The sequence below is a fragment of the Mesorhizobium sp. M0830 genome, assembly GCF_040319965.1.
In the GTDB taxonomy this organism is placed as follows: domain Bacteria; phylum Pseudomonadota; class Alphaproteobacteria; order Rhizobiales; family Rhizobiaceae; genus Mesorhizobium.
Map to the genome: position 1 here is coordinate 111441 of NZ_JAMYOR010000003.1, position 54399 is coordinate 165839.

A 54399-nucleotide genomic window follows, 5' to 3' on the forward strand; every position below is an offset into this window, starting at 1 on the left:
ATTTGGGGATGGATATGCGCCGAATTTTCCTGTCCGCCTGCATTCTCGTGCTGGCGGGAGCCTCGGCTGCCCGCGCGCAGGAGTGCGACCGCAGCGACGACAGCCAGCAGATGATGAACATCTGCGCCGGCGAGGATTACCAGGAGGCCGACGCCAGGCTCAACAAGGCCTACCAGGATCTCATCAGCGCGGATGACGCCGACGGCAAGAGACTGCTGCAGGTGGCGCAACGCGCCTGGATCGCCTTTCGCGATGCAGAGTGCGCGCATTCCACCGCAGCCAGCGCGGGCGGTTCGATCCATCCGATGGAAGTTTCGCAATGCCTGGCCAGGCTGACCAATGATCGCATCGAGCAGCTCGCTGCCGCCGCCAATTGCGAGGAAGGCGATGCCAGTTGCGCCAGCCCTGACCAAGACGAGAGCGACGACGTGCAGTAGGCCTGTTTCGGGGGTTAGGCGCGACGGCCGATCCTGGTGAAATGGCCCATCTTGCGGCCGGGGCGTGCCTCGGCCTTGCCATAGAGATGCAGCATCAGGTTCGGCTCGGCGAGCAGGGCTGGAACACGCAGCACATCGTCGCCGATCAGGTTCTCCATCACGCAATCGGAATGACGCTGGGGATTTCCAAGCGGCAGGCCGGCGACGGCGCGGATGTGCTGCTCGAACTGCGAAACGATGCAGGCCGCTTCCGTCCAGTGGCCGGAATTGTGGACGCGGGGCGCGATCTCGTTGGCCAGCAGGGAGCCGTCGGCGAGCACGAAGAACTCGACGCCGATGACACCGACATAGTTCAGCGCCGACAATATTTTAGACGCCGCTGCTCGTGCTGCTTCCGCCGTTTCGGGCCTTATTCGAGCCGGCAAGGTCGATGTGTGGAGAATGCCGTTGCGGTGGATATTCTCGGCCGGGTCGTAGGCTGCGACAGTGCCGTCGATGCCGCGCGCGGCGATCACGGAAATCTCGCGCTCGAACGACACGAAGCTTTCCAGGATCAGCGGCACATTGCCCATCGCCTCGCAGATGCCGGCGAAGCTGCCGGCTTTCATATTGCGGAAGACGCGCTGGCCCTTGCCGTCATAGCCCATGCGGCGCGTCTTCAGGATGCCGCTGCCATCGAACGCATTCAGCGCCGCCGTCAGCTCGTCATCATTGTCGACCGGGAGGAACCCCGCGGTGGCAATGCCGATGCCGTTGAGGAATGCTTTTTCGCTCACCCGGTCCTGCGCCACTTCCAGTGCGCGCGCCGGCGGATAGACCGGAACCTTGGCGGCCAGCGCGCTGGCGGCCGCAACCGGCACGTTCTCGAACTCGTAGGTGATGACGGAACTCGACGCGGCCAGTTCGGCAAGGGCTGCTCGGTCGTCATAGGGGGCCGCTATCTGCCGGTTGGCGACCTGCGCCGCCGGGCAATCCGCTTGCGGCTCCAGCACCACGGTGCGGTAGCCGAGACGGGCGGCAGCAATTGCCAGCATGCGACCGAGCTGGCCGCCGCCTATGATGCCTATGGTCGATCCGGGGGCTAGGCTCACGGCGTATCCGTCGGCTCGGTTGCGACCTTGGCGGTCTGCGCGGCGCGCCAGGCATCCAGACGGACGGCAAGGTCGTCATCGTTCAGCGCCAGCACGGCAGCGGCCAGAAGGGCTGCGTTGGCGGCACCGGCCTTGCCGATGGCCAGCGTTCCCACGGGAATACCGGCCGGCATCTGGACGATGGACAGCAGTGAATCCTGCCCGGAAAGCGCCTTCGATTCCACCGGCACGCCAAACACCGGCAGCGGCGTCATTGCCGCCGTCATGCCGGGCAGATGCGCGGCACCACCGGCGCCGGCGATGATCACCTTGTAGCCCGCTGCCTTGGCGCCCCTGGCGAAATCGTAGAGCCGGTCTGGAGTGCGATGCGCGGAAACGATCAGCCGCTTGTGTGGAATGCCCAGGGCTTCGAGGGTTTCGGCCGCATGGCGCATCGTCGCCCAGTCGGACTGGCTGCCCATGATGATGGCGACGTCGGCGCGTTGATCGTCCAAGTTCGTGTTTCCCGGCGACAAAGGCGCGCCTTAGCGGAATTCGCGCGAAGCCGCAAGGATCGGCGGCCGCCGCAGCGGTTTGGCAAGACGCAAACCATCCAGTCAGATGCCGTCGCGCTCGGCCTCTGGCGTCGAGACCAGCAAGGCCGACGCCGCATTGGCGGCGGTGACGGCCGCCCGCATGGTCTCCCCACGGGCAAGCGCCGCGGCCAGCGCACCGACGAATTCATCGCCGGCGCCATGCGTGCTGACGACCTTGACCGGGATGGCGGGCAGCGCGAAGGCCTCGCCGGTCCGATCACAGCAGGCGACACCTTCGCCGCCCGCCGTGACAATCGCGACAGGGCAAAGATCGGCCAGCAGCCGCGCGGCTTGCGCGGCACCGTCCAGGGTCTCGACCACCGCCATGCCGGCCAGGAACTCCGCCTCGATGGCGTTGACCACCAATATGTCGACCAGCGCGGTCAACTCGCCGGACAGTTTGCGCGCCGGGGCCCCGTTCAGCACAACACGGCCGCCTTGCGCCTTCGGCGCGCGTGCGGCAGCAATGTTGGCGCCTTCGGGTACCTCATTCTGCAACAGGAGCACTGCCGTTTGGGACACCATTTCGGAAGCAGCGGCAATATCGGCATCGCCCAGAGTGAGATTGCTGCCCGAGACGATCACCGCGCCATAATCGCCGCCCTGGTCGAAGATCGCCACGCTCATTCCGGAGCCGGCACCAGCGGCCACCCGCACGAAGCGGCGGTCGACCCTGGCGCGATCGAGATTGGCCAGCAACGCCCGCCCGAAATCATCGTTGCCAACCGCGCCAATCATCGCCGCGCGCACGCCGGCCCTTGCCGCCGAAACGGCCTGGTTGCCGCCCTTGCCGCCGCATTTCGGGTGCCAGGCATGGCCGGTCACCGTCTCGCCCTTGCGTGGGCGGTCGGGCGCGTCGACCATGATGTCGTAGTGCAGGCTGCCGAAGACGGTGACCAGCGGCGGTGTCGTCATGATCCCCGGTCTTTTCGCTTCGATGTCACCGCCGACATGGTGCGGCCGAGGTTGCGCTCCGCCGCCTGATAGTCGCGCTGCGCCACCGCGACGAACAGCGCATCGAGGATGTTGAGCTGGGCGATGCGCGCCGCCGCGTTCTCGCCCATTAATGGCGATCCCTGTGCGGTCGAGCACAGCACAATGTCGGCCACCGCAGCCAACGGCGAATTGTCGTAATTGGTGATGGCCAGCGTCCTTGCGCCGTTCTTGCGGGCCAGCTGGATGGCGTCGATGACGGCAGAGGTATTGCCCGAATGCGAGAAGCCGACGGCGATATCATCGCCGCCGAGCAGCGAGGCCGACATCAGCATCATGTGCGAATCGTCGTAGACGGATGCGCGAATGCCGATGCGCAGGAACTTGTGCGAGACGTCGCGCGCAATCTGCGCTGAGCCGCCGACGCCATAGAAATCCCGGTTCTTCGCACGGTAGAGAAGCTCGGCGGCGCGGTCGAAATCCTCGATGTCGAGGATCGCCAGTGTCTCCTCCAGTGCCTGGATGGAGGTGCGGAACACTTTTTGCACGATCTCGGCCGAACTGTCGTCGGATGACAGTTCCTGATGCATCTCGGCAGTCGGCAGGCGGCTGTATTCATAGACGGCGGTGCGAAAGTCGCGATAGCCGGAAAAACCGAGCTTCTTGGCGATCTTGACCACCATTGCCTCGGACACGCCGGCCTCCTCGGCGATCTGCTTCAGCGGGATGCTCTCGTCAAAGCCGCGCCGGCCAAAGACGGTTTCCACCACCTTCGCCTCCAGCGGGGTGAGATGCGGCATCATCATGCGGATCCGCGGTCCTACCGCTTTCAGGTCCAGCCCGCTCAAGGTCATCCACGCCCCCTCGTCACGCGATCGATAAGCATCGCGGCGAGGATTATAAGACCAGTTGCCAGAAGCTGATAGAAGGACTGCACGTTCATCAGCGTCAAACCGTTGCGCATGGCGCCGAGGATGACGGCGCCCAGGATGGTGCCGACGACACTGCCCTTGCCGCCCATCAGCGAGGCGCCGCCGATGGCGGCAGCCGCGATAGCGTCGAGTTCCCAGAGATTGCCGAGGATGGGCTCGGCGGCACCGAGTCGGCCTATCAGGATTTGCGCGGCAAGGGCCGCCAGCAGCCCGGAGATCATGTAGGCGGCGATCTTGGTGCGGGCGATCGGCACGCCGGCGATGTAGGCAGCCTCCTCATTGCCGCCGACGGCGAGCAGATATTCGCCGAAAGGCGTCTTCTTCAAAACGACCCAGGCGACGACAGCCACCAAGGCCACGATGATAACCGCCAGCGGCAGCCCGAACAGCAAGCCGTTGAAGACGGAGCGAAAGCTTGCGGGCAGGCCGAGCACCGGATTGCCGCCGGTATAGATCAGCGCCAGTGCCCGGTATGTGCTGAGTGTACCCAATGTGACGATGAAAGGCTGCAGCCCGACATAGGCGACGAGCACGCCGTTGATGAGGCCGCACGCAAGACCAATGGCGAAGCCGGCGGCGATGGCGAGCGGAAACGGTACGCCGGCGACCATCATCGAGGCCGAGATGACGGCCGAAAGGGCTGCCGTCGGCCCGACAGACAGGTCGATGCCGCCGGAGATGATGACCAGCGTCATGCCCAGCGCCAGGCAGGCATTGATGCTCGACTGCTGCAGGATGTTGATCAGGTTGCGCTCGGCGAAGAAGCCGGGCACCAGTGCCCCGAACACGGCCAAGATCACGACAAGGCCGATCAATGTGCCGGCGTCGCGCATGGAGACCCCGCGCATGAATTCGGCCCGTGGCTGCACCAGAATGGTATCCGACATATCCGTCACCTACTGTCTTGAGTCTGCGGGATGGCGTGCGCCGCGATCGCCTGTTCGCTGATGTCGTCTCTGTGGAGTTCGGCCGCGATCGAGCCGTCGCGCATGACCAGCACGCGGTCGGCGAGCCGGATCACCTCGGGCAGTTCGGAGGAGACGACGATGACACCGTGGCCTTCCCGGGCGAGCTCCTCGATCAGATGATAGATCTCCGCCTTGGCGCCGACATCGATGCCGCGCGTCGGTTCGTCGAACAAAAGGATGCGTGTTCCCGCCGCCAGCCAGCGGCCGATGATCGCCTTCTGCTGGTTGCCACCGCTGAACAGGCGGATCGGCCGATCGAGCAGGAATGGGCGCAGGTTGACGAGGCCCATCTTGTCGATTGCCACCCGTTTCAACCTGGCGTGATCGATGACGCCGCGCGGCGCGAATACGCCCATCGAGGCCAACGCCATGTTGCTGGTGATCGAGCGCAGCGGCACGATGCCCTCGCGCTTGCGCTCCTCCGGCACCAGGCCGATGCCGGCGGCAATCGCATCGCGCGGGCTGGAGAATCGCGTCGCCTTGCCATCAATTGCGATCGTACCGGCGGTGGCGCGGTCGGCGCCGGCCAGCAACCGCAGTAATTCGGTGCGGCCTGAGCCGACAAGGCCGGCAATGCCCAGCACCTCGCCACGATGCAATTCGAACGACACATCGCGCACGTTCGTTGTCGAGGAGAGGCCGCGCGCACTCAACATCACCTCGTTCGAGGCGTGAGACGTATGCCGTTCCTGCGCCAGTTCGCGGCCAACCATCATCGCCACGACCGCCTTTTCCGACAGGCCTTTCAGGTCGACGGAATCGATGACCACGCCGTCACGCATGACGGTGGCGCGCTGGCAGATGCCGAACACCTCGTCCAGCTTGTGCGAGACATAGACGACGGCGACGCCGTCGCGAGCGAGACCGGTGATGACTTGCGCCAGCCGTTCGAATTCGCTCGGCGTCAGGCTCGATGTCGGCTCGTCCATGGCGACGATGCGGGCGCGATCGAGCAGCGCGCGGGCGATCTCGACGATCTGCCGCTGCGCCACCTTCAGCGTTCCGAGGGGAGCGGCTGGGTCGATGGACGGGTCAATGGCTGCAAGAGCCTCGGCGGCGCGGCGCTCCTGTTCCCGCCGGGCGACGAAGATACCGCCGCGCGTCAGCGGTTGGCCGAGGAACATGTTCTGGGCGACGCTGAGGCGCGGCACCTGCTGCAATTCCTGGTGGATCATGGCGACGCCCGCGGCACGCGCGGCGACCGGATTGGCAAGCGTCACCGGCTGTCCGTCGATGAGGACGCTTCCCGCCGTCGGTCTGTAGACGCCCGACAATATGCGAAGCAGCGTCGACTTGCCGGCACCGTTTTCGCCGAGCAGACCGTGGATTTCACCGGCACTGATCGAGAACGACACGTCGTTGAGCGCCCGCACGGCCGGAAACAGCTTGGAAATGCCCTGGAATTGCAGCCGGGGTGACATTGGGTTCAATCTCCGGGCAACGGTGCCGGCCGGGAGCGAACTGCTCTGGCCGGCACCCGCCGATCGGCTTTACTGGCCCGCAGCGGCATCTTCGAGCAGGGCCTTGCGCGCGCCGGGTCCGGAATAGCGGTCGGCATTGTCCTTGGTGATCAGTGCCTGCGGCGTGGCAACGACGCGCGGCAGCTTTTGTCCAGCCACCAGCCGCAGCGCCGTTTCCAGAGCAACCTCACCGGTTAGCACCGGGAAGCTGTCGACCGTGCCGGTCAGTTCGCCGGCGCGGATCGAGGCATAGGCGTCGGAAATGCCGTCAGTGCCGAACACGGCAACCTTGTCCTGCAGGCCGGCAGCCTTGACCGCCTCGACAATGCCCAGTGCCATGCCGTCATTGTTGGCATAGAAGCCGATCAGGTCGGGGTGCTGCTGCAGGATGTTGGTGGCCGCGTCATAGGAGGTCTGGCGGTCCCAATTGCCGGGAACGCTGGCGACGACCTCGAACTTCCCCCCTTCGGTGATGGTGGACTTGAAGCCATCGGTGCGCTGCACGGCTGCATAGACGCCGGCCTGGCCTTCGACGATGGCGACCTTGCCGCCATTCGGACGGTTCTTGATGAACCATTTGGCGACGCGCACGCCATTGTCGCGCTGGACATTGCCGACATAGTGCTCGGCCTGCGGGATGACTGCATCGTTGACGTTGACCACCGGCACATTGGCGGCCTTGGCCTGCTCCATGATCGGCTGCAGATTGGCGTCGGTCTGCGGCGAAACGAGCAGAACGTTGTAGCCCTGCGTGACCAGGCCTTCGGCAATGGTCAGCTGGCCGAGCTGGTCGCCTTCGCTCTGCGCCGCCTGATAGACGACGGGAATGCCGACCTTGTCGCCGAACGCCTTGTAGCCCTCGCCCAGCGAGCGCCAATATTCATTGGTCAGCGTCTTGGAGACCGCGCCCGCTTTGGTGCCTTCTGGCAGCTTGGGGAACGCGCCGAACTTGGCCTCGACCTGCGACCAATCGATACGGTCCTTCTCCGTATCGGAATTGAGCGGCGCGAGATCTGTGGAAAACGCCGAACCGATGGACAGCGCCATCAGTGCGGCGGTAGCGGTGGCAAGCAGAAGTTTCATTTCATTCCTCCCTTGTTAAAAACGGTGATGGTCCGGCCGGGGCTTCAGCTATCCGGCCCGAGCATGATTTCCTGGATGATGGCCTGCGATGTCACCGCGTCCTGGCTGTCCATGGCGGCGGACAGGCGATTGTCCTGCTCCAGCCGGTCGACGACGCGCAGCATGCGCTTGACGGTGGTGATGTTGACTTCGCATTCGCGCACGGGGTCGAGCCCTGTCATGTCGGGGAATGTGTCGAAATAGATGGCGCCAGCGTAACCGTCGCGGCGGATCTGCCTGAGCAGCTCGATGGTCTGCAGCGTGTGCACCGCGCCGACCATCAGGCCGTCATCGCGCTTGGCGTAGCCGTCGTTGAGGTGCACGCCGAGCAGCTTGCTGTGGCGCGCCACCAGAGCTGCGGCAAAGGCCGGCTGCTCGTCGGCATAGAGCACATGGGCGAAATCGAGCGTGACGCCGAGATTGGGCAGGCCGACATCGCGGATCGCCAGCAGGGTCGTCGCAGCGTCCGGCATCAGGCTGTAGGAACGCGGTTCGTTGGGCTTGTATTCAAGGCTGATCTGGCAGTCGGGGTCATGCGCGGCCACTTCACGAATCCCATCGATTTCGTGTTGCCAGAGTGAGGCATAGTCAGCCTGGAAGGCGTAATCGAAGCCATCCTGGCCGAGCCACAGCGTCATCAGCTTTGCGCCCGCCTCGCGCACGGCGTCGATTCCCGCTTTGGTCAGGTCGATAGCTTCACGGCGCACCGCCGAGTCCGGATTGGTGAAGGCGCCAAGCTTGAAGGCCGGATTGGAGTAGTAGCGCATGGCGAAGCCATTGATGGAAAGGCCGAGATCGCCCAGTTTGTGGGCGATTTCGGCAGGCTTTGCGCCTACATGGTCGGGGTAATTCAAATCGAGGTCAGTCAGTCCGGCAACCCTGGCGGCGCGGGCCGCCATCTGAAGCAGCGAGGGTTTGCCGACGAGGTCAGGCCATTCGGCCTGTGGTCGCGAGGCAAAGGAATTCAGGCGCGTGGCGAAGCGATTGGCTGTCATGATCGACCTTTCAATAGATATAACTTCACATAAATACGAATAGTTGTAAAGTCATTGTTTGCAGGGCGATGAACAGCCGCAAAGCCACCGTTGCGGTCGGCTGGGTCACGTAGGCTTAGGGCAGTTTCCTGGTCGGCGTCTCAGGCTGGGGAATCGGTCGGCCAGTGGAATCATCAACCGGGCAGGCCGTCCTCACACCGCCGCCTCGCGGAAGCGGGCGACGAAGTCATCGAGTTCGGGCCGCTCCATGTCCGAGATCGCCCAGTAGGAGAAGGCGCCGTCTCTCCAATGCACCAGCGAAAAGCCGCCCGACGAAAGATCGGCGGGTTTGGCGATGCCGCCGCCCTGCTGCGGTTCGGCGACCAGCGTGATCAAATGCTCGCGGTGGCGGTAGACCAGCGCCGGCACCGGCCGACCTGATATCACCTCGACCCGGCCGCCGATTAGTGCGTAGCCATCCTGCGCGAGGTCTGGCGCCGGCGGCGATACGCCGATCCGGGCATCGAGCCATGGCTTGACCGTATGGCGGTCGGACGAAACGATGTCGATCGGACTGGCGGCGAGCAGGCTGCGGCGATGGCCGCTGGCGACCGCCGCGGCGAAACCGTCGGACGCGTTGTTGACCATCACCCATTGCGTCGCCCCGCTGGCCAGCACCGCGCTGATCATGATCGACGCGGCTAGTGCGCGCCAGTCGAACGGGCCGAAGGTCCGCGACGAACCTGTCCTGGCGTCCCGTCTCCGGCCGCCCCAGACTGACGCGCCCGCGATCAATCCTGGTTGCGCCGGCAGCGTGTCCCGCTGCGGTTCGGCTTCGTCTTGTGCCGGTTGCGCCGTGCCTGTCGCACCAAGTGCGGCAATGCGCGCCCGAAAGGCATCGCTGACATCGGGGCGCGGCAGGCGGCCGAGCGCGCCCTGCAAGGCAATGATGCGGGCGTGTTCGGCGGCAAGCTGCGGGTCGGCGGCGATGCGCCGCTCCACCGCCAGTGCGGCCGCGGCATCAAGTTCGCCATCAACGAGGGCGTGGATCATCAGCCTGATGCCCTCGGGATCGTTGGGCAGTCCGTCGTCATGGTTGGTCATGGCGCTCTCCCCAGTTCGGACACAAGCAGGCCGCGGGCGCGGGCCAGCCGCGACATCACTGTGCCCATCGGTACGTCCAGCATGGCCGCTATCTCGCGGTAGCTGAGACCGTTGATGTCGCGCAGCACCAGCGTCTCGCGAAAAGGCTGCGGCAGTGCTGCGATCGCCGCCTCCAGTGCCGCCGTATCGGCCCTGGCGATCAGGCTCGCCTCCGGGCCATCTTCGTCGGGCGGGCTTGTGCCGTGCGCTGCCGCCATTTCGTCGAGATCGCCGAGGTCGCCGACGGCGAGCATGCCGCGCGGCCGGTTGCGAGACATCCAGGTATAGGCGGTGTTGCGCACGATGGTCAGCAGCCATGCGCGGGCATTGCCGCCGGCATAGCCTGATATGCCGGCATGTGCCTTCACGCAGGCCTCCTGCACCACATCCTCGGCATCGGCGGCGTTGCCGGTCAGCCAGCGGGCGAGCGCAAGCGCGTCACCGAGGTGGGGCAGCACCACTTCGCCGAAGCGCTCGGCCAGGGCATTTTCGCTCAACACCGCAGCATGGTCCGGCACTCCGGGCAGGATCTGCGGCGCTCCTTCAGGGAGCGACGGTGATCTTGCCTTGCATGTGCGGGTGAAGCCCGCAGAAATAGGCAAAGTCGCCTGCTCTGGTGAAGGTGAATCCATATGTGTCACCGGTGTCAAGCGCCTTGGAGCGGAAGGAGGAATCGTTGGCGACGACAAGATGCGGGATGTCGTCGTCGTTTCTGAAGATCACCCTGGTGCCGGGCTTGACCGTCAGCTCGTGTGGCGTGAAGGCGAAGTTCTCTATTTTGACCATCGGCGCATCGACCGCCGCGCGCAGCGGCTGACAGGTTCCCGTGGTCAGGGTGAAAGCGCTGAGGATCGCGACCATGTGCCGGGCCGGAAGGCGAATGCAGAGCATGATGATTTCCTTTGCAGTCCAGGCTCAAGCCAGCGTCGAGTCGATGATGGCGAGATCCTTCCCACCTTGCTTCACGTTGACGCTGCTGGTGCCGAGCAGGCCGCGCAGTTGCCCGGCCGGCACCGTCATCGGTCCGGGCGAGGCGGCAGTTCCTGGCGCCGGCTGCGGGAAGGCAGTCGAGCGCGCCGTGTGAAAGGTGACGTTGCCTTCCACCTTCTGCATGATCTGGTGGATGTGGCCGTTGAGCACGGTGACCGAGCCGAAGCGCTTGAGCAGGGCGAGCGCTTGGGCCGCGTCGTCGGTGCCCCAGCCCCATTCGGGATAGACCGCCCACAGCGGGATATGAGCGAAGACGACAATCGGGGTCGACGCGCTGACGGCCTTCAGGTCGTCCGCCAGCCAGGCCAGCTGTTCGGGGCCGAGATTGCCGAGCCCGCCCGCCTTCAGGTTGACGACATTGACCAGCGCCACGAAATGCACGCCGTTCTGGTCGAACGAGTACCAGCCGGCACCCCTGGTGCCCTTGCCGTAGCGGTCGAGATAGGCCTTGCCGTTGCCGTCGTCGATCAAATCGTGCTCGCCCGGCACGTAGTGCACGTCGAAGCCGGCGCCGTCGATAATCTGCGCCGCATTGTCGAACTGTGCCGGCTTGGACAGATGGGTGATATCGCCGGTGTGGATCATGAAGGCGGGCTTTTGCGGCAGCGCCTGGATCTTGCCCATCGCTTCCTTCAGCGTGTCGATGGCATGCGGGTTGGCCGCCTTGTCGAAGCCGATATGGCTGTCGGATATCTGCAGGAAGGTGAAGCCGGAGGCCATGGCTTCGGCAGCTTGTGCGGCGCCGAGCAGGTTGAGCGACACCGGTATGCCACCTGAAATCGTCCAGAGTACGCCGGTGCCGGCCCAGATCATGCATTCCAGCGCATGCCGGCGGCTGATGCCGTCGCGCTCGCTGTCTTCATCGTGGTGATGGGTCATGTCGCTCTCCTCAACGCCTGGAGTGGCGTATGCTGAGGAGACCCGGAGCGGCGACGGTTTATTCCCGGCTGGGGAGGATCCGGCCGTTCACGGTCGCGTGATGGCGCGCGCCGATCGCGGCCGGCGCATTTTCAGGTGATTACCTGGCGTTTCAATCCGGCCAGCGCAAGACACCGGACGAATCCTTGCGGGCAGGCTTCATGGCATTGGCGGGCCGCTCGGCCGCGGTCAGCGTGGCGCGCAGCCGTTCTGCGACGATCTCCGCCTCGCCGCGATGAAGATTGCAGGGGTCGAGGAAGAAATGGCCGCGCTCCACCTCATGGTTGCGCACGATGATCGGCGGCGAGCCCATAGCCAATGCGGAGGCCAGACCGGCCGCCGTGAACCGGCTCTCGGGCAATACAAAGATCTGCAACCGATCCAGCGGGTTGGCGGTGGGGTCGGGGATGATCTGCGCGACGATGCCCGGCAGCCCCTGCAACGCATTCTTCCACAGGTTCAGTGCCGCTTCTTCGCGCCGTCGGATGCCGGCATGGTCGCGCTTTTCCCAGGCTTCCAGTGCGGCCATGGTGCCGGCGATGCTTTCCTTGCCGACCTTCATGGCGCGCGCGACACCGCGGTTCTGCAGAAAGGCGGCTCGAACCAGATCCTTGCGCCCGGTGACGATGCCGCTAGTCGGTCCGCTCAGGAATTTATGTCCGCTGTAGATGACAATGTCGGCGCCGCGCGCAAGAAAGCCGCGCAGATCATATTCGGAGGCCGCATCGACGATCACCGGGACGCCCCTGGCATGGCAGATCTCGCAGAATTCCTCTAGGGACAGCATGCCGTACTGCACGGTGTGGTGGGCGACGACATAGAGTCCTGCCGCCGTGCGATCGTTGATCGCCTCGCGCACGTGGTAGTCCTGCGTGACGCTGACGGTGCCGGCCGGCACGACCTTTGCGCCGGCCAGCCGGACCGACTGGTCGATTGGCGCGCCGTAGTTAACGATGTGGCCGAGCTGGACGATGACCTCCGACTTCAGCCCTTCGGTGTCGTCCGGCAGCCGCTCGATGGCGAGCAGGTTGGTTCCCGTCATCGCGCCGGCAATCGCCATGGTGATGCCGCTGGCGCAACAAGCGGTGATGAAACCGGCCTCGCCGCCGGTGAGGCGCGCAACGATCGTGCTTGCGGCACGCTGCAGATCGTCCATCTCCACCCATTGCGAGGCCATCTCCGCCATGGCGCTGATCGCTTCAGGCACGATGATCGATGCGCCGAGCGCTGTCATCGTGCCGGAGACGTTGATGATCGGGCGAAGGCCGAGCCGTTCGCGGATGGTGGTGTTGGAGCCGTCGGTGGAAGTGGTTTTCATCTCTAGGATTCCATTTCTAACGGGTCAGGCGGCGATCTCGACGACCGCCTCGATTTCGACGGTGATGTTCCCAGGCAAGGAGCCGACGCCGATCGCCGAGCGGGCATGGCCGCCGATGGTGTCGAACACATCGGCGAACAGATCGGAACATCCATTGACCACCTTCGGGTGGTCGCTGAAGGTCGGTATCGCGTTGACGAAGCCGAGCAGCTTGACGATGCGCACGATCCGGCCAAGATCGCCAGTGGCTGCGTGCATGACGGCCAGCAGGTTAAGGCCGGTGAGGCGGGCATGGCCATAGGCCTCTTCGACGGTGACATCATCGCCCACCTTGCCGGTGAACAGCGTGCCGTCGGTCCGCAGCGGCCCCTGGCCGGACAGGAAGATCAGCCGGCCGCTTTCGGCATGGGTGACGAAATTGGCGATCGGGGTCGGCGGCTCCGGCAGCGTCAGGCCCAACGCGGCGAGCCGGATATAAGGCGTCATGAAAGAAGGCTCCTTGCGACAGCGCTCGCTGTCCCGTTTAGAATTGCGAGGCGCGGAAACGTGCCAGGAAGGTGCGCAGGCGCTCATTGTCAGTGTCCGCCGCCAGGATTTCGGCGGGCGGACCCGCCGCGCTAACGCCGCCGTCAGCCATGAAGACGATGCGGCTCGAGGCATCGCGGGCAAAGGCCATTTCGTGCGTGACCATCACCATTGTCATGCCGTCCTCGGCCAGGCTGCGCACGACCTCGAGCACTTCGCCGACCAGCTCCGGGTCGAGCGCGGAGGTTATCTCGTCGAGAAGCAGGATCTTCGGCCCCATGGCTACGGCGCGAGCGATGCCGACACGCTGCTGCTGGCCGCCGGACAGTTCGGCGGGCAGACTGTCGGCCTTGTGGGCGAGGCCGACCCGGCCGAGCCAGTGTTCGGCGATCGTGCGGGCCGCCGCACTGCTCTTGCCGCGCACCTTGGTTAGACCAAGCATGATGTTGCCGGCGGCTGTCAGATGCGGAAAGAGGTTGAAGCTCTGGAACACCATGCCGGTCTCGGCCCGCATGGCGGCCAGATCGCGTTCGCTGCGGCGCTGGCGGGCTCCGGCTTCGCGAAAGCCGACCTCTTTGCCATCGATGCGAATCGAGCCGCTGTCGTAGCTTTCGAGGAAGTTGACGCAGCGCAGCAGTGTGGTCTTGCCGCTGCCCGAGGGGCCGATGACCGTCACCACTTCGCCGCGCGCCACCTGCAGGCTGACCGAACGCAGAACCTGGACGGTTCCAAAGGCTTTGGAAACGTCGCGGATGTCGAGAAGCGCCGGGGTGTCGTTCGAGCCTGTGGACATTGCTAATCCCGAATGAAGGAGAAACGCCGCTCGAGCCGGCGGCTGGCCAGCGAGAGGGCATAATTGACCGCGAAATAGATGAGCGCGCCGAGGAGGTAGAGCGGCATCGCCTCATAGGTGCGGCCGATGACCTGGTTTATGGCCTGCATCAGATCGGTGATGCCGAGCAGCGACACCAGCGCGCTGCCCTTGACCGCGTCGGTGACGCCATTGATCCAGGGCGGCAGGAAACGCCTGAACGCCTGCGGGAAGATGACGTAGGTGAGGCGCTGGCGAAAGGTCAGTCCAATCGCCATTGCCGCCTCGGACTGTCCCTTCGGAATGGATCCGACCGCACCCCTGAGATATTCGACGACCTGCGCGGTCTTGAACAAGGTCAGCGCGAGCACGGCGGCCCAGAAGGACGGCAGATGAAGCCCGACGGCCGGCAGGCCATAATAGACAAAGAAGATGAGCACCAGGATTGGTATGCCGCGAATGGTATCGCTGAAGATGCGCACCGCCCATTGCAGTGGCATGGGGCCATAGACGAGACCGACGCCCATGATCACGCCAGCGATCAGGGAGAACACCACGACAAGCAAGGATACCCATAGTGTCAGGGCAAAGCCCTGGGCGAGGAAAGGCAAGGCATAGGCGATTTGGGTCAGCATGTCAGCGCGCCGCCCTGAACCGGCGTTCGACAAGCCGAAGCGCAAAAAGCAGTATGTAGCCGGTAAGCAGGTACATCGCCGTCACGACGAGATAGACCTCGACGATCCGGAACGTGTTGAAGTTGATCCACTGGGCGCCATAGGTCAGTTCCGGCACCGAGATGACCGAGGCGACGGACGTGTCCTTGAACAGCGATATGAAGGTGTTGGACAATGCCGGCAGCGTGATGCGCAGCATCGTCGGCAGGCGCACGTTGAGCAGCCTTTGCCACGGCGTCAGGCCGATCGCCTTGCCGGCGTCCAGCTGTCCGCGCGGAACCGCCTCGAGCCCGGAACGGAACACCTCGACCAGATATGCGCCGCTGTAGAGCGAGAGCGTGACGACAAATGAGGTCGGCGCGCTGTAGGCGAGATCGACCACCGTCGGCAGGCCGTAGAAGACGAGATAGACGAGCAGGATCAGCGGCACGTTGCGGATGAATTCGACATAGGCGGCGATGATGGTGCGCACCACGCGCCCGGCCGAGACGTACCAGACCGCCAGGACTAGGCCGATGACGATGCCGATGGCGATCGAGATGACGGCGAGTTCGAGACTGAGCAGCAGGCCGCTCCACAGCTTGTCGAAATGCCGCCAGATCAGATTGAAGTTGAGGGCGTAGCCCATGCGTCCGCCTCGGTTGCCGCAGGCCTTAGAGCAGTTCACCGTTTCACGGAAACGGCAAACCGCTCTAACTCTGTTTTGACGCAATTCCGGACGGAAAACCGTTTCACACTTTTCCTGGAATTGCTCTAGGGAGGCGGAAGGGCGCTGGATACGCCCTCCCGCCTGATGCTGGTCAAATGGCTGGGAAGCCCGGATGGCGCGCCGGAGGCTCCTGTCCGAAATAGTCCTTGAACGCGGCGTCGTAGAGGGCATTTTCGTGGCCGAACATGGCGATTGTGAAAGTTGAGTTGACGAAAGTCAGCCAGTCAAGGTCGCCTTGCCGCAGAGCCGCGCCATAAAGCATGCTCAGCCAGCTCTTGCCCGCATCGAAATATTTGTCCGGATTGCGCGAGGCGAGCCAGCGCACCGTGGACAGATCGACGGCCGCGGCGTCGACGCGTTTCGATTCCAGCGCCTGCAGCACGTTGGCCTGGGTATCGATCTGCATGACCTGACACTCGGGCAGCACCGAATGCACCTGCGCTTCGGCATCGACATTCTGCAGGATGGAGATGCGCGTTGCGGCGCCGCCGGCAAGCAGCTTGTCGAAAGTCTTGTTCTCGGCGGTCGGCAGGCTCAGCAAGGCAACGCCCTCGACATAGTAAGGCCGGGAAAAATTGACCAGCTGCGAGCGCTGGGCGCTCATGGTCATGAACTGGATGGTGATGTCGACCTTGTTGGTGGTCACGTTGGGGATGCGCTGTGCCGGATCCTGCATGACGAATTCGACCTTGGTCGGATCGTCGAAAAGGCCCTTGGCGAGAATGCGCCCCATGGTGATGTCCATGCCGACCAATTCGCCGGCATCGTTCTCGAAGTGCCAGGGTGCGTTGGTGCTGCCGGTACCGACGATCAGCTTGCCGCGATCGAGCACGGTGCGCAGCAGGCTGTCGGACGCTGCCTGGGCAGCGGCTTTCTGGGCATCGACGGTTGCCAGCACGCCAGCCGTGGCCAGCCCTGCCATTCCAAGTTTCAGAAAATCACGTCTTCCGGATGTGTCGTTCACGGCGACCTCCTTTCGTGTTGTGTTCCCCTTGTGCACAGGCAAGACACACGTCCGGTGATTTTGTCTCTTACAAGAGACGAGTGTATCCTGTACAAGACAGATATTAACACCGGGAATCGACAATGCAAGATGGCAATACCTCCGCGATTTCAGCCGACGAGAAAATCTCGGGCTCCCGTGAAAAGGGACTCAACCGGGTGCTCGAGATTCTGGAGTTTCTTCACACGACCCAGCGGGCGATCGGCATTGGCGACCTTGCCAAAGGGGTGAATGCACCCCGTTCGACGACCTATACGCTGGTGCGGTCGCTGGTCGATGCGGGCCTGCTGGAATTGGAAAGCGACGGCAATCGCGTCTATTTCGGCAAGAAGCTCTATCTCTATGGAATGGACTATGTGCGGGGCAACGACCTCCTCAGACGAGGGCGTCAGGAGGTCGACAATCTATCGCGCGAGACCGGCGAGACGTCCGAACTGTGCATGCTGCAGAGCGGTCGCTACACGATCGTCCACGCGAGCCCAGGCACCAGGCCTTTTCGCATCAGCTCTGCCACCGGCCTGCAGATACCGCTGCCCTGGACGGCCTCGGGGCGACTGCTTCTGGCGGGGTTGGACAGGGCTGAAATCGAAGCCATGGTGTCGGACGACGATCTCGTGCTGCCCGACGGTCGCAAACTGCGGCTTGACGATTTTGTCACTGACATCGCGAAGGCGCGAGTCGCCGGCTATTGCGTCACCTCGGGCCTGGTCGATGCCTATACGAAATGCCTTGCCGCGCCGGTCTTTTCGGCGCCGGGCAAGGTCGAGGCGACGATGTGCCTGGTGGTCCCCATCGACACGTCCGAGGAGCGGACCGGCGAGCTCATCGGCCTGCTGCGTGATCGTGCTGCGAGACTTTCGACCGCCGGATAGGCGCTCGAAAGCGTACGCGCCCTTCAGGCAATGATGTCGGGAATGATCTTGTCTTCCAGCGCCATCAGCCGGTCCTTGAGGAACAGCTTTTTCTTCTTCATGCGCTGGATCTGCAGTGGATCGCAGGCCATGGCGATCATCGCGTTGATGGCCGCATCGAAATCGGCGTGCTCCTGCTTCAGCCGGGAATATTCGAGCCGGATATCAGCCTGTTCCTGATCGGACATTATCTACCGTCTGCACGTCTGCGGCGCCCAAAAATGGGCCTGATTGGGCGGGGCCGGTGGGATTTTGCAACCGGCGCGCAGCCCATATCACATTTCACATTGTCGTGGAATGCTACCACGGATCATTCGACATCGCTGCCGGAAGGTGACACACTGTCATCATGCCGTCACAGAAGCGAACCTGCGGTGGACGCGCCATGACGGCTGCAATCGAGGAAACCATGAAAGGGAGAACCAATCATGTCTCTTGCATCCCATCTTGATGAGTTGCAGCGGAAACACGGCGACATCGAACGTGAAATCGATGACGCGATGAACCATCCATCGGTCGATGACCTCGAAATCGTGAATCTCAAGCGACGCAAGTTGGCACTCAAGGACGAGATTGAAAAACTCAGAGGGAAACCGACCACGCATTGATGCCCTCCTGACATAGCCGCTCACCGTCCGCGGCTTCTTTTCCCGGCGGGTGCCTTCCGCCGGCCTGGGAGGTTTTGATTTCCGGCACTGGGCCATCAGCCTGAGCCGGATTTCCACCCGGCTTAATTTCCGCTTCGGCCGTCGCCGGATTTCGCCAGATCATCGATTGTTTCTGGTCCTTGGCGGCGGGCCGATTCCGGCCAGTGGCGACCTGTCGCCATTGACAAGCCATCTTTGCTCATCCACCTCATGCCCGGACTTTAGCGCATCGCCCCGGGCGCCTCTGTGTGGGTCCAAGGGGACGTAAGGCGCTCCAGAGACAAAAGGCTGGCCGGCATGACCGGATATTTTTCCTCTCCTTTCCCTCGCCGCACCTCGGTCGGCGTCGATGTCGGCGGCGTGGTCGTCGGCGGCGGAGCGCCCATTGTCGTGCAGTCGATGACCAATACCGATACGGCCGATATCGACCGGACAGTTGCGCAAGTTGCAGCACTTCACCGGGCGGGCTCCGAGATCGTGCGCATCACCGTCGATCGCGACGAGAGCGCCGCCGCAGTGCCGCGCATTCATGAGCGGCTTCAGCGGCTTGGCATCGACGTGCCGCTGGTCGGCGATTTCCACTATATCGGCCACAAGCTTTTGGCAGACCATCCGGCCTGCGCCGAAACGCTGGCCAAATATCGCATCAACCCGGGCAATGTCGGATTCAAGGACAAGAAGGACCGGCAATTCGGGGCGATCGTCGAGATGGCGATCAGACACGACAAGCCGGTGCGCATCGGCGTCAACTGGGGGTCGCTCGATCAGGAACTGCTGACCCGGCTGATGGATGAGAACCAGGACAAGGGGTTTCCGCTGACGGCGCAGGAAGTGACTCGCGAGGCGATCGTGCAATCGGCGATCCTGTCGGCCGAGTTGGCGGAAGAGATCGGCCTTGGCCGCGAGAAAATCATCCTGTCGGCCAAGGTCAGCGGCGTGCAGGACCTGATCGCCGTCTATACCGAGCTCGCCACCCGCTCCAACCATGCGCTGCATCTCGGCCTCACCGAGGCAGGCATGGGCTCGAAAGGCATCGTGGCTTCGTCGGCTGCCATGGGCATCCTGCTCCAGCAAGGCATCGGGGATACCATCCGCATCTCGCTGACGCCGGAGCCGAACGGCGACCGCACACGCGAGGTGCAGGTGTCGCAGGAATTGCTGCAGACCATGGGGTTCAGGCAGTTCGTGCCGATCGTCGCCGCTTGCCCCGGCTGCGGCCGCACGACCTCCACCGTGTTCCAGGAACTCGCCCAGACCATACAGGCGGATCTGCGGAAAAACATGCCGGTGTGGCGCGAAAAATATCCCGGCGTCGAGAACCTCAAGGTCGCGGTGATGGGCTGCATCGTCAACGGTCCGGGCGAATCCAAGCATGCCGACATCGGCATTTCGCTGCCCGGCACTGGCGAGACGCCGACAGCGCCTGTCTTCATCGACGGCAAGAAGGCGGCTACGCTGCGCGGGCCCTCGATCGCGGCGGATTTCGAGAAAATGGTCGCCGACTATATCGAGCAACGGTTCGGCCGCGGCAAGGCCGCGGCCGAGTGAGCCCATGCCGAAACTCTACTCCGGCGGCCACCTGAAGGCGTCTGCTGCGCTTCCGGTGCTCACGGACCAAATGTCCGCTGCGCGCGTCGCCGGGGCGACCCCGAAGCCACCATCACCTAGCTCCCCGGAGCGACTTTCGGCACGGGCTCAGCGCTCGATGCAGCGTTTCCTCGGGGCTACGTTGGTTCTGCTTTGCGCCTTGGGTTGGTCGACGCTGGTTCAGGCGGATCCGCCGCAATCGGCCAAGCAACGGCTGATAGGCGAGGTCTGCAACCTGATCCAGGCGCATGCCGACCAGAATGGTCTGCCCAGGGATTTCTTCGCCCGGCTGATCTGGAAAGAAAGCCGTTTCGATCCCAACGCCGTCAGCCCGGTTGGCGCCGAAGGCATCGCCCAGTTCATGCCGGGCACCGCCAAGATGCGCGGGCTGGCCAATTCCTTCGACATCAACCAGGCGATCCCGGCATCGGCGAAATATCTCGCCGAAATGAAAACCGGCTACGGCAATCTCGGGCTGGCGGCTGCCGCCTACAATGCCGGCGAAAGCCGGGTGTCGCGCTGGCTCAGCTCCGGCGGCTTCCTGCCGATGGAGACCGAAAGCTATGTCTTCGACATCATGGGCGAGCCGGCCGACAAGTTCACCGACCGGGCCTATGCCGGAAAGATCGAGCCGCTCGACGCAAAGGCGGACTTTGACTACGCCTGCCGTAGGCTACCGGTGATCATGTCGCAGACGGTGGCGATGGCCTCGATCAACATAAAACCGTGGGGCATCCAGGTGGCCGGCAACTTCCGCCGCAGTGCCGCGATCAACCAGTGGCTGCGGGTAAGAAGCCGGTTCCCGGCCCTGCTCAGCGGGCATGATCCGGTGGTCAGCCGGGTGCGCACCCCGATCGGCCGGCGCGGCATCTACGCGGTCAGGATCGGTGTCGATGACCGTTCGGCCGCCAATGTCATCTGCCAGAAATTGCAAAGCATCGGCGGGGCGTGCGTGGTGGTTCGCAACCGGTAGCGACAAATGCGACGAATTTATTTCGAGCTCTCGTCGCGCGCCCATTCGACTGAGCAACGGCTCGGCAGTTGGCAGGGAGATCCTTATGTTGCGACATCGCCGGAAATCATCCCAGTCGGCCGGCTGCGTTGATCCTGCAAGCCAGCACCAAGGCCTGCCTCAAGCAATCTTTGCTGCCACCGTCTCGCTGAGCCAGGTGCCGATCTTGGTGCCGAGGCGGTCGGGTGAAACCGGCTTCGGCAGATAGTCGTCCATTCCGGCTTCGATGCACTTGTCGCGATCGCCCTTCAGCGCATGCGCGGTGACGCCGATGATCGGTATGTGGGTGCCCGTCGACACCTCTATCGTCCGGATGGCGCGGGTTGCTTCATAGCCGTTCATTTCCGGCATCGAGACGTCCATCAGGATCAGCTTGGGGCGTAGCGCCCGATACATCTCCACCGCCGTGCGGCCGTTGCCGGCGATGCGGTAGCTGAGCCCAAGGCCGTTGAGGATTTGGCCGAACACCAACTGGTTCACGTCGTTGTCCTCGGCAATGAGGATGTCGATCGGTCCGTTCGGCGTTGCCGATTCCGGCACCACCGCTACCGGCATCGCCGGGCCGCGGATGACAGTGAAGGCAGGTGGTGTCGCCGGGGGAGCCGGCACGATCGGTTCGCGGACGAACTGCGCCTTGCCGACCTGCGAGCGGGCCCTCTGGACGACCGAGATAACGGTGCCGAGCAGGACCGCGGAGCGGGCCGGCTTGGTCAGGTGCGCGGCGATGCCGAAGTCGATGATCATCTTGCCGAAATCGACTTGGTCGACCGAGGTCAGCAACACCACCGGGATGGAGGACAGCCTGCTGTCGGAGGCAATGGCTCTGGCGACGTCGGCGCCGTTCATGGCCGGCATCTGGTAGTCGAGGATGATGCAATCGACGGCGGCACCCAGCTGAAAGGCGCGATCGAGGAAGGCCAGGCCTACGGCGCCGCTTTCGGCGGCGGCACAATCGAAGCTCCAGCTTCTGAGCTGCTCGAGCAGGATTTCGCGGTTGACCGGATTGTCATCGATGACCAGCACACGCGCGCCGGTGACGTCGACCGGTACGATCTCGTCGCGAGCTGCGGCCTGATGCGCCGGCAGCGGCACCGCGAACCAGAACACCGAGCCGCGGCCGATCTCGCTCTCGACGCCGATCTTGCCTGCCATCAGGTCGACGAGGCGGGCGGCGATGGCAAGGCCGAGGCCGGTCCCCTCGTGGCGGCGGGTCGACGAACCGTCGACCTGGGCGAATTTTTCGAACACGTTCTGCAGTTTCTCGGCTGGTATGCCGATGCCGGTGTCCTCGACGCGAACCTTAAGCTGGACCACGTCGTTGACGATCTCGCCGCCGACATCGATCAGCACGTGACCCTTTTCGGTGAACTTCACCGCGTTGCCGAGCAGGTTTGTGACGATCTGCCGAAACCGGCCGGCGTCGCCGACGACATGGGCCGGCAGCCGCGGGTCGACACGCACGATCAATTCGAGGTTCTTTTCGGCGACGCGCGCCGATACCAGCGTCGCCACATCCTCGACCGCTTCGGAGAGACGGAAGGGAGCGGGGTCGAGGGTGAGTTGCCCGGCATTGATCTTCGAGAAATCGAGGATATCGTTGATGATGGTGAGCAGTGCATTGCCGGATTTGACGATGACGTCGGTGAAGGTCTTTTGGCGCGCGGTCAGATCGGTCTTGGCCAGCAGTTCTGCCATACCGAGCACACCGTTCATCGGCGTACGGATTTCATGGCTCATATTGGCCAGGAATTCCGACTTGGCGCGGTCGGCGGCCTCGGCCTTGAACAGGGATTCTGCGGATTCGGCAAAGGCGCGGCGGATTGCCACTTCCATCGGGCGAAAAATCCAGAAGGCGACGATGGCAAGGGCCGCGAACAGGATGGCGCTTGCCCACAGCAGCACCCTGTCGCTGGAGGCGTCCGCCAGATGGCGCTCATCATCCATGGCGGTGCGGACGCGGACCAGCATGGGCTGGGCGAACAGGTCGTTCTGGTTGCGGATTTCGCGATAGCTCCACTCATCGACTTTCTGCGCCACCGACATCAGGTTGAAGTTGCGCACCATGTCGCGCGGCGACCAGAACAGATCGCCATTGACGGAAGCCGATTGGAGCTCGTTGGCAGTCTTGGTCGACAGCCGCGGCTTGATCGCCGCAAGCTGCGCGGTCAGCGACTCGATCTCGCCGGTCAGGCGTTCCGAATGGCCGCGCGCCGATGAGGTCAGCGCATCGCGTGTCTCCGCCCGCCAGGCGGTGCCGGTCGTCTCGGCAAAGCTGGTCGCGTTGCGCAGGTCGCGGGTGAAGACGACGAGGTTGCTGCTCAGCGCATCGATGTCACGGCGAAAGGAATTGACACGATCAAGCGCAACCACGATTGCCACGGAAGCCAGCGCGAAGATCAGCAACCCTGAAATATAGCGAATCCGGACTGACCGGATGAAGGACGAATATTCCGGCATGCGCGACCCCAACACATACGCACCATTTTAATGGTCGGGATTACGCTTCATTTACATTAAAATTTCGTGTGGATAGCCGAGCCACGCGAACAGCCGGATGGATGACAGCTTTGACCTGACAATCCTTGCGCAACGAAAGCCTGTCGCGTCTGGACGGATTCAGACGATCCGCTTCAGGTCTTCGTTTTGATGCATGTCGTTCTCCCAAAACCGAGCAGACTTTTGAGCGACATGCATCAGGCTGCCGTCACGACGAGGGCGTGGATGCGGCCACTCACCGGACCTTCCCCGAACCGTTTCCCCATGGCATTTGCAACGTGTCGCGTCGCCTCCTCCAGCGAGCCGCCGCGCGCCTCGATCTCGGCACGCAGAAGTGTGCCCTGGCAATAGGCCGCGGCCGCGTCATGCGGCGACGGAGCGGCACTCACGGCACCCAGAGCCTCGATGCTGACATCGTGGAAGCCTGCCGCATGCACGTCGGCGCGGATGGCGTCCGCATTGTGATAGCCGTGCGGCGTTCTCGCCAAGAAGCGAGGCGGATCGGCGGGGAAGAGAGTGCCGAGCGCTCGCGTCACTTCTTCGGCGAACTCGTTCTCTTCGATGGCGCTCCAGACGTTGAACACGAAATGCCCGCCCGGCCGCATCACCCGCCGGGCTTGTCCATAGGCGGCCACCCGATCGGGGAAGAACATCGCGCCAAATTGGCAGACCACGGCGTCGAACCATGCGTTCTCGAAGGGCAGCGCCTGGGCGTCGGCCTGTTGCCAGGTGATACGAGGATCGTCCGCCATCCGCGTGCGCGCGTGGTCGAGCATGGGCTGGTTAAGGTCGGTCGCAATTATGCGTGTCGGCGCCGGCAGCTTTGCTGCGAGTGCACGTGTCACCACACCGGTGCCTGCCGCCACTTCGAGCACCGATTGTGGTTCGAGCTTGGCCACCCGCTCCGCCAGATCCCGAGCATAGGGCTCGAAGATCAGCGGCACCATTGCCCGGTCGTAGACTTCGGGAATGGAACCGGCGAACAGCGTGTCGGTTGTCGACATGGCATCTCTCCAACTGTGTCCGCACCGCGTCGTGGCCGTGTGGATGGCAAAGCCGTACCGATCCTCTGCTTTGGCAGGCTTCCGCTCAAGCTCTATTTCTGAATGGGGTGGCGGAGGACGAGCGGCCTAAATCGGCCCGATGTCCTGGTTTGACCAAACCTCAGCTGTTCCGAGCCGCCACGAACGTCGCTGCTTCCCTCAGGAGCTTGGCGCCGTCGCCATAGGGCTCAAGCAGTGCATGGGCCTGTTCGACGAGGCCGTGAAGCTGGCTGCGTGCCCAATTCGCACCGTGCAGCGCCACCAGCGTCGCCTTGCCGGCGGCGGCGTCCTTGCCGGTCGCCTTGCCCATCTGGCTGGCATCGGCGGTCAGGTCGAGCAAGTCGTCGGCGAGCTGGAAGGCAAGTCCGATCGCGGAGCCGAATTCGGCCAGCCGCTCACAGTCCTCGGCGGGAGCGCCGGCAATGAGTGCGCCGGCCTCGCAGGCAAAGCGGATCAGCGCGCCGGTCTTCATCGCCTGCAGCCGGATGATGCCGGCCTCGTCCGGCGGCGTCTGTTCAGCTTCGAGGTCGAGCTTCTGGCCACCGACCATGCCGCCAGCCCCGGCCCCGCGGGCCAGCGCGAGCACCAGTGCTATCCGCCGCTCCGCCGGCAGAGCGGTCGCCTCGCTGGCGATGATGTCGAAGGCAAGCGTCAGCAAGGCGTCGCCAGCCAGGATGGCGGTGGCCTCGTCGAAGGCCTTGTGCACCGTCGGCTGGCCACGCCGCAGATCATCGTCGTCCATGGCCGGCAGATCGTCGTGGATCAGCGAATAGCAATGCACGCATTCAAGCGCTGCAGCGACGCGCAGTGCCGCCTCGCCGTCAGCGGAAAAAAGTGCCGCACTTTCCATCACCAGGAAAGGGCGCAAGCGCTTGCCACCATTCAGCACGCCGTGGCGCATCGCCGCCATCAAGCGCTCAGGCCGGGCGATCTCGCCCGAAAGCGCGCGGTCGTCGAGCAACTGCCGCAGCAGCACCTCGACGGCGGCTGCCCGCCTGATGAGCGCCATTTCGAACGCCATTTCGTCGTCACTCGTCATGATCGGGACCGGTAGCCGACACTCAGACGTTGCGCAAGAAGCCAAGCGCCATTATGCCGGGGGCAGGGAGAGCACGGGTTGGGCGGCTTGGCGGAACCGATCGTCGATCATGAAACCGAAAAGCTGGACATGGCGACGAGATCGCGAGGCGTGAACCGCCGCAGTCTCAAACGCTGGGTCCGGCGCGGTATCACCGTGGCCGCGGTGCTGGCGCTTATTCCAACGCTGCTGACGGTCCTGTACCTGCCGTCGTTCGTGCATCCGGTCTCGATGCTGATGTTCAAGGACCTGGCGACATTCTCGGGCTATGAGCGCCGCTGGGCGTCGATCGACGACGTGGCGCCGGTGCTGGCCAATTCCGTCATCATGTCGGAGGATGGGCAGTTCTGCTTCCATCGCGGTGTCGATCTCGGCGAATTGCGGGGCGTCGTCGACGACGCGCTGGCCGGCGAAGCAACGCGCGGCGCTTCGACCATCACCATGCAGACGGTGAAGAACCTCTTCCTCTGGTCGCGGCCGCTGGGTTCGGTGCGCAAAGTGTTCGAGCTGCCGCTGGCCGTCTATTTCGACGCCGTGATGTCGAAACGGCGCATCATGGAAATCTATCTCAACATCGCCGAATGGGGGCCGGGCATCTACGGTATCGAGGCTGCGGCACAGCATCATTTTGGCGTTTCGGCAAAACAGCTGTCGCGGCGGCAGGCCGCGCTGCTCGCCGTCTCCTTGCCCAATCCGATTGCCCGCAACCCGGCCAAACCCGGACCTGGCCTGAGAAGGCTTGCCAATTTGATCGAGCGGCGCGCCGGCCGCTCCGGCGCCTATGTCGGTTGCCTCCGCTAGCCAACTCAAAAAAATTCGCTCCAGTGCTGGCCAAAACGGCACAGGGCGTGTATAGGCACCCGACTTTCTCAGATTCCGGCCCCGACATGGCCCTTTCACGAGGGCAGGCGGGGCTTTTTGACCATGTAGTGGAGCATATCCATGGCCGTTCCGAAACGAAAAACCTCTCCGTCCAAGCGCGGCATGCGCCGCTCGGCTGACGCACTCAAGGCCCCGACCTATGTCGAGGACAAGAATTCCGGCGAAATGCGCCGTCCGCACCACATCGACCTGAAGACCGGCATGTATCGCGGTCGCCAGGTGTTGACGCCCAAGGAAAGCTGAGACCAGCTTTTTCGAAGTTTTGAATTAAAAAAGGACCGGCCACTGGCCGGTCCTTTTTGCGTTTGGCGGCCGGGAGCGCGCATTGCGAAGTGTGGGCGGCAATCGCCTGGATAGCCGGGGAACCGGCTGACATGCTTGTTGCGTGCGGTCTTCGACCCCGTGTTCGGCGCTGCCACCGAAACATCTTGACGGCGTGCCTGTGGCGCATTCTACAAGGGATTGCCCCCACATGGAGACGCCAGATGTTCGGTGCCATTCCGCTGCTGATCGTGCCTTTCGTGCTCTACAACCTCGGACTTCTGGGAATATTCGGCAGCGGTGACGATCCGTGGGCGAGCGAGGTCTTCTCCTTCAGCATGATGTCGGGCGGAGTGTTCTCGATGACGCTGGGCGACCTGATGGTGCTGCTCGGGCTGATCTTCCTTTTCCTAGAAATGGCGAAGTCGGCGCGCACGACCAATGCCTCGATCATGGACCACCTTCTGTCGACGCTGGTCTTCGTGGCCTTCCTGGTCGAATTCCTGCTGGTGAAGGGCGCCGCCCATTCCGTCTTCTTCACGCTGATGGTCATCGCGCTGTTCGATGTGCTGGCCGGATTCGCGGTGTCGATGCGGTCGGCGAGCCGGGACATCAATTTGAATTAGGCCGCATTGACATTCGGGTAATGCCGGCCTGACCTGAATCTCAACACAGCCTCGCCTCAATGTCGAAGGCTGCTCAGCCCGGATCGGCGGTGAAACCGGCTGCCTCGATGCCGGCGATCGCCGCGGCCTCGTCATTGTCCGACGTGTCGCCGGAAATGCCGACGGCGCCGATGATGGCACCGGCCTTGTCGCGGATCAGCACGCCGCCCACGACCGGCAGCACGCGCCCGCCCGAGACGTCCGAGATGCCGGCGACGAGATGCGGGCGCTCCTTGGCGAAGGCCTCGACTTTGCGCGAGCCCATGCCGATGGCGAGCGCGCCATAAGCCTTGCCGGCCGACATTTGCGGGCGCAGAAACGAGGCGCCGTCCTGGCGTTGGAAGGCGACCAGATGTCCGCCGGCATCAAGCACCGAGACGCCGAGCGGCTTGAGCTTGAGATCGGCGCCTTTGGCAAAGGCGGCGTCGATGATTTGCCTGGCTTTTTCGAGCGGCAGTGCGGTCATGGCAGTCTCCAGTTTGAAACGCGTCGATCATTGAACGTCAGCGGGCGAGATAACATCCCCGTTTCGGTTGAAATTGCTTCGCGCAAAAAAGGCGGGAGGGAAGCGGCTTTCACCGACACCATCCGGACTGGCGTAGCGTTTGGGGTTCCGGGCGCGGCTGCTATTTTTTCTTGGCGCGGGCCGGTTTCTTGACGGGCGCCGCCGGTGCATTGGCAAGATCTTCCGCTTCCTTGGCAAGACGGAGCGCCCGCAGCTTGTTGGTCTTGGCCTGGCGGGCGTCGCTCTCGGCGACGTATTCGGCCATCGCCTTCTGGCGCACGGTTACTGCCTCTTCCTGCTTCTTGAAACGCAGGTCGGCGCGCGCGCGGGCAGCATCCCGAGGATTCTCAACCAAGAGCTTTATCCAATCCCGTGACTGTTAATTTTCCGCCTATTGTAGCAGAGCCGGCTCGAAAACGGGAAAATAAGTTGGTCAAGGGGCCGGGCTGGCGGCGAGCGCCTTGCTGGCAACCACCGCCTCATAGGCGGCCTGCAAGGTCGCGCGGACAGAAGGACCAGAAGCGGTATCGAGCGGCATGCCGAGATGTTCGTGGCGCAACTCGTCCATGAACTTGTCCCACATCGGCTGTCCGCCCTTTTCCAGCAGTTCGGCACGGATCGAGAGTTCTACACTGACCGGCAGCCAGACGCGGCCCCAGGCACCGAGATGGGCAAGGATCGGCACCAGCGTGATTGCCATCTCGGTCAGGCTGTAGATGGCCTTCTGCTTGTGCGAAGGGTCGTCGGCCTTGGTCAGCATACCCAATTCCATCAGGCGCTTCAGCCGGTCGGCGAGTATGTTGGAAGCGATGCCTTCCATCGACCCGTTGAGCAACTCGCGAAAATGGCGTCTGCCGCCAAAGATCATGTCGCGGAGGATGATCAGGCTCCAGCGGTCGCCGAACACTTCCAGCGATAGGTTGATCGGGCATCCGGATCGGCGATCAATGCTCATGGATATTTTCTCCATAACCGGTTGCAATATCATATCAGTTTAATTATCGTTCAACCGATTGCAAAACGCAATCAGTATTATGGAGTAGGAGATCGCGCCGTGACGTCCATCGAACGACCCGAGATCATATCCGAAGCCTTTGGCGATCCGGCGAACCCGCCGCTGTTGCTGATCATGGGCGCGATGGCCTCCATGCTGTGGTGGCCGGAGCAGTTGTGCCGGAAGCTGGCCTACTCCGGCCTGTTCGTGATCCGCTATGACAATCGCGATACCGGCCGTTCGACCAAATATCGACCGGGCGAGCCGCCCTACAGTTTCGACGACATGGCGGACGATGCGATGCAGGTTCTCGACGAGCGCGGCATCGACAAGGCGCATGTCGCCGGCATGTCGATGGGCGGCATGATCGCTCAGCTTGTGGCGCTCAAGCATCCGTCCCGCGTCGCATCGCTGACCGTGATCAGCAGCTCGCCGCTCGGGCTCGACACGTCGCATCTGCCGCAAACCAGTGATGCCTATTCCGAGCATTCAGCCGAGGGAGCCAAGGTCGATTGGTCGGACCGTGACCAGGTCGTCGATTTCATCGTCAGGGGTGCCCGGGCGATCGCCAGCACCGCTCACCCATTCGACGAGGTTCGGACGAGAACGTTCGTCGAGCAGGATTACGACCGTTCAGGCGGCTATCTGAGCGCGACCAACCATTTCATGCTCGGGGGTGGCGATGCATGGAAGGGTCGGCTGCACGAGATGATGGCGCCGTTGCTGGTCATCCATGGCACGGCGGATCCGATCTTCCCGGTGCAGCATGGCGAGGCGCTGGCCAAGGCTGTGCCCGGCGCGAAAATCATTCGCATCGAAGGCGGCGGCCATGAGCTGCATCCGGACGACTGGACGGAGATATCCGCGGCCATCGTCGCTCACATCCAGGCCAATTAATCGGCGAGTCTTGACGGATGAGTAAATGCTTCATCGTTTACCCTTGGCAAGCAGAACAGCGCCAGCCATCGACAAACCACGAGACAGACGAGCAAAAGATGTCCCTCACGCTTCATTTCCATCCGCTGGCCTCCTTCTGCTGGAAACCGTTGATCGCGCTCTATGAGAACGCCACGCCGTTTACGCCTGATATCGTCGATCTTGGCGATGCCGAGTCGCGCGCGGCCTTCCTGAGGATTTCGCCGACCGGCAAGATGCCGGCGCTGCGCGACGATGCGCGCGACCGCACGGTGCTGGAATCGACCATCGTCATCGAATATCTGGCCGCGCACTATCCGGGGCCGGTTGCCCTCGTTCCAGCCGACGTCGACCTGGCGCTGGCAGTCCGCCAGGCCGACCGCTTTTATGATTTTTATGTGCAGGAGCCTATGCAGAAGATCGTCGGCGACCGGTTGCGGCCGCAGGACAAGACCGATCCGTTCGGCGTCGAGCAGGCCCGCGCTCAGCTGCGCAACTCCTACGCCATCATCGAAGAGGACATGCGCTCGAAGAGCTGGGCGATGGGCGACGCCTTCACCATGGCCGATTGCGCGGCCTCCCCCGCGCTGTTCTATGCAAACAAGGTCGAGCCGTTCGGCGACAACTACCCGGCCGTGAAGCGCTATCACGACCGGCTGCTGCAGCGGCCATCGTTCGCCCGGGTGATCGAGGAGGCCCAGCCCTACTTCAAGTTCTTCCCCTATAACAACGGCTGATCGCGATGCTGCACGATCCCGCCCAGCTCGGCTGGATGGTCCAGGCACTCGCCGACCCGGCGCGGCGGAAGATGGTCGATCGGCTGTCGCGCGGGCCTGCTTCGGTCAGCCACCTGCCGCGAGCTGGTCAGTTTTCCCAGAATTGATCGAGCCAGATGTTGAGTTTGAGGAAGCCGGTATTGCTCACGGCATAGACGCGTCTTGTCCCTTCCGGCTTGGCATTGACCAGGCCGGCATCGAGCAGCACTTTCAGATGTTGCGACACGGCTGGACGTGAGACCGGCAAGCCGGCAGCCAGTTCGGTGACGGTTTTGGGGCCGCGGCGAAGTTCTTCCAGAAGATGGCGCCGGTTGGGATCGGCAATCGCCATGAAGGCGTCGGAAAACATCATGCCTTATTTGTGGGGCAAAGCCTTTCGAATCTCAACCGTCTGCTTCTGCTTTTCTTCTGGGATCAAGCCGCAATGCTTCCGGCGTCACCGAACGGTCGGCCGGCTGCGTCTTGAAGGCATCACGATCGCCGATCGGCACCGGGGCGCGGCGGCTGATGCGCAGCAGCGTATAGCCAGCCAGGCAGAGATGCGCGAAGGCGGTCGCCAGGAACAGCCCTTCCGGGCGCATCCAGCCCATCAGGGCAGCGGCCAGCAAGGGGCCGATCATCGTGCCGAAGCCGTAGAGCAGCAACAGGCCGCCCGACACCTTGACGAAATCCTCGGAGCGCGCGTGATCGTTGGCATGCGCCACAGCGATCGAATAGAGCGTATAGGCGAAGGCACCGTAGGCTGCGGTGAAGACGATGACGAAGACGCCGGAGCGTGGCTCGAACAGGAAGATCATGAGCGCGAACAAGGCCGCGCCGAAAGCCGCCCCCGCCAGCACGAAACGCCTGTCGGTCTTGTCGGACAGGCGCCCGGCCGGAAGCTGCATGGCGGCACCGGCAACGACCACAAGGCTCATCATCAGGGCGATCTCGGCGGTGGAAATGCCGATGCGGGCGCCATAGACCGCGCCTAGCGTGCCCCAGGCACCGTTGGCGATGCCGATCAACACGCATGCGACCGCCGAAACCGGCGAGTTGACATAAAGGCCTTTGACGTCGAGCGAGACATCCTGCAGCGGCTTGGGGTGGGAGGCGCTCGAAACCGCGGTCGGAATGAGCGACAGGCAAAACAGGATGCCCGTGATCATGAACAGCGACGCCGATTTCACGTCGCCGCCGGCGACGATCATCTGCCCGCCCATGATCGAGGCATAGGTGACCATCATGTAAAGGCCGAAGACGGTGCCGCGATTCTCGTTGCTGGCCTTCTCGTTCAGCCAGCTTTCGATGACCATGAAGGCGCCGGCCATGGTGAAGCCGGTGAAGGCGCGCAGCAGGATCCAGACATATTCGTCGATGATCAGACCGGTGAGCAGCGCCACGATGGCGCCCGACGCGGCAAAGGCGCCGAAGGCGCGCACGTGGCCCGCGCGGCGCACGATGCGCGGCGCAAAGAAGCAACCGGTGACGAAGCCGCCGGCCCAGGCCGTGCCCATCAGACCGAGCGATGCTGTCGAGAAGCCTTCCAGCTGACCGCGCAGGGGCAGCAACAGCCCATGCAATCCAGAAGCCGCCAGCAGGAAGGCGGTGCCGCGAAGCAGTGAGAGGATCGGGCGGTAGGTTGCGAACATTGTTTGATCCGGCTCGTGTTTGACAGGGCGCAGGGTCTGGAGACAGCCGCTTTCGGGCTTTTCGGCGGCGGACTTTCGCCGGCGCTTCTATCCGCGGCGGAACAGCGCCTCGGCAGCCGATTTGGTGGTGTCCTTGGCCTTGAGCTCAGCTTCCAGCCTGGCGATCTCGTCTCGCAGGATGCCGATGCGCTCCGACAATTCACCGACGGAAAGCAGTGACAGGTCCTGCCCGATCTCGTGCGGGCGCGCCTTCTTGGGTTCGTCGTCGAAGATCGCCATCGTCGCTCCTCCCTGATTTGGCCATTTGCCTGATTTGGCAATCAGCATACATAGGGCAGGGGCGTCGATGCAAACAGCCGATCGGATAACGGCGAGGAAAGACGGGAAATCTCATGGCGAGCGGACAGAAAATTCCCGCAAGAATGACGGCCATTGCGATCTCGGAGCCGGGTGGCCCAAGGGTGCTGAAGCCGGAAACGCGCGACGTGCCGCAGCCCGGTCCCGGCGAGATACTGATCAAGGTGCATGCCGCCGGCGTCAACCGGCCCGATATCCAGCAGCGCAAGGGCGCCTATCCGCCGCCGCCCGGCGCGTCGGACCTGCCGGGCCTCGAGGCGTCGGGCGAAGTGGCGGCCGTTGGCGACGACACATCGCGCTGGCGTATTGGCGACCGCGTCTGTGGGCTCACACCCGGTGGCGCCTATGCCGAATATGTCAAGGTTCATGCCGGCAGCGTGCTGCCGCTGCCGGCCGGCTTCACCCACACCGAAGCGGCGGCAGTGCCGGAAAATTATTTTACCGTCTGGCACAATGTGTTCGAGCGTGGCGGCCTGAAGAGCGGCGAGACGCTGCTCGTCCATGGCGGCTCCTCTGGCATCGGCACCACGGCAATCCAGCTTGCCTCGGCCTTCGGCGCCTATGTCATCACCACCGCCGGCAGCAAGGAGAAATGCGATGCCTGCCTGAAGCTCGGCGCCGATCGCGCGATCAACTATCGCGAGGAGGATTTCGTCACTGCGGTGAAAGAGGCGACGGACGGCAAGGGCGCCAATGTCATCCTCGACATGGTCGGCGGCGACTATGTGGCGCGCAACTACGAAGCCGCAGCGGTCGAAGGCCGTATCGTCCAGATTGCCGTGCAGGCCGGCGCGGTGGCGAGCGCCGATTTCTCGAAGATCATGGTCAAACGGCTCGTCCACACCGGCTCGACGCTGAGGCCTCGCACCGTCGAGTTCAAGGCGGCGATCGCGGCGGCACTGGAAGCGCAGGTGTGGCCGCTGCTCGGTACGCGCAAGATCGCTCCCGTGATGGACATGATCTTCCCGCTCAGCGAAGCCTGGCGGGCTCATGAGCGCATGGAAGACGGCGAGAATATCGGCAAGATCGTGCTCGACGTCGGCTAGGCCGGCATCACTTGAATCCGGATATGTCCTGGGCGTGCGCCTCACTGCCTACAAGATGAACAGTTGTTTAATGCTGCAATGCACCATTTGCATCATTGCTATGCAAAATCGGCCATTCAAGTCCTCATCGATGATGCCTATTTGAGCATCATCAAAACGAACACTGATTTGGAGGACTACCATGAACCCGATCCGCGCTTACCGTAACTGGCGTATGTACACCGAGACCGTCCGCGAACTGAATCGCCTCAACGCACGTCAGCTCAGCGACCTCGGCATCAACCGAGGCGACATCGAAAAGATCGCCCGCAGGGCCATCTAACGTCGAGCGTGACCTGCGAAGGTCACGCCTGGCAAGCCAGAGCCGCATCAGACGGGTTTTCCGTCGCGGTTCCGAGCCCGCTGGACGCAGTCCGGCGGGTTTTGTCGTTTTGGGCGCAGTTTCGCTCTCGGCAATGGCGGGAGCGCCATCCAGTCATTGCTTCCAAAAACATTGCGAAACAACAATGGAACGGTTATACAGGCCGCGAATTTCCCATTTTGGTGGCTCTAAACCACCGCCCGCGCGGGAACGCGGGCGAACGAGAAGGATTTTTAAATGGCCAATACGCTGCTGATGCCCAAGGCGACCGCCGTCTGGCTGGTCGACAATACCGCGCTTTCCTTCGAGCAGATCGCGCAGTTCTGCGGGCTGCATCCGCTCGAGGTCAAGGCGATCGCCGACGGCGAATCGGCGCAAGGCATCAAGGGCATGGATCCGATCATGACCGGCCAGCTGACCCGCGACGAGATCGCACGCGCCGAGAAAGACCCGAACCAGCGCCTCAAGCTTTCGGACCCCAAGGTGCGGGTGCCCGAATCCAAGCGCAAGGGTCCGCGCTACACGCCGCTTTCGAAGCGCCAGGACCGGCCAAATGCCATTCTCTGGCTGGTTCGCAACCATCCCGAGCTCAAGGACGCGCAGATCTCGCGCCTCGTCGGCACCACCAAGTCGACGATCGAGCAGATCCGCGAGCGCAAGCACTGGAACTCGGCCAATCTGCAGCCGATGGACCCGGTGACGCTGGGCCTTGCCTCGCAGATCGACCTCGACATGGAAGTCAATCGCGCCTCGCGCGGTCGCGAGCAGGCGCAGCCGGCCGGTGACACGCTGCTGCCGGCGGCCTTGACCGAGCGGCTGGTGCCGGCTCCCGAGAAGCCGAAGGACGAGGATGCCGAACTCGACGCCAACGCCGTGTTCGCCAAGCTCTCGGCCTTGAAGTCGAAGAAAACGGACAACGACGACGAGGAGTGAGATTTCGACACTCTCCGCAAAAAAGCCCGCTTTCAAGCGGGCTTTTTTGTTACGTGCGCCGGGCCTCAGCTCCGCGCGGCGCGGTCCGGCGCCATGCCATAATCCTCGCTGCGCTCGACCGCCCGATAGAAGTCGGCAAGCTGCTTGCCGCGCTCCGGCTTGAAGATGCGGCCAGCGATGACCACCGATGCAATACGATCGATGCGGAAGGCGCGGAAGTCGTCGCGCATCTCGCACCAGGCGACCAGCGTCCACACCTTGCCCCAGAACCACAGGCCGAGCGGGCGGATATCGCGGGCCGTGCCGCGGCCTGCCTCGTCCGAATAGTCGATGGTCAGCACCTGGCGTTTTTCGACCGCACGCTCGATCAGATCGATCGCCTCACGCGCGGCGTCGCTGACCACCCACATCGGCGTGTGGATCTCGGTGCGGGCGATGCGGTCCTTTTCGGCATCGGGCAGTACCGCGCCGATCTTCACCAGCGCTTCGTCGGCGGCGCGCGCCATGGCAGCACCGCCAAAGGCGCGCACCATGCGGGCGCCCGCAACCAGCGCGACGATCTCGTCACGCGTGAACATCAGCGGTGGAAGGTCGAAACCCTCCCTCATCATGTAGCCAACGCCGGCCTCGCCATCGATCGGCACTCCGGTCGACTGCAGGTCGGCAATGTCGCGATAGATGGTTCGCTCGGAAACCTCGAGCCACGTGCCGAGCTTCTGGGCGGTGACCAGACGGCCACCGCGCAGATGCTGCACGATCTGAAAGAGCCTGTCGGCGCGGCGCATCGTTTGCTTCCCCAATGTTGTTCCCATGCATGCCGTGGCTCCCGGACCGGATCCACTTCCAGATGACATGCATTACGGCTTCAGCCCTTCGCACTTGCGCTGCATGGCGACGAATTCCGCGCCGAAGGACAGTTTACTCGTTGTGTATCAAGCACGCGCCAGAAAGGGGCGATGTCGCTCAGCGCCATGCCGCGCTCAAGGTCCTCATTGGCGGCATCGGCAATCGTGCGCAGATGATAGCCTATGGTAACCGGACATGTCACTTCGGCGCCATGCTCGATGGCGAGCGCCGTGCGCAGCGGACGCACGTCCATCTCGACGCCTTCCGGAATTGAGCGGATGAAATCATCGACCTGCTGGACCGTCGGCATCAGCATAGGCTGACCTTCGATGACATCGGGCATCGTGCGCGGCCTCGGCTTCACGATGTTGATGCCTGGTGTGTTCAGTCTGTCGTTCCAACTCTTCATCGATCGTCCTTTCGACCGCCGATGCACAGGGTCTGAAGCTTGCACCATTGCACGCCCCCTCCTGACAGCATGCTGTCAGGAGGATTCAGCATACTCCTTGGCGTAAAGTGTCCGCATCTGCGCGAGATCGCTGCCTCTTTCCGGATAAAGCGACTTCAGAAAGGCAAGCGCGAAAGTGCCCGGCGCCGAGCCCGGTGCGGAAACGACTTTGCCGTCAGCCACAGCATGCGGCACGTCCTGATAGAGGCTGGCGCCGGCATAGCCGGCTTGATGACCATTGATCCAGTCGCGACCATTGCTGGTGTGCCTGGCCTTCTCGAACAGGCCGGCGCGCGCCAGCGCCAAAGTGCCGGCGCAGATGCCGCCGACCACGCCGCCGCGCGATGCAACAGCGTTGAGCAGGTCAGCAACATCCGGCGGTGCCTTGCCGGCCCATTCGTCGGAGCCGATTACGGCAATGGCGTCGAGATCGGAATTCTCATCGGCTTTTGCCGAGCGATCGGGCGTTAGCCGAAAGCCGCTGATCCCGGTCACCGGCTTGCCGTCAGGCGTCAGCGACACGGCCCGGGCGCCGAACCATTCGACCGCCGAGGCCGCCAGCAGCCCATACTCCCAGTCGGCAAAACCTTCGATGAAAAGGAAGCCGATCGTCTTCTGTTCGGGCATAAGCTCACTCCCATCCCTCACGCGCCGGACTTGTTATCTGGGCGTTGCGGAGCCCACATCCAACCGCAGCGTCGAAAAATTCGTCTCACTCAATTGCCGCGAAAGCGACGGTCGGCATACATGTCCGGCCAGCCGATATCCTTGCGAATGTCTGATGGCAGCGAGTTCATGAGCCGCCGGGTGCGGATCTCGTTGCGCATCGTCCGGATCTTGCCGACATAGTGCTGCATACCGCGCAAAATGGTAAAACCGTTCATGGCTGGTCTCCTCTCTTCTGATGAAGACACTATCGCACACCCCTCCTGACAGCAGTCTGTCAGGAGGGTGGCAGGGCGGCGACGATAATTCCGACTGGTGCGTTTGCCAGCAAGGGGTCTTCTTTCACCGACGTCAAACCGTGATGCGCACAGGCTTTCCACATCCCGATTGTTCACTGCAACGACGCTGGTCAAGGTCCGTTGTTCAGCTTCCGGCGACGGACTGTCGGAATGCGCGGCCTTCAGCGACGTGGCCGCAGTTCTGATATGAGAGGAGAAAATTCTTCCCCAAAAACAGGGAGACGACCATGAGCTTGCAACTGACAGGTATCCACCATTTGACCGCCATCACCGCCAATGCGCCGGGCAATCTTCACTTCTACACAAAGGTGCTGGGTCTGCGGCTGGTCTAGAAGACCGTGAACCAGGACGACACCTCGGCCTACCACCTCTTCTATGCCGATGGCGAAGCCACACCGGGCACCGATCTCACCTTCTTCGACTGGCCGGTCGGACGCGAGAAGCGCGGCACGCACAGCATTGCGCGGACCAGCCTCAGGGTCGGCAGCCAAGAGAGCCTTGGCTGGTGGAAGCAGCACTTGGCAGGCGAAGGCATTGTGACGGGAGAGATCGCCGAGATCGGCTACCCGAGTCTGGATTTCGAAGACCCCGAAGGCCAGCGCCTTCGGCTCGTGAGCGACGACGGCAAAGGCGACAGTCATCCCTGGGCGCAGAGCCCGGTGCCGGCCGAGCACCAGATCCGCGGGCTCGGGCCGATCGTCATCAGCGTCCCTGATATCACCAACACCGAGGCAGTCGTGACCAAGGTTATGAACATGCGCAAGGCGCGCGAGTACGCGTCGCCGGAGGGTCAGGTTCACGTCTTCGAAATGGGTGAGGGCGGGCCTGCGGCGGAGTTGCATATTCTGTTGCAGCCGGGGTTGGCGCCGGCACGGCAAGGTGCGGGTGCGGTCCACCATGTCGCCTTCCGGGCGCCGGACCAGGAGACGCTGCATCAATGGACCGCGCGGCTGGCCGAATTCCGGCTGCCGTCGAGCGGCGAGGTCGAGCGCTATTACTTCCGCTCGCTCTATTTCCGCGAGCCGAACGGCATCCTGTTCGAAATCGCCACAGACGGGCCGGGATTCACTGCCGACGAGCCGCTGGAAACGCTGGGTGAAAGCCTCGCCTTGCCGCCGTTCCTCGAAGCGAAACGCGCCTCGATCGAGGCCGGCCTCAAGCCGCTGAAGTAGGTCGCTCGCCGGTCAATGGCGGGCGCCGCATTCTGGTTCGGGATCGCGGCGCCTGTTGTTCTCGGGTAAGGAACGAGGCGCTTTGACAGCCGGCCGCGTTGCTGGTCAAAGGCGGCATGTCGAAACTCCTCGCGCTCGTCATTGTTGGTATCATGGTCATTCAGCTGATCAAGCCGCTCGGCTGGCCGGGACTGAAACGGCGCAGCGACTTCTGGAAGCTGGCGCTGCTGGCAATGGCCGCGATTTCGATAACGGCCGTGCTTGGGCACTGGGCATAGCCCTCGCCTGCCGGGCGGCCGCGTCAACCTTCAGCCGCCAAGCACCGGGTCGACGAGATGCTCGGCCCAGGCGCGGTAGCCTGCTTCCGAGGCGTGAAAGCCGTCTGAGGCAAAGCCGGCCTCGGGATTGGCGATGGGCAGGCGCGACGCCGGCACCGCGCCGCGCTCCAGGCAGAGGCGTTCGCCCATCCGGTTCATGTCGATGGCGCGGATCTCAAGGATCTTGCCGAGCAACGGCGGCATTGCCGGCGCCCGCGTGAACTCCAGCACCGGCGACCATACCACCCGCGCCTCCGGCCATTTGGCACGGAGCGCATAGAGCAGGCCGCCGAATTCCTTCTTGAAGCGCGGCACGGAATGAAAATTCTTGGTGTCGTTGGTGCCGATGGCGAGCACGATGTGCGTCCATGGATCGGCCGACAGGTTGGGCAGGACATGGTCGCGGATCTGGCCCGATGTTGCCGAATTGAACCCGGCGGCTCGCCAGCGCACGGCGCGGCCGGTGTTTTGCGCAATCAGCACGGCGAGTTGCGCGGCAAGCCCGTTTTCCGAATTGCCGATGCCGACCGAAGCGGCGGAGGAATCGCCCAGCACCAGAAGCGAGATCGCCGGCGCTATACCGGCGATTTCGTGCATCACCGGCCCCTGCGCCGGCAGCATGCGCGTCGTGCGGCGGCGCACACCGAGGCCTTGCCAGACATATACCGGGTAAGCAAGCCAGGTGAGGAGGGCCGGGAAGCGCATGGCAATACCGTTGACGATCCGGGCAGACTTAGCGCAAATCTGTGCCCGGTTGAAAGCCTTCAGTCGCAGCAATTCGGCTTTGCCGCCCGTCCGTCCTGATAGTCGTCGTGCAGCCGCACCCAGTCCATCAAACTGTGATACGGCCCGTTTTCGTTGCGGCCTTTCGGCGTCATGTCGAGATAGTCATACGTGCCGATCAGCGCCTCGCCGCCGCGGGCGCGCGACATGAAGGTGAGGAAGATGTCGCCGGTTTCGTCCCTGTAGAAAACACTGGTGCCGGGAAGCTCCTTCGATGTCCTGGGACGGGTCTCGAAATTGTAGGTGGTCTCGCCGGCGGCGATCTGCTTGTCGGTGAAGGAGACCTGCATGTCGAAATTGAAGTCCGAGGCGTAGGACGACACCCAGTCGAATTTCCAGCCCATGCGCTGCTTGTAGGGCAGAAGTTCCGCCAGCGGCGCGCGGGAGATCACGACCAGCGACACGTCGTGATATCTGAGGTGCTGATTGGCGCCGTCGATATGGTCGGCAAGGAATGAGCAGCCCAGGCAATGATGGCCGCAACCCGGCCCGAACATGAAGTGATAGACGATCAGCTGGCTGTTGGTGCCAAACAGGTCGGTCAGGTTCTTCGGCCCTTGCTCGGTTTCGAAGACATAGTCCTTCCTGATCTTCAGCCAGGGCAGTTCACGCCGCTCAGCCGCGATCCGCTCGCGAAGCCGCGTCAGTTCCTTCTCGCGCGCCAGATGCGCCTTGTGCGCTTGAAACCAGTCTTCGCGCGAAACAACCTTGCTGCGATGCATGAATCTCTCCCTGTCTGTCATCCCAAGGACGTTCGGGATGGGCGAAAGCCGACATGTCGACTGTTTGGTTGAGCCTTTTTCCGAAACCGGATTCCACTTTTCGGGATCATGCTCCAGCGCCGAAGGGAAATAAGGACGCAGACACTCCACCCCAAGTCGGCACGTCACAAACAAAAAACCCGGGCGCATGGCCCGGGCTCGACGGAAGACAGAAGGACTGCAATCAGGCGGCTTGTTCCAGGCTCGCCTTCCATTTTCCAAGCGCCGCCAGATGGTTCATATGGGCACGATGGGTGAAGGCGGCCTGGCCGGCGGCTACGTTCGACGCCTTGCCGCTCCAGGCTTTCTGCGGCGCGGCCTGTAGCGCGCGGCCGTAGGAGAAGGTCAGCTTCCACGGGTGCGGGCCGATGGCGTTGATGGCGTTGAGGTTGGCGGTCGCTTCCTCGTCCGCCTGGCCGCCGGAGAGGAAGGCGATGCCCGGCACGGCTGCCGGCACGGTCTCGCGAAACAGTTTTATGGTTTTTTCCGCGACTTCTTCCGGGCTGCTCACCTTGCCCGATCTCTTGCCGGCCAGCACCATGTTGGGCTTCAGGATGGTGCCTTCGAGGACGACTCGCGCCGTATGGAGCTCGTCATAGAGCTTGATTAGCGTCGCCTTCGAAATGTCATAGCAGGTGTGGATGTCGTGGGCGCCGTCCATCAGCACTTCCGGTTCGACGATCGGCACGATGCCGGCTTCCTGGCAAAGAGCAGCATAGCGCGCGAGTGCGTGGGCGTTAGAGCTGATCGAATTGGCCGAGGGCACGCCCTTGGCCTGGTCGATGTCGATCACCGCGCGCCATTTGGCGAAGCGGGCGCCGAGCTTGTAGTACTCGGCAAGGCGCTCGCGCAGGCCGTCGAGGCCCTCGGTGATGGTGTCGCCGGGAAAGCCGGCCAGAGGCTTGGCGCCGGCGTCGACCTTGATGCCGGGTATGGCGCCGGCAGCCTTGATGATGTCGACCAGCGGCGTGCCGTCGGCGGCTTTCTGGCGGATCGTCTCGTCGTAGAGGATGACGCCGGAAATGTAGCGGGTCATCGCGTCCCGGGCGCGAAACATCATCTCGCGATAGTCGCGGCGGCTTTCGGCGGTCGATTCGACGCCGATGACGTCGAAGCGCTTCTTGATGGTGCCGGAACTTTCATCGGCTGCCAGCAGGCCCTTGCCATCGGCGACGATCGCGGCGGCAATGTCTTCGAGACGTTCGCTCATTTTGCTTCTCCTGAAGGGGTTCGTTCCGCGCTTAAGGGAAGTCTACCGCCAAAGGAAGAGCCTCGGAAAGCTCGAATCGATTGAAAGTCTCGGGCGACCTTGCCCGTTCTCTCCATGTGTTGATCGGCTTATCCGTTTCCCGCGTTCCGCGACGCCAAGCGCGTCTAGCGTTTCAGCACATCGACGCCGGGCAGCGGCTTGCCTTCCATCCATTCCAAGAAGGCGCCGCCGGCTGTCGAGACATAGGTGAAGTCGTCGGCGACACCGGCATGGTTGAGGGCCGCCACCGTATCGCCGCCGCCGGCAACGGAGACCAGCTTGCCGGCCCTGGTGCGCTGAGCCGCGTGCTTGGCCGCCGCCACCGTCGCATGGTCGAAGGGTGCGATCTCGAAGGCGCCGAGCGGGCCGTTCCATACCAGTGTCGCGGCGCGGTCGATCCATTCGCCGATGGTCGTCACGGTTTTGGCGCCGACATCGAGGATCATGCCGTCGGCCGACACGTCCGAAATGGCGACGGTCTCGCAGGCCGCGCCCGCCTTGAATTCCTTGGCCACGACGCCGTCGACCGGTAGGATGATGGCGCAGCCGGCCTCGGCCGCTTCGATCATGATCTGCTTGGCGGTCGTGGCGAGATCATGCTCGCACAGTGATTTGCCGACATCGGTGCCGCGCGCGGCCAGGAAGGTGTTGGCCATGCCGCCGCCGATGACCAATGCGTCGACCTTCTTCACCAGGTTCATCAGCAGGTCGATCTTGGTCGAGACCTTGGCGCCGCCGACGATGGCAACGACGGGACGGACCGGACTGCCCAGGCCCTTCTCCAGCGCTTCGAGCTCGGCCTGCATGGTGCGGCCGGCAAAGGCCGGCAGCAGATGTGCCAGCCCCTCGGTCGACGAATGGGCGCGGTGCGCGGCGGAAAAGGCGTCGTTGACGAAGATGTCGCCATTGGCGGCAAGCTTTTCGGTGAAAGCCGGATCGTTCTTTTCCTCGGCCTTGTAGAAGCGGGTGTTTTCAAGCAGCAGCACATCGCCCTCGCTCATGGCGGCGACGGCGCTTGCCGCGGTACCGCCGACGCAGTCGCTGGCGAAGCCTACGGGGCGGCCGAGCACGTCGGCCGTCGCCTTGGCGATCGGCTCCAGCGAAAATTCAGGCGAAGGACCATCCTTGGGCCGGCCGAAATGGGCAAGCAGGATGACCTTGGCCCCCTTCCCAGACAGTTCGGCGATGGTCGGCGCAATGCGTTCGATGCGGGTGGCGTCGGTTACCTTGCCTTCAGCGACAGGCACGTTGAGGTCGACGCGCACCAGCACGCGCTTGCCGCTGATGTTGCCGATATCGTCGAGTGTCTTTAAGGCGGCCATGCGGGTTCCTTTCGCAAAAAATCGGGGGACCATACCCCGCGCCAACGATGATGCAAGGCTTAGCCCGGGTTCGAAACGAATTTTTGAAGCCGGCACGATCTTGTGCCGCGGGCGGATGAAGGGCAGCGTCGGCAACCGAAGCTGTCAGTTTCCGGGCGCCGCCTTTTCGGGCGCGGGTTCCGGGGTCGGCATCTCGTCCGCGCGCGCCTCGTCCGCTCGCGTCTCGGTAGGCTTGCGCCAGTTGCGGATGAAGGTGGAGAGACGGTCGGCGATTTCGCCGGCGCTGAGGAAAACCGGCACCCGGGCAACCGGCGCGGTCGGTTCAAAGGAAAGGCCGAGGCCCGTGATCTTGCCCTTGTCGTCGACGTCGCGAACGATCAGTTCGATCGGGCCGATCAGCACCCGGTCGGCATATTCGGCATGGCCGCCGAGCCGCGCCGTGACCAGCGCGCCGACGGTCATTTGCTGCTCCACGTCGGTGAGCCCGGGCGCATAGGCTATTTCCAGTTCGGCGGCAGAGCGTGCAGGATCGACGGCGAAAGCGCCGAAGAAATCGGCGTCCTCGGGATCGACCACGGCGCGGCTGGCGAACAGCTTGTCCAGCAGGCGCGGATAACGGTCCGGCACGAAGATGTAGACCTGGTCGCCGGCGGCGAGCCGGCCCATGTCCTGGAAGCGCATCGAGCGACCGTCGCGCAGCACCAGCGAGGGCCGGGCCCAGCGCGGGATGCGCTCGCCGCGCGCCACCGGGCTGCCGGGTGCGACGCGATAGGCAAGAAGCTCGTGATGGGCCGAGCCCGGCAGTTCCAGCTCGACCTTGTCCAGCGGTCCAAGGCGGGCCGGCACGATCAAACCGAGGCGGCGGGCCAGCGGTCCGACCGTCCAGCCCTGGATGACCAGCGACACCAGCACGATGATGAAGGCGGTATTGAAGATGACGCGGCCGTTTTCCAGGCCGCCGAGCAGCGGGGTGATGGCGAGCAGGATCGACACCGCGCCGCGCAAGCCAACCCAGGAAACGAAGGCGACCTCGGGACGCGGCAGGCGGAACGGGACCAGGCACAGCCAGACCGCGATCGGCCGCGCCACGAACATCAGGAATAGGCCGAGCAGCACTGCCGGCACCATGATGGCCGGGAACTGCGACGGCGTCGCGAACAAACCAAGGATCAGGAACATGATGATCTGCGCCAGCCAGGACATGCCGTCCTGAAAACGCTTGAGAATGGTGACGGCGCGGATGTCGGAATTGCCGGCGATGAGGCCGGCGAGATAGACCGCCAGGAAGCCGGAGCCGCCAATGGCGCCGGCCGCGGCAAAGACCATCAGCGACAAGGTCAGCACGAAGATCGGCAGCAGGCCGTGGTCGAGATTGAGCCGGTCGACGAGGCGCACGATCGCGAGGCCGCCGAGCACGCCGACGACGGCGCCGAGGCCCATGTTGAGAAGGAAGCCGAGGAACAGGCTGGTAACCAGGACATTGGTCTCGGGATCGGCATGGGCGGCGATGACCTCGACCAGGGTGATGGTCAGGAAGATGGCGATCGGATCGTTGGTGCCGGATTCCACCTCGAGCGTCGAACGCACACGTTCGCGCAGATTGATCTCGCCGGCGCGCAACAGGAAGAACACGGCCGCGGCATCGGTGGAGGCGACGGCGGCGCCGAGCAGGAAGGATTCCAGCCAGGTGAGGTGGAGCAGATAGTGGGCGGCGGCGCCGAACAGGCCGGTGGTGACAAGCACGCCGAAGGTTGCCAGCGACAGCGCTGGACCGGCGGCCTGCCGCAAGGCGTTGAGTGGAGTGCCGAAGCCGGAATCGAACAGAATGACGGCCAGCGCCAGTGAGCCGGCAAAATAGGCGATGCGGGCATTGTCGAACTGGATGCCGAGACCGTCGGTGCCAGTGGCCAGGCCAATGCAGAGAAACAGGAGCAGAAGCGGGGCGCCGAAGCGGAAGGCGATCAGGCTCGAAAAGGCGGCGGCGACGACAAGCGCTGTACCGACCAGCGTGACGAGATAGATCGCGTGCTCCATCCGTGATTTGCCCCTCGAATTCCTCTTTCTCTCGCTTCACGGCAGAGTGGGGCGAAGACATGACCAGTGCAAGGCAGCGGGGTGGTTTTTTGCCTATGCCGCTGATTTTCGGATGTTTTGGCGCTCAGGACCCCAATTGTGAAGGCGCAAGGCGCACTCATGAAAAACGCCCGGACGAAGCCGGGCGTTTCAAGTCTCGAGAAGATGGGTGCGCGATCAGGCGATGGTCTTGCCGAAGGCGACTGCTGTATCGCCCATGCGGTTGGAGAAACCCCATTCGTTGTCGTACCAGGACAGCACCGAAACGAAGTTGCCGTCCATCACCTTGGTCTGGTCGAGCGCCACAATCGAGGAGCGCGGATCGTGATTGAAGTCGATCGACACGTTCGGGTGATGGGTGACGCCGAGGATGCCCTTCAGCTTGCCGTTGGAAGCGGCGATCACCGCGTCGTTGATCTCCTGGACGGTGGTCGCACGCTTGGCGATGAACTTGAAGTCGACGACAGAGACGTTCGGGGTCGGCACGCGGATCGAGATGCCGTCAAGCTTGCCCTTGAGGTCGGGCAGCACGAGGCCGATCGCCTTGGCGGCACCGGTCGAAGTCGGTATCTGCGACAGGGCGGCGGCGCGGGCGCGGTAGAGATCCTTGTGCATGGTGTCCAGCGTCGGCTGGTCGCCTGTGTAGGAATGGATGGTCGTCATCATGCCCTTTTCGATGCCGACCGTCTCGTGCAGCACGGCTGCCAGCGGCGCCAGGCAGTTGGTGGTGCAGGACGCATTCGAGATGATGATGTGGTCCTTGGTCAACTGGTCGTGGTTGATGCCATAGACCACGGTGAGGTCGGCGCCTTCGGCCGGGGCCGAAACGATGACGCGCTTGGCGCCGGCGGTCAGATGCGCGGCTGCCTTGTCGCGGGCGGTGAAGATGCCGGTGCATTCGAGCGCGATGTCGATGCCGAGTTCCTTCCACGGCAACTGCGTCGGATCCTTGATCGCAGTGACCTTGAACGTCTCCTTGCCGACGGTGATCTGGTCGCCGGACACCGAGACTTCATGCGGAAAGCGGCCATGCACGCTGTCGTAACGCAAGAGGTGCGCGTTGGTCTCGACCGGGCCGAGGTCGTTGACGGCGACGACGTCGATGTCCCTGCGGCCGGATTCATGGATGGCGCGCAGGATGTTGCGGCCGATGCGGCCGAATCCGTTGATGGCAACTCTGACGGTCATTATTCTCTCCCTGGGAGCTGGACGGCAGACGATGGGTCCGCAGTTTCATAGCGGCGGAAGCGGAAAGAATCCAGCCGCAGCGACGTGGATTTAAATCGATTAGGTTGGGCCAGCCCGGCGAAACCGCCTTGCGCGATTTCGCCGGCTTTGAACCAACCTACTTGGCATGCAGGCGGGCTTCCGCCGCGTTGGCCGCAGCTTCGGCGGTGATGCCGAAATGCGGATAAAGCTGTTCGATGCTGCCCGAAGCCCCGAAACCGGTCATGCCGATGAAGATGCCGTCGGAGCCGATCAGATGATCCCAGCCCTGGCGGATGCCGGCTTCGATCGCCATCTTGACCGGCGCGTTGCCGATCGTCGCCTTGCGATAGTCGACGCTCTGCTGGTCAAATAGCTCGAAGCAAGGCACCGAGACGACGCGTGTGGGATGACCATGCTTTTCAAGCAGGTCGCGGGCGCCGAGCGCGATCTCGACCTCGGAGCCGGTGGCGAAGATCGTCACCGCCTCCTCGCCGCTGGCCGCGGCCAGTTCATAGGCGCCCTGGCTGCTCAGGTTCCTGGCAACGAATTCGTTGCGCACCGTCGGCAGGTTCTGGCGGGTCAGCGCCAGCGTCGACGGCGTCTTTTCCGATGCGAGGGCGATCTGCCAGCACTCGGCGGTTTCCACCGCGTCGGCCGGGCGGAAGACATTGTGGTTGGGGATGGCGCGCAATGCGGCCAGATGCTCGACCGGCTGGTGGGTCGGGCCGTCCTCGCCCAGACCGATGGAGTCATGGGTCATGACGAAGATCGAGCGGATGCCCATCAGCGACGCCAGCCGCATCGACGGACGGGCATAGTCGGAGAAGCACAGGAAAGTGCCGCCATAGGCGATGAGGCCGCCATGCAGCGTCAGGCCGTTGATCGCGGCCGCCATGCCGTGCTCACGGATGCCGAAGTGGACATAGCGCTGGCCATAATCGTCTGATGTGATGTTCTTGGTCTGGCTGGTTTTGGTGTTGTTGGAGCCGGTCAGGTCGGCGGAACCGCCGATGGTCTCGGGCACGGCGCCGTTGATAATTTCCAGTGCCATCTCGGACGACTTGCGGGTGGCGACCTTCGGCTTGTCGGCCGAGAGCTTCTTCTTGTAATCGGCAATGACGGCGTCGAAATCAGACGGCAGCTTGCCGCTGATGCGGCGCTCGAACTCGGCCTGCAGCTTCGCGTCGGCCTTGGCGAGGCGGCCTTCCCAGTCGGTGCGCGCCTTGACGCCGGCCTTGCCGGCGGTGCGCCAGGCGTCGAGGATGTCGGCCGGGATCTCGAAGGGCGGCGAATCCCAGTTGAAGAACTTGCGCGCGCCGGCGATCTCGTCGGCGCCGAGCGGTGAGCCGTGCGCCTTGTTGGTGCCGGCCTTGGTCGGTGCGCCGAAGCCGATGGTCGTCTTGCAGGCGATCATCGTCGGCTTGTCGGAATGACGGGCGGCTTCGATCGCATAGGCGATGGCTTCCGGGTCGGTGCCGTCGATGTGGCTGGCATTCCAGCCGGAGGCCTGGAAGCGGGCGACCTGATCGGTGTTGTCGGACAGCGATACCGGACCGTCGATCGAGATGTTGTTGTTGTCCCAGAAGACGATCAGCTTGTTGAGCTTGAGGTGCCCGGCAAGCGCGATGGCTTCCTGGGACACGCCTTCCATCAGGCAGCCGTCGCCAGCCAGCACGTAGGTGTAGTGATCGACGAGATCGTTGCCGAAGGCGGCGTTCATGATGCGCTCGCCGAGAGCGAAGCCGACCGAATTGGCGAGGCCCTGGCCAAGCGGGCCGGTCGTCGTCTCGATGCCGGTGGCATGGCCGTATTCCGGGTGCCCGGCGGTCTTCGAGCCCAACTGGCGGAAGTGCTTTATCTGGTCGATGGTCATGTCTTCGTAGCCAGTCAGATGCAGCAGCGAATAGAGCAGCATCGAGCCATGGCCGGCCGACAGGATGAAACGATCGCGGTCGGCCCAGTGCGGGGCCTTGGGATCATATTTCAGGAAGCGCGTGAACAGCACCGTGGCGATGTCGGCGCAACCCATCGGCAGGCCGGGATGGCCGGAATTTGCCTTCTCGACTGCATCCATGGAGAGAAAGCGGATCGCATTGGCCATCCGGTCATGTTGTTCACGCGACGTCATGATTCCTCCAGAAGTGGGGGTTTGGGGGCTTGGGAGAGCCCTTGAAAAGGGTGCGCGACACATAGCAGGCGCGCGCTTTTAGTCAACAAATCGGTGCACATTTGCCGGCCTTGTGATGCCGGCGGCGGGTCTACATTAGCGTTAGCAGGGGACAGTCGCGACAGCTTTGTTGACGTTGCCTTCACCCGGTGCCTAATGTTTCCTGAATAACGCGTTCTGAACGCGAACGATTCGGTGATGGGCAGGGCACAGGAAGAAGGCCATGACCGGGGAAGCCACACTCAAGGAAGTTATCGCCAGGCTGGGAAAGGCCATCGAGGGGCTGGAAAACGCTGTCGCGGCCAAGCTCGAGCATGAGCGCGATTACTCGGAAGCCGAGGCCGAGGTGCAGCGGATGAATGCCGACCGCTCCCGGCTGGCACAGGAACTCGACAATTCCGAAGCGCGTGCCGAACGGCTGGAAGACGCCAACAAGGAAGTGTCGCGACGGCTGGTGACCGCCATGGAAACCATCCGCGCTGTGTTGGACAGGTAAGGGGGCTGGACAGGTAGGCTCATGGCTCAAGTCACGGTTTCCATCGACGGCAAACAGTATCGGATGGCCTGCGACGAAGGCCAGGAGGATCATCTGATCGACCTGGCCGAACGTTTCGACCGCTATGTCTCGCACCTGAAGGACTCCTTTGGCGAGATCGGCGACCAGCGGCTGACGGTGATGGCCGGCATCATGGTGATGGACGAACTTTCGGAGCTGCAGAAGCGCGTCAAGGGCATGGAAAGCGAAGTGCTGACCTTGCGCAAGACCCGCGACGACGCCCTGACCAAGGCCGACAAGAACGACAGCGTGCTGACCAACGCGCTTGGCGCGCTGGCGCAACGGATGGAAGACCTGACGGCGACCTTGGCGGTCAACAAGACCTGAGGCAGCGCGCACTTCGAGTTCAAAACCAAAGCTCTCATCCGCTGGCGGTGCCCCCGGCAGCATGAAAATTCTCGCACTTCCGCCGACAAGAGTTTGATATTATCTCGCGGCCGCCATTTTTGCGCTAAGATGCGGCGATTGCCGGAGCGTGGACATGTGATGGCGGCCAAGGTTTGCCGCCTCTTGCTTCTGGCGGAATCTGTTTATAGGGGAGATGTGCCATGAGCCTTCGTATCAACGATATCGCGCCGGATTTCACCGCCGAGACCACGCAAGGGACGATCAAATTCCATGAATGGATCGGTGACGGCTGGGCGATCCTGTTCAGCCACCCGAAGAATTTCACGCCGGTCTGCACGACCGAGCTTGGCACGATGGCCGGGCTTGAGGGTGAGTTCAAGAAGCGCAACGTCAAGATCATCGGCATTTCGGTCGATCCGGTTGCGAGCCACGACAAGTGGCAGGCCGACATCAAGACGGCGACCGGCCAAACGGTGCACTATCCGCTGATCGGCGACAAGGACCTCAAGGTCGCCAAGCTCTATGACATGCTGCCCGCCGGTGCCGGCGAAACGTCGGAGGGCCGCACGCCCGCCGACAACGCCACGGTGCGCTCGGTCTACGTCATCGGACCGGACAAGAAGATCAAGCTGGTGCTGACCTACCCGATGACCACGGGCCGCAACTTCGACGAGATTCTGCGCGCGGTCGATTCCATGCAGCTGACCGCCAAGCATCAGGTGGCGACGCCGGCGAACTGGAAGCAGGGCGAGGACGTCATCATCACCGCCGCCGTGTCCAACGAGGATGCGATCAAGCGTTTCGGCGCTTACGAGACCATCCTGCCCTATCTGAGGAAGACCAAGCAGCCATCCGCCTGATTGCTTCGGAACAGTTTTTGGCGTTCTCGTCGCTGCGAGCGAAATGATACTTGACTGGGTCACCCGAGCGGACAACCATGCTCCTCTCGGGTGCCGTCAGAGAAAATCGTTCCTGCTGGCCAAGCGTGGGGAAGCCGAAATTGGACGTAGCTTTGGCCAGGCCGCAGGTCAGCGGCTTCTATGACAAGCCGACAGGGGCCATCCAGTATGTCGTCGCCGACCAGGCGACGAAGCGCTGCGCTATCATCGATCCGATCCTCGATTTCGACGAGAGATCCGGCGCCACGGCAACGACGAATGCCGACGCCCTGCTCGACTTCATCAGCGAGCAGGGGCTGAGCGTCGAATGGATCCTCGACACCCATCCGCATGCCGACCATTTCTCGGCGGCGCACTATCTGAAAGAGAAGACCGGCGCACCGACGGCGATCGGCGGCAGGGTTGTCGACGTCCAGAAACTGTGGAAGGCGATCTACAACTGGCCGGATTTTCCCGCCGACGGTTCGCAGTGGGACAGGCTGTTTGCGGAGGGCGAGACCTTTCAGGTCGGCACGCTTCCGGTCAAGGTGCTGTTCTCACCCGGGCACACGCTGGCCTCGATCACCTATGTGATCGGCGATGCCGCCTTTATCCATGACACGCTGTTCATGCCCGACAGCGGCACGGCGAGAACGGACTTTCCCGGCGGCAGTGCCGGGCGGCTCTGGCGATCGATCCAGGACATTCTGGCGCTGCCGGACGAGACGCGCGTCTTCGTCGGCCATGACTATCAGCCCGGCGGCCGCGAGCCCTTGTGGGAAAGCACGGTGGCGGCGCAGAAGGCGACCAACACCCATCTCGTCGCCGCCCGCAGCGAGGCCGAGTTCGTCGCCCTGCGCGAGGCTCGGGACAGGACGCTGCCGATGCCGAGGCTGATCCTGCATGCGCTGCAGGTCAACATGAATGGCGGACGGCTGCCGGAGCCCGAGGCGAATGGCCGGCGGTACCTGAAGTTTCCGCTGGATGGGCTGTGAGAAGTATTTTTGTGCCGGGCGCGGCCGGTGAAATTGCCGATCTCCCCAGCAAGGGGGATCGGATGTCGCCCTGGCTTTCGCCAATCGCCGGCGCAAAGGTTAGACACAAAAAAGGCGGCACCAGTTTCCTGACGCCGCCGTTGTTTCATTGCCGATACTGGCTTTACGCCGCCGGTTGGGCTTCGATGGTGCGCAGCGCCTGGGTCTGACGCTTGGCGGCGGCCTTGACCGCATCCTGCACCTTCTCAAAGGCACGCACCTCGATCTGGCGCACGCGCTCGCGGCTGATGTCGAACTCGGACGACAGCTCTTCCAGCGTCAGCGGCTCCTCGGCGAGGCGACGGGCCTCGAAGATGCGCCGCTCGCGCTCGTTGAGCACGGCAAGGGCGCCCGACAGCATGCCGCGCCGGTTCTCCAACTCGTCCTGCTCGATCAGCATCTCTTCCTGGCTTTCGTGGTCGTCGACCAGCCAGTCCTGCCATTCGCCGGACTCACCTTCGCTCGCACGGATCGGGGCATTGAGCGAGGCGTCGCCCGACAGGCGGCGGTTCATCGACACCACTTCGGCTTCGGAAACGTTCAGCCTGGTGGCGATCTCGGCGATCTGGTCGGGCTTCAAGTCGCCGTCGTCGAGCGCCTGGATCTTGCCCTTCACCTTGCGCAGGTTGAAGAACAGGCGCTTCTGGTTGGCGGTCGTGCCCATCTTGACCAGGCTCCACGAGCGCAGGATGTACTCCTGGATCGAGGCCTTGATCCACCACATGGCATAGGTCGCGAGGCGGAAGCCACGCTCCGGTTCGAATTTCTTGACGGCCTGCATCAGGCCGACATTGCCTTCCGAAATCACTTCGCCGATCGGCAAACCGTAGCCGCGATAGCCCATGGCGATCTTGGCGACGAGCCTGAGGTGGCTGGTGACGAGCTTGTGCGCAGCCGTGGTGTCTTCATGCTCGGCATAACGCTTGGCGAGCATGTACTCTTCCTGCGGCTGCAGCATGGGAAAGCGACGGATTTCTTCCAGGTAGCGGCTGAGGCCGCCTTCGCCGGAAACGATACTGGGTAATGACTGGGCCATGATAGCGCCCCCTCTCTATTGGAGTGATGCCCCCGAAACGCGGCGGGCATATGGCGCGAGCACCAAACGGCTCGCTCGCGACGTCAGTGGTTATACAGGAACAAAACCAGAAAAGACAGGCATTTGTTCAACACGAAACAGTGTGTCACGCTGAAGTGAACAACGCCGCTCAAGTTTTCTGGAGCAGGTTCAGAGCTTGCGAAAGCCGCATACGAGTTCCTCCATATCCCTCGGTATAGGCGCTTCGAACCTCATCGCTAGATGGGTACTCGGGTGGCGAAATGCAAGGAGCCAGGCGTGCAAAGCTTGCCGGGGAAAGGTCTTGACCTGACTTTTCAGCGGTTCGGGCAGCCGGTTGGCCTTGGTGCGGAAGGCCTGACCATAGTCTGGATCGCCGATCACGGGATGGCCGATATGCGCCATGTGGACGCGGATCTGGTGGGTGCGGCCGGTTTCGAGCCGGCACTCGACCAGACTTGCCGTGGCGAATTCCTGCTGTGTCTCGCCGAAGCGCTCCTGGACGGCAAAGTGGGTAACCGCATGGCGGGCATCGTCGCGTCCTTCCGGCACCACGGCACGGCGCACGCGATCGGCGGCGCGGCCGAGCGGCGCATCGACCTTTCCGGTCGGCCTCTGCGGTATGCCCCAAACCAGTGCCAGATAGGCACGTTCGAGATCGCCGGTCAGGCCGTGATCGGCGAAGGCTTCGGACAGCGACTTGTGGGCGCGGTCGGTCTTGGCGATCACCATGACGCCGCTGGTCTCCTTGTCGAGGCGGTGCACGATGCCCGGCCGGCGCACGCCGCCGATGCCGGAAAGGCTGTCGCCACAGTGATGGATCAGCGCATTGACCAGCGTGCCGGTCCAGTTGCCGGCGCCGGGATGCACGACAAGCCCCGCCGGCTTGTTGATGACGATCAGTTCGTCGTCCTCATAGAGCACATCAAGCGCGATGTTTTCGCCTTGCGGCTCCGCCGGTTCCGGCTCTGGCATGACGACCGACACGCTTTCACCCGGCGTCATCTTGCGCTTGGTTTCGTCGACCGGTTTGCCGTCGACGCTGACCGCGCCCTGCCTGATCAGCATCTGCACGCGGCTGCGCGACATGTCCCGGCCGAGGCTTGCCGCCAGCCACTGGTCGAGGCGTTGACCCGCCGCGTCCGCGCCCGCCACCAGCACGGTGGGTGCCGCCTCTATCAATTCAGGGGCCTCTTCGCTATGAGCGCTCATCGAAAACCGTTCCGGAATGTTCTGCTATGGCCATCGCCGAGGAAGACCAGGAAAAGCCGCTCGACCCCGAGGTCGAAAAGGTGCGCAGGAAACTCGTCCGCTTCGTCGGGATCAATCTCGGCCTGCTGTTCCTCGCCCTTATGGTGGTGATCGGCGCCCTTGTCTACAAAGCGCGCAACGCACCGCCGGCGAACCCGCCGCTGGCTGGCGATATCCAGACCCCCGCCGGCGAACCGATCAACGGCGATATCGTGCTGCCGGTTGGTGCCAAGGTGATCAGCCAGTCGCTGTCCGGCAATCGAGTCTCCATCGATGCCGAGCTAGCCGACGGCAGCCGCACGATCTTCGTCTACGACATCACCGAGCGCCGCCTGATCGGGCGCTTTGCGATCCGAAACAAATGAGCGGCAGCAGCGATCAGCAAGCCTCAGGCATGACCGGGTTCGCTGAACACCGCCGCGTCGCGACCGTTGCCCTGGTCGTCGCCGATTATGACGCGGCGATTGACTGGTATGTCGAGCGGCTGGGCTTTCTGCTCATCGAGGACATCGATCTCGGCGGCGGCAAGCGCTGGGTCACAGTGGCGCCGGCCAACGGACAAGGTGCCAAGCTGCTGCTGGCCGAGGCTTCCGACGAGGCACAGAGTAGAAGCATCGGCAACCAGACCGGCGGGCGGGTCTTCCTGTTCCTCGAAACCGACGATTTTGCCCGCGACCATGCAGCGATGCTGGAGAAGGGCGTCGAATTCCGCGAAGCGCCGCGCGTTGAGGCCTACGGCACGGTGGCCGTTTTCGCCGATCTACACGGCAATCTCTGGGACCTGATCGAGCCGAAACGATAGCGCTGGGACCGGTTTTTCTGCAATGCGCTAAAGCGGCCGAACCCCAGTTGCTTTTTCCAAGCCGTCAGCCTATATCGCCGGTTCTTGAACGCGCCCATCGTCTAGCGGTCAGGACACCGCCCTCTCACGGCGGGAACAGGGGTTCGATTCCCCTTGGGCGTACCAAGGATTTCAATAAATTTTGCAGCATGCCGTCGCTCCATCCCGAGCGCCCCACCATGTGGCCGCAACCTTGAAGAGCTGGATGGCACCCGCGGCTCCAGTCTTCATTTCATTTCTCTGGCAAATATTAACGGACTCGCAACCGAGAACCTTAACTGCCCCGCAACTCGCAGGGGGTATATTAGTGTTGCCTTTAGTAGCGCAGGAGATTGAAATGCGGAAAATAATCTACCGTTTCGCCGGGGACGAGTCTGGCGCGACCGCGATCGAGTATGGCCTAATCGCGGCTCTTATCGCGCTGGCGATCATCACCGGCGCC

The 54399-nt window shown here is 63.3% G+C and carries 61 protein-coding genes, 1 tRNA gene and 2 pseudogenes (1 of these 64 cut by a window edge); 23 read left to right on the forward strand and 41 right to left on the reverse strand.

The window, feature by feature from the left end:
* The first annotated feature begins 14 nt into the window (after window positions 1-14).
* Window positions 15-437 (forward strand): lysozyme inhibitor LprI family protein, encoded by a 423-nt coding sequence (locus NKI20_RS03205; RefSeq protein WP_023757466.1) that lies wholly within the window; start codon window positions 15-17, stop codon window positions 435-437.
* A gap of 14 nt (window positions 438-451) precedes the next feature.
* On the opposite strand, the gene NKI20_RS03210 is transcribed toward NKI20_RS03205, so the two are convergent.
* The 18 genes from NKI20_RS03210 to NKI20_RS03295 form a co-directional block, all read right to left on the reverse strand.
* On the reverse strand, window positions 452-1528 hold the full coding sequence (locus NKI20_RS03210; RefSeq protein ID WP_352727581.1) for a 5-(carboxyamino)imidazole ribonucleotide synthase: 1077 nt from the start codon (window positions 1526-1528) through the stop codon (window positions 452-454).
* Window positions 1525-2022, reverse strand: a complete 498-nt coding sequence (gene purE / locus NKI20_RS03215; protein ID WP_352828245.1) for a 5-(carboxyamino)imidazole ribonucleotide mutase — start codon at window positions 2020-2022, stop codon at window positions 1525-1527. Before purE ends, NKI20_RS03210 begins: the two co-directional genes overlap by 4 nt.
* 102 nt (window positions 2023-2124) lie before the next feature.
* On the reverse strand, window positions 2125-3018 hold the full coding sequence (locus tag NKI20_RS03220) for a ribokinase (RefSeq protein WP_352828248.1): 894 nt from the start codon (window positions 3016-3018) through the stop codon (window positions 2125-2127).
* Window positions 3015-3890 (reverse strand): MurR/RpiR family transcriptional regulator, encoded by an 876-nt coding sequence (locus NKI20_RS03225; RefSeq protein WP_352605796.1) that lies wholly within the window; start codon window positions 3888-3890, stop codon window positions 3015-3017. Before NKI20_RS03225 ends, NKI20_RS03220 begins: the two co-directional genes overlap by 4 nt.
* On the reverse strand, window positions 3887-4855 hold the full coding sequence (locus tag NKI20_RS03230) for an ABC transporter permease (RefSeq protein WP_352828251.1): 969 nt from the start codon (window positions 4853-4855) through the stop codon (window positions 3887-3889). The genes NKI20_RS03225 and NKI20_RS03230 overlap by 4 nt, the downstream gene beginning before the upstream one ends.
* Before the next feature lie 5 nt (window positions 4856-4860).
* Window positions 4861-6357 carry a sugar ABC transporter ATP-binding protein gene (locus NKI20_RS03235; protein ID WP_352828254.1) on the reverse strand — a complete coding sequence of 499 codons (1497 nt, stop codon included), beginning with the start codon at window positions 6355-6357 and terminating at the stop codon, window positions 4861-4863.
* Window positions 6358-6426: 69 nt separating this feature from the next.
* Complete coding sequence (locus NKI20_RS03240) at window positions 6427-7479, reverse strand: sugar ABC transporter substrate-binding protein (RefSeq protein ID WP_352828257.1); 1053 nt, start codon at window positions 7477-7479, stop codon at window positions 6427-6429.
* 44 nt (window positions 7480-7523) lie between these two features.
* Window positions 7524-8513: a sugar phosphate isomerase/epimerase family protein gene (locus NKI20_RS03245; RefSeq protein WP_352828260.1), complete on the reverse strand. Its 990-nt coding sequence runs from the start codon at window positions 8511-8513 to the stop codon at window positions 7524-7526.
* Window positions 8514-8705: 192 nt separating this feature from the next.
* Window positions 8706-9596, reverse strand: a complete 891-nt coding sequence (locus tag NKI20_RS03250) for an anti-sigma factor family protein (RefSeq protein ID WP_352828263.1) — start codon at window positions 9594-9596, stop codon at window positions 8706-8708.
* Window positions 9593-10132, reverse strand: a complete 540-nt coding sequence (locus tag NKI20_RS03255; protein WP_352828266.1) for a sigma-70 family RNA polymerase sigma factor — start codon at window positions 10130-10132, stop codon at window positions 9593-9595. The genes NKI20_RS03250 and NKI20_RS03255 overlap by 4 nt, the downstream gene beginning before the upstream one ends.
* Window positions 10133-10178: 46 nt before the next feature.
* Entirely contained in the window at window positions 10179-10526 is a 348-nt protein-coding gene (locus NKI20_RS03260; RefSeq protein WP_352828269.1) for a cupredoxin domain-containing protein, read from the reverse strand.
* A 24-nt stretch (window positions 10527-10550) separates the two neighbouring features.
* Entirely contained in the window at window positions 10551-11504 is a 954-nt protein-coding gene (locus NKI20_RS03265; RefSeq protein WP_352828271.1) for a metallophosphoesterase family protein, read from the reverse strand.
* A 151-nt stretch (window positions 11505-11655) separates the two neighbouring features.
* Window positions 11656-12861: an aminotransferase class V-fold PLP-dependent enzyme gene (locus tag NKI20_RS03270; protein WP_352828273.1), complete on the reverse strand. Its 1206-nt coding sequence runs from the start codon at window positions 12859-12861 to the stop codon at window positions 11656-11658.
* A 24-nt stretch (window positions 12862-12885) separates the two neighbouring features.
* Window positions 12886-13347, reverse strand: coding sequence for a RidA family protein (locus NKI20_RS03275; RefSeq protein WP_352605817.1), 462 nt, complete (start codon window positions 13345-13347; stop codon window positions 12886-12888).
* 37 nt (window positions 13348-13384) lie between these two features.
* Window positions 13385-14179 (reverse strand): amino acid ABC transporter ATP-binding protein, encoded by a 795-nt coding sequence (locus NKI20_RS03280; RefSeq protein WP_352828276.1) that lies wholly within the window; start codon window positions 14177-14179, stop codon window positions 13385-13387.
* A gap of 2 nt (window positions 14180-14181) precedes the next feature.
* A complete protein-coding gene (locus NKI20_RS03285; protein WP_352605821.1) occupies window positions 14182-14832 on the reverse strand; it encodes an amino acid ABC transporter permease in 651 nt (216 codons plus the stop codon).
* Between the two features lies 1 nt (window position 14833).
* Window positions 14834-15499: an amino acid ABC transporter permease gene (locus NKI20_RS03290; protein ID WP_352605823.1), complete on the reverse strand. Its 666-nt coding sequence runs from the start codon at window positions 15497-15499 to the stop codon at window positions 14834-14836.
* Between the two features lie 172 nt (window positions 15500-15671).
* The gene (locus tag NKI20_RS03295) at window positions 15672-16544 is read right to left on the reverse strand and encodes a transporter substrate-binding protein (RefSeq protein WP_292643047.1); all 873 of its coding nucleotides are present in this window, start codon (window positions 16542-16544) and stop codon (window positions 15672-15674) included.
* 122 nt (window positions 16545-16666) lie between these two features.
* Between NKI20_RS03295 and NKI20_RS03300 the strand changes: the two genes are divergently transcribed.
* The gene (locus NKI20_RS03300; protein WP_352828281.1) at window positions 16667-17455 is read left to right on the forward strand and encodes an IclR family transcriptional regulator; all 789 of its coding nucleotides are present in this window, start codon (window positions 16667-16669) and stop codon (window positions 17453-17455) included.
* Between the two features lie 23 nt (window positions 17456-17478).
* On the opposite strand, the gene NKI20_RS03305 is transcribed toward NKI20_RS03300, so the two are convergent.
* Complete coding sequence (locus tag NKI20_RS03305) at window positions 17479-17682, reverse strand: YdcH family protein (RefSeq protein WP_023757446.1); 204 nt, start codon at window positions 17680-17682, stop codon at window positions 17479-17481.
* Window positions 17683-17922: 240 nt separating this feature from the next.
* Here NKI20_RS03305 and NKI20_RS03310 point away from each other — a divergent pair, with 240 nt between their 5' ends.
* From NKI20_RS03310 to NKI20_RS03320, 3 genes are all read left to right on the forward strand, one after another.
* Entirely contained in the window at window positions 17923-18102 is a 180-nt protein-coding gene (locus NKI20_RS03310) for a YdcH family protein (RefSeq protein WP_013529217.1), read from the forward strand.
* A gap of 336 nt (window positions 18103-18438) precedes the next feature.
* Window positions 18439-19689: a flavodoxin-dependent (E)-4-hydroxy-3-methylbut-2-enyl-diphosphate synthase gene (gene ispG, locus NKI20_RS03315; protein ID WP_352828285.1), complete on the forward strand. Its 1251-nt coding sequence runs from the start codon at window positions 18439-18441 to the stop codon at window positions 19687-19689.
* A gap of 157 nt (window positions 19690-19846) precedes the next feature.
* Complete coding sequence (locus tag NKI20_RS03320; protein ID WP_352828288.1) at window positions 19847-20701, forward strand: lytic transglycosylase domain-containing protein; 855 nt, start codon at window positions 19847-19849, stop codon at window positions 20699-20701.
* Between the two features lie 159 nt (window positions 20702-20860).
* On the opposite strand, the gene NKI20_RS03325 is transcribed toward NKI20_RS03320, so the two are convergent.
* The 3 genes from NKI20_RS03325 to NKI20_RS03335 all read right to left on the reverse strand — a co-directional run bounded on the left by NKI20_RS03325 (window position 20861) and on the right by NKI20_RS03335 (window position 25318).
* The gene (locus NKI20_RS03325) at window positions 20861-23197 is read right to left on the reverse strand and encodes a response regulator (RefSeq protein ID WP_352828291.1); all 2337 of its coding nucleotides are present in this window, start codon (window positions 23195-23197) and stop codon (window positions 20861-20863) included.
* A 236-nt stretch (window positions 23198-23433) separates the two neighbouring features.
* On the reverse strand, window positions 23434-24240 hold the full coding sequence (locus NKI20_RS03330; RefSeq protein ID WP_352828294.1) for a class I SAM-dependent methyltransferase: 807 nt from the start codon (window positions 24238-24240) through the stop codon (window positions 23434-23436).
* 160 nt (window positions 24241-24400) lie between these two features.
* Window positions 24401-25318, reverse strand: coding sequence for a polyprenyl synthetase family protein (locus NKI20_RS03335; RefSeq protein ID WP_352828297.1), 918 nt, complete (start codon window positions 25316-25318; stop codon window positions 24401-24403).
* 78 nt (window positions 25319-25396) lie between these two features.
* On the opposite strand from NKI20_RS03335, the gene NKI20_RS03340 reads away from it, so the two are divergent.
* The 3 genes from NKI20_RS03340 (at window position 25397) to NKI20_RS03350 (ending at window position 27126) form a co-directional block, all read left to right on the forward strand.
* Entirely contained in the window at window positions 25397-26158 is a 762-nt protein-coding gene (locus tag NKI20_RS03340) for a biosynthetic peptidoglycan transglycosylase (protein ID WP_352727567.1), read from the forward strand.
* Between the two features lie 141 nt (window positions 26159-26299).
* Window positions 26300-26482 carry a 50S ribosomal protein L32 gene (rpmF, locus tag NKI20_RS03345; RefSeq protein WP_008834724.1) on the forward strand — a complete coding sequence of 61 codons (183 nt, stop codon included), beginning with the start codon at window positions 26300-26302 and terminating at the stop codon, window positions 26480-26482.
* Between the two features lie 242 nt (window positions 26483-26724).
* The gene (locus NKI20_RS03350) at window positions 26725-27126 is read left to right on the forward strand and encodes a hypothetical protein (RefSeq protein ID WP_023757440.1); all 402 of its coding nucleotides are present in this window, start codon (window positions 26725-26727) and stop codon (window positions 27124-27126) included.
* 73 nt (window positions 27127-27199) lie between these two features.
* Here the strand turns inward: NKI20_RS03350 and NKI20_RS03355 are convergent, their stop codons facing one another.
* The 3 genes from NKI20_RS03355 to NKI20_RS03365 all read right to left on the reverse strand — a co-directional run bounded on the left by NKI20_RS03355 (window position 27200) and on the right by NKI20_RS03365 (window position 28625).
* Entirely contained in the window at window positions 27200-27631 is a 432-nt protein-coding gene (locus NKI20_RS03355; protein WP_023810947.1) for a GlcG/HbpS family heme-binding protein, read from the reverse strand.
* 160 nt (window positions 27632-27791) lie between these two features.
* Window positions 27792-28025, reverse strand: coding sequence for a hypothetical protein (locus tag NKI20_RS03360; protein WP_023757438.1), 234 nt, complete (start codon window positions 28023-28025; stop codon window positions 27792-27794).
* Between the two features lie 78 nt (window positions 28026-28103).
* Window positions 28104-28625, reverse strand: a complete 522-nt coding sequence (locus tag NKI20_RS03365) for a winged helix-turn-helix transcriptional regulator (protein WP_352828301.1) — start codon at window positions 28623-28625, stop codon at window positions 28104-28106.
* 99 nt (window positions 28626-28724) lie between these two features.
* Here NKI20_RS03365 and NKI20_RS03370 point away from each other — a divergent pair, with 99 nt between their 5' ends.
* Window positions 28725-29561, forward strand: coding sequence for an alpha/beta fold hydrolase (locus NKI20_RS03370; RefSeq protein WP_352828304.1), 837 nt, complete (start codon window positions 28725-28727; stop codon window positions 29559-29561).
* 98 nt (window positions 29562-29659) lie between these two features.
* Entirely contained in the window at window positions 29660-30316 is a 657-nt protein-coding gene (locus NKI20_RS03375; protein ID WP_352605845.1) for a glutathione S-transferase family protein, read from the forward strand.
* Window positions 30317-30443: 127 nt separating this feature from the next.
* On the opposite strand, the gene NKI20_RS03385 is transcribed toward NKI20_RS03375, so the two are convergent.
* From NKI20_RS03385 to NKI20_RS03395, 3 genes are all read right to left on the reverse strand, one after another.
* Window positions 30444-30707: an ArsR/SmtB family transcription factor gene (locus NKI20_RS03385; protein WP_023757434.1), complete on the reverse strand. Its 264-nt coding sequence runs from the start codon at window positions 30705-30707 to the stop codon at window positions 30444-30446.
* 31 nt (window positions 30708-30738) lie between these two features.
* A complete protein-coding gene (locus NKI20_RS03390; protein WP_352828308.1) occupies window positions 30739-31986 on the reverse strand; it encodes an MFS transporter in 1248 nt (415 codons plus the stop codon).
* 87 nt (window positions 31987-32073) lie between these two features.
* Window positions 32074-32265 (reverse strand): DUF1192 domain-containing protein, encoded by a 192-nt coding sequence (locus NKI20_RS03395; protein WP_023757432.1) that lies wholly within the window; start codon window positions 32263-32265, stop codon window positions 32074-32076.
* 113 nt (window positions 32266-32378) lie between these two features.
* Between NKI20_RS03395 and NKI20_RS03400 the strand changes: the two genes are divergently transcribed.
* The 3 genes from NKI20_RS03400 to NKI20_RS03410 all read left to right on the forward strand — a co-directional run bounded on the left by NKI20_RS03400 (window position 32379) and on the right by NKI20_RS03410 (window position 34683).
* A complete protein-coding gene (locus NKI20_RS03400) occupies window positions 32379-33389 on the forward strand; it encodes an NAD(P)H-quinone oxidoreductase (RefSeq protein ID WP_352828311.1) in 1011 nt (336 codons plus the stop codon).
* Between the two features lie 181 nt (window positions 33390-33570).
* Window positions 33571-33711 carry a DUF1127 domain-containing protein gene (locus tag NKI20_RS03405; protein WP_023757429.1) on the forward strand — a complete coding sequence of 47 codons (141 nt, stop codon included), beginning with the start codon at window positions 33571-33573 and terminating at the stop codon, window positions 33709-33711.
* A gap of 276 nt (window positions 33712-33987) precedes the next feature.
* Entirely contained in the window at window positions 33988-34683 is a 696-nt protein-coding gene (locus NKI20_RS03410; RefSeq protein WP_023757428.1) for a DUF1013 domain-containing protein, read from the forward strand.
* A 65-nt stretch (window positions 34684-34748) separates the two neighbouring features.
* Here the strand turns inward: NKI20_RS03410 and NKI20_RS03415 are convergent, their stop codons facing one another.
* The 4 genes from NKI20_RS03415 to NKI20_RS03430 form a co-directional block, all read right to left on the reverse strand.
* Window positions 34749-35468: a helix-turn-helix transcriptional regulator gene (locus tag NKI20_RS03415; RefSeq protein ID WP_013529238.1), complete on the reverse strand. Its 720-nt coding sequence runs from the start codon at window positions 35466-35468 to the stop codon at window positions 34749-34751.
* An 80-nt stretch (window positions 35469-35548) separates the two neighbouring features.
* The gene (locus NKI20_RS03420) at window positions 35549-35938 is read right to left on the reverse strand and encodes a hypothetical protein (RefSeq protein ID WP_245266417.1); all 390 of its coding nucleotides are present in this window, start codon (window positions 35936-35938) and stop codon (window positions 35549-35551) included.
* A gap of 75 nt (window positions 35939-36013) precedes the next feature.
* Window positions 36014-36604, reverse strand: a complete 591-nt coding sequence (locus NKI20_RS03425) for a DJ-1/PfpI family protein (protein WP_352828315.1) — start codon at window positions 36602-36604, stop codon at window positions 36014-36016.
* An 89-nt stretch (window positions 36605-36693) separates the two neighbouring features.
* Entirely contained in the window at window positions 36694-36861 is a 168-nt protein-coding gene (locus NKI20_RS03430) for a hypothetical protein (RefSeq protein WP_352828318.1), read from the reverse strand.
* 308 nt (window positions 36862-37169) lie between these two features.
* On the opposite strand from NKI20_RS03430, the pseudogene NKI20_RS03435 reads away from it, so the two are divergent.
* A pseudogene (locus NKI20_RS03435) lies at window positions 37170-38114 on the forward strand (ring-cleaving dioxygenase).
* Between the two features lie 98 nt (window positions 38115-38212).
* Window positions 38213-38392 (forward strand): hypothetical protein, encoded by a 180-nt coding sequence (locus tag NKI20_RS03440; RefSeq protein ID WP_032906964.1) that lies wholly within the window; start codon window positions 38213-38215, stop codon window positions 38390-38392.
* Window positions 38393-38422: 30 nt separating this feature from the next.
* On the opposite strand, the gene NKI20_RS03445 is transcribed toward NKI20_RS03440, so the two are convergent.
* The 7 genes from NKI20_RS03445 to tkt all read right to left on the reverse strand — a co-directional run bounded on the left by NKI20_RS03445 (window position 38423) and on the right by tkt (window position 47956).
* The gene (locus NKI20_RS03445; RefSeq protein WP_352604830.1) at window positions 38423-39136 is read right to left on the reverse strand and encodes an SGNH/GDSL hydrolase family protein; all 714 of its coding nucleotides are present in this window, start codon (window positions 39134-39136) and stop codon (window positions 38423-38425) included.
* Between the two features lie 59 nt (window positions 39137-39195).
* On the reverse strand, window positions 39196-39936 hold the full coding sequence (locus NKI20_RS03450) for a DUF899 domain-containing protein (RefSeq protein ID WP_352828320.1): 741 nt from the start codon (window positions 39934-39936) through the stop codon (window positions 39196-39198).
* Between the two features lie 223 nt (window positions 39937-40159).
* A complete protein-coding gene (locus NKI20_RS03455) occupies window positions 40160-41185 on the reverse strand; it encodes a class I fructose-bisphosphate aldolase (protein WP_352828323.1) in 1026 nt (341 codons plus the stop codon).
* Window positions 41186-41349: 164 nt separating this feature from the next.
* Window positions 41350-42546 (reverse strand): phosphoglycerate kinase, encoded by a 1197-nt coding sequence (locus NKI20_RS03460; RefSeq protein WP_352828326.1) that lies wholly within the window; start codon window positions 42544-42546, stop codon window positions 41350-41352.
* A 144-nt stretch (window positions 42547-42690) separates the two neighbouring features.
* The gene (locus NKI20_RS03465) at window positions 42691-44580 is read right to left on the reverse strand and encodes a potassium/proton antiporter (protein ID WP_352828328.1); all 1890 of its coding nucleotides are present in this window, start codon (window positions 44578-44580) and stop codon (window positions 42691-42693) included.
* 216 nt (window positions 44581-44796) lie between these two features.
* Window positions 44797-45807, reverse strand: a complete 1011-nt coding sequence (gene gap, locus NKI20_RS03470) for a type I glyceraldehyde-3-phosphate dehydrogenase (RefSeq protein WP_023757417.1) — start codon at window positions 45805-45807, stop codon at window positions 44797-44799.
* Between the two features lie 157 nt (window positions 45808-45964).
* On the reverse strand, window positions 45965-47956 hold the full coding sequence (gene tkt / locus NKI20_RS03475; RefSeq protein WP_352828331.1) for a transketolase: 1992 nt from the start codon (window positions 47954-47956) through the stop codon (window positions 45965-45967).
* A gap of 262 nt (window positions 47957-48218) precedes the next feature.
* Between tkt and NKI20_RS03480 the strand changes: the two genes are divergently transcribed.
* The 4 genes from NKI20_RS03480 to NKI20_RS03495 all read left to right on the forward strand — a co-directional run bounded on the left by NKI20_RS03480 (window position 48219) and on the right by NKI20_RS03495 (window position 50772).
* Window positions 48219-48491 (forward strand): DUF4164 domain-containing protein, encoded by a 273-nt coding sequence (locus NKI20_RS03480; protein ID WP_013529251.1) that lies wholly within the window; start codon window positions 48219-48221, stop codon window positions 48489-48491.
* 21 nt (window positions 48492-48512) lie between these two features.
* Window positions 48513-48878 (forward strand): cell division protein ZapA, encoded by a 366-nt coding sequence (locus tag NKI20_RS03485; protein WP_023757415.1) that lies wholly within the window; start codon window positions 48513-48515, stop codon window positions 48876-48878.
* A gap of 221 nt (window positions 48879-49099) precedes the next feature.
* Window positions 49100-49759 carry a peroxiredoxin gene (locus tag NKI20_RS03490; protein ID WP_023757414.1) on the forward strand — a complete coding sequence of 220 codons (660 nt, stop codon included), beginning with the start codon at window positions 49100-49102 and terminating at the stop codon, window positions 49757-49759.
* A 140-nt stretch (window positions 49760-49899) separates the two neighbouring features.
* Complete coding sequence (locus NKI20_RS03495) at window positions 49900-50772, forward strand: MBL fold metallo-hydrolase (RefSeq protein ID WP_352828335.1); 873 nt, start codon at window positions 49900-49902, stop codon at window positions 50770-50772.
* A gap of 163 nt (window positions 50773-50935) precedes the next feature.
* On the opposite strand, the gene rpoH is transcribed toward NKI20_RS03495, so the two are convergent.
* A complete protein-coding gene (gene rpoH / locus NKI20_RS03500; RefSeq protein ID WP_023757412.1) occupies window positions 50936-51847 on the reverse strand; it encodes an RNA polymerase sigma factor RpoH in 912 nt (303 codons plus the stop codon).
* Between the two features lie 189 nt (window positions 51848-52036).
* Window positions 52037-53077 carry an RluA family pseudouridine synthase gene (locus NKI20_RS03505; protein ID WP_023757411.1) on the reverse strand — a complete coding sequence of 347 codons (1041 nt, stop codon included), beginning with the start codon at window positions 53075-53077 and terminating at the stop codon, window positions 52037-52039.
* 26 nt (window positions 53078-53103) lie between these two features.
* Between NKI20_RS03505 and NKI20_RS03510 the strand changes: the two genes are divergently transcribed.
* From NKI20_RS03510 to NKI20_RS03525, 4 genes and pseudogenes are all read left to right on the forward strand, one after another.
* Window positions 53104-53481 carry a fimbrial protein gene (locus tag NKI20_RS03510; RefSeq protein ID WP_352604818.1) on the forward strand — a complete coding sequence of 126 codons (378 nt, stop codon included), beginning with the start codon at window positions 53104-53106 and terminating at the stop codon, window positions 53479-53481.
* Between the two features lie 29 nt (window positions 53482-53510).
* Window positions 53511-53918: a VOC family protein gene (locus NKI20_RS03515; protein WP_352604816.1), complete on the forward strand. Its 408-nt coding sequence runs from the start codon at window positions 53511-53513 to the stop codon at window positions 53916-53918.
* 90 nt (window positions 53919-54008) lie between these two features.
* Window positions 54009-54083: transfer RNA gene (locus NKI20_RS03520), tRNA-Glu, on the forward strand.
* Between the two features lie 211 nt (window positions 54084-54294).
* A pseudogene (locus NKI20_RS03525) lies at window positions 54295-54399 on the forward strand (Flp family type IVb pilin) (it continues 67 nt past the right edge of the window).

Coding starts and splice junctions, on each gene's coding strand:
- NKI20_RS03420 (WP_245266417.1), bottom strand. CDS start 35,938: ATGAAGAGTTGGAACGACAGACTGAACACACCAGGCATCAACATCGTG.
- NKI20_RS03285 (WP_352605821.1), bottom strand. CDS start 14,832: ATGCTGACCCAAATCGCCTATGCCTTGCCTTTCCTCGCCCAGGGCTTT.
- NKI20_RS03320 (WP_352828288.1), top strand. CDS start 19,847: ATGCAGCGTTTCCTCGGGGCTACGTTGGTTCTGCTTTGCGCCTTGGGT.
- NKI20_RS03300 (WP_352828281.1), top strand. CDS start 16,667: ATGCAAGATGGCAATACCTCCGCGATTTCAGCCGACGAGAAAATCTCG.
- NKI20_RS03235 (WP_352828254.1), bottom strand. CDS start 6,357: ATGTCACCCCGGCTGCAATTCCAGGGCATTTCCAAGCTGTTTCCGGCC.
- tkt (WP_352828331.1), bottom strand. CDS start 47,956: ATGACGTCGCGTGAACAACATGACCGGATGGCCAATGCGATCCGCTTT.
- NKI20_RS03405 (WP_023757429.1), top strand. CDS start 33,571: ATGAACCCGATCCGCGCTTACCGTAACTGGCGTATGTACACCGAGACC.
- NKI20_RS03425 (WP_352828315.1), bottom strand. CDS start 36,604: ATGCCCGAACAGAAGACGATCGGCTTCCTTTTCATCGAAGGTTTTGCC.
- ispG (WP_352828285.1), top strand. CDS start 18,439: ATGACCGGATATTTTTCCTCTCCTTTCCCTCGCCGCACCTCGGTCGGC.
- NKI20_RS03465 (WP_352828328.1), bottom strand. CDS start 44,580: ATGGAGCACGCGATCTATCTCGTCACGCTGGTCGGTACAGCGCTTGTC.
- NKI20_RS03455 (WP_352828323.1), bottom strand. CDS start 41,185: ATGAGCGAACGTCTCGAAGACATTGCCGCCGCGATCGTCGCCGATGGC.
- NKI20_RS03375 (WP_352605845.1), top strand. CDS start 29,660: ATGTCCCTCACGCTTCATTTCCATCCGCTGGCCTCCTTCTGCTGGAAA.
- NKI20_RS03445 (WP_352604830.1), bottom strand. CDS start 39,136: ATGCGCTTCCCGGCCCTCCTCACCTGGCTTGCTTACCCGGTATATGTC.
- NKI20_RS03330 (WP_352828294.1), bottom strand. CDS start 24,240: ATGTCGACAACCGACACGCTGTTCGCCGGTTCCATTCCCGAAGTCTAC.
- NKI20_RS03245 (WP_352828260.1), bottom strand. CDS start 8,513: ATGACAGCCAATCGCTTCGCCACGCGCCTGAATTCCTTTGCCTCGCGA.
- NKI20_RS03430 (WP_352828318.1), bottom strand. CDS start 36,861: ATGAACGGTTTTACCATTTTGCGCGGTATGCAGCACTATGTCGGCAAG.
- NKI20_RS03275 (WP_352605817.1), bottom strand. CDS start 13,347: ATGACGCCTTATATCCGGCTCGCCGCGTTGGGCCTGACGCTGCCGGAG.
- NKI20_RS03260 (WP_352828269.1), bottom strand. CDS start 10,526: ATGCTCTGCATTCGCCTTCCGGCCCGGCACATGGTCGCGATCCTCAGC.
- NKI20_RS03350 (WP_023757440.1), top strand. CDS start 26,725: ATGTTCGGTGCCATTCCGCTGCTGATCGTGCCTTTCGTGCTCTACAAC.
- NKI20_RS03460 (WP_352828326.1), bottom strand. CDS start 42,546: ATGGCCGCCTTAAAGACACTCGACGATATCGGCAACATCAGCGGCAAG.
- NKI20_RS03325 (WP_352828291.1), bottom strand. CDS start 23,197: ATGCCGGAATATTCGTCCTTCATCCGGTCAGTCCGGATTCGCTATATT.
- NKI20_RS03270 (WP_352828273.1), bottom strand. CDS start 12,861: ATGAAAACCACTTCCACCGACGGCTCCAACACCACCATCCGCGAACGG.
- NKI20_RS03205 (WP_023757466.1), top strand. CDS start 15: ATGCGCCGAATTTTCCTGTCCGCCTGCATTCTCGTGCTGGCGGGAGCC.
- NKI20_RS03250 (WP_352828263.1), bottom strand. CDS start 9,596: ATGACCAACCATGACGACGGACTGCCCAACGATCCCGAGGGCATCAGG.
- NKI20_RS03485 (WP_023757415.1), top strand. CDS start 48,513: ATGGCTCAAGTCACGGTTTCCATCGACGGCAAACAGTATCGGATGGCC.
- NKI20_RS03385 (WP_023757434.1), bottom strand. CDS start 30,707: ATGATGTTTTCCGACGCCTTCATGGCGATTGCCGATCCCAACCGGCGC.
- NKI20_RS03225 (WP_352605796.1), bottom strand. CDS start 3,890: ATGACCTTGAGCGGGCTGGACCTGAAAGCGGTAGGACCGCGGATCCGC.
- NKI20_RS03220 (WP_352828248.1), bottom strand. CDS start 3,018: ATGACGACACCGCCGCTGGTCACCGTCTTCGGCAGCCTGCACTACGAC.
- NKI20_RS03365 (WP_352828301.1), bottom strand. CDS start 28,625: ATGAGCATTGATCGCCGATCCGGATGCCCGATCAACCTATCGCTGGAA.
- NKI20_RS03505 (WP_023757411.1), bottom strand. CDS start 53,077: ATGAGCGCTCATAGCGAAGAGGCCCCTGAATTGATAGAGGCGGCACCC.
- NKI20_RS03515 (WP_352604816.1), top strand. CDS start 53,511: ATGACCGGGTTCGCTGAACACCGCCGCGTCGCGACCGTTGCCCTGGTC.
- NKI20_RS03390 (WP_352828308.1), bottom strand. CDS start 31,986: ATGTTCGCAACCTACCGCCCGATCCTCTCACTGCTTCGCGGCACCGCC.
- NKI20_RS03335 (WP_352828297.1), bottom strand. CDS start 25,318: ATGACGAGTGACGACGAAATGGCGTTCGAAATGGCGCTCATCAGGCGG.
- NKI20_RS03280 (WP_352828276.1), bottom strand. CDS start 14,179: ATGTCCACAGGCTCGAACGACACCCCGGCGCTTCTCGACATCCGCGAC.
- NKI20_RS03230 (WP_352828251.1), bottom strand. CDS start 4,855: ATGTCGGATACCATTCTGGTGCAGCCACGGGCCGAATTCATGCGCGGG.
- NKI20_RS03450 (WP_352828320.1), bottom strand. CDS start 39,936: ATGCATCGCAGCAAGGTTGTTTCGCGCGAAGACTGGTTTCAAGCGCAC.
- gap (WP_023757417.1), bottom strand. CDS start 45,807: ATGACCGTCAGAGTTGCCATCAACGGATTCGGCCGCATCGGCCGCAAC.
- NKI20_RS03410 (WP_023757428.1), top strand. CDS start 33,988: ATGGCCAATACGCTGCTGATGCCCAAGGCGACCGCCGTCTGGCTGGTC.
- NKI20_RS03480 (WP_013529251.1), top strand. CDS start 48,219: ATGACCGGGGAAGCCACACTCAAGGAAGTTATCGCCAGGCTGGGAAAG.
- NKI20_RS03240 (WP_352828257.1), bottom strand. CDS start 7,479: ATGAAACTTCTGCTTGCCACCGCTACCGCCGCACTGATGGCGCTGTCC.
- rpoH (WP_023757412.1), bottom strand. CDS start 51,847: ATGGCCCAGTCATTACCCAGTATCGTTTCCGGCGAAGGCGGCCTCAGC.
- NKI20_RS03310 (WP_013529217.1), top strand. CDS start 17,923: ATGTCTCTTGCATCCCATCTTGATGAGTTGCAGCGGAAACACGGCGAC.
- NKI20_RS03290 (WP_352605823.1), bottom strand. CDS start 15,499: ATGGGCTACGCCCTCAACTTCAATCTGATCTGGCGGCATTTCGACAAG.
- NKI20_RS03305 (WP_023757446.1), bottom strand. CDS start 17,682: ATGTCCGATCAGGAACAGGCTGATATCCGGCTCGAATATTCCCGGCTG.
- NKI20_RS03510 (WP_352604818.1), top strand. CDS start 53,104: ATGGCCATCGCCGAGGAAGACCAGGAAAAGCCGCTCGACCCCGAGGTC.
- NKI20_RS03395 (WP_023757432.1), bottom strand. CDS start 32,265: ATGGCGATCTTCGACGACGAACCCAAGAAGGCGCGCCCGCACGAGATC.
- NKI20_RS03355 (WP_023810947.1), bottom strand. CDS start 27,631: ATGACCGCACTGCCGCTCGAAAAAGCCAGGCAAATCATCGACGCCGCC.
- NKI20_RS03415 (WP_013529238.1), bottom strand. CDS start 35,468: ATGCGCCGCGCCGACAGGCTCTTTCAGATCGTGCAGCATCTGCGCGGT.
- NKI20_RS03490 (WP_023757414.1), top strand. CDS start 49,100: ATGAGCCTTCGTATCAACGATATCGCGCCGGATTTCACCGCCGAGACC.
- NKI20_RS03265 (WP_352828271.1), bottom strand. CDS start 11,504: ATGACCCATCACCACGATGAAGACAGCGAGCGCGACGGCATCAGCCGC.
- NKI20_RS03400 (WP_352828311.1), top strand. CDS start 32,379: ATGGCGAGCGGACAGAAAATTCCCGCAAGAATGACGGCCATTGCGATC.
- rpmF (WP_008834724.1), top strand. CDS start 26,300: ATGGCCGTTCCGAAACGAAAAACCTCTCCGTCCAAGCGCGGCATGCGC.